The sequence below is a fragment of the Candidatus Mycalebacterium sp. genome (assembly GCF_977828045.1).
In genome coordinates, this window is record NZ_CDWCUL010000013.1 from 1 (window position 1) to 56,783 (window position 56,783).

Annotated in this window: 55 protein-coding genes, 3 tRNA genes, 1 rRNA gene and 1 pseudogene (1 of these 60 running past the window's edge); 38 read left to right on the forward strand and 22 right to left on the reverse strand. The window is 51.3% G+C overall.

The features are described from left to right. A partial coding sequence (locus ACY430_RS04175; RefSeq protein ID WP_462137640.1) for an aldehyde dehydrogenase family protein occupies positions 1–1,280 on the forward strand: 1,280 nt, incomplete at its 5' end. Here the strand turns inward: ACY430_RS04175 and ACY430_RS04180 are convergent. From ACY430_RS04180 to ACY430_RS04205, 6 genes are read right to left on the reverse strand one after another with little or no spacing between them, the layout of a single operon-like run. Further along, on the reverse strand, positions 1,277–2,062 hold the full coding sequence (locus ACY430_RS04180; protein ID WP_462137641.1) for a tetratricopeptide repeat protein: 786 nt from the start codon (positions 2,060–2,062) through the stop codon (positions 1,277–1,279). The genes ACY430_RS04175 and ACY430_RS04180 overlap by 4 nt on opposite strands. A 16-nt stretch (positions 2,063–2,078) precedes the next feature. Next, positions 2,079–2,981 (reverse strand): PfkB family carbohydrate kinase, encoded by a 903-nt coding sequence (locus ACY430_RS04185; RefSeq protein WP_462137642.1) that lies wholly within the window; start codon positions 2,979–2,981, stop codon positions 2,079–2,081. Continuing rightward, positions 2,978–3,835, reverse strand: coding sequence for an S-methyl-5'-thioadenosine phosphorylase (gene mtnP, locus ACY430_RS04190; protein ID WP_462137643.1), 858 nt, complete (start codon positions 3,833–3,835; stop codon positions 2,978–2,980). The genes ACY430_RS04185 and mtnP overlap by 4 nt, the downstream gene beginning before the upstream one ends. Positions 3,836–3,849: 14 nt before the next feature. After that, positions 3,850–4,503, reverse strand: coding sequence for a 16S rRNA (guanine(527)-N(7))-methyltransferase RsmG (rsmG, locus tag ACY430_RS04195; protein WP_462137644.1), 654 nt, complete (start codon positions 4,501–4,503; stop codon positions 3,850–3,852). After that, a complete protein-coding gene (locus ACY430_RS04200) occupies positions 4,500–5,330 on the reverse strand; it encodes a thermonuclease family protein (protein WP_462137645.1) in 831 nt (276 codons plus the stop codon). Before ACY430_RS04200 ends, rsmG begins: the two co-directional genes overlap by 4 nt. After that, positions 5,327–6,466: an MFS transporter gene (locus ACY430_RS04205; RefSeq protein ID WP_462137646.1), complete on the reverse strand. Its 1,140-nt coding sequence runs from the start codon at positions 6,464–6,466 to the stop codon at positions 5,327–5,329. Before ACY430_RS04205 ends, ACY430_RS04200 begins: the two co-directional genes overlap by 4 nt. A 115-nt stretch (positions 6,467–6,581) precedes the next feature. On the opposite strand from ACY430_RS04205, the gene ACY430_RS04210 reads away from it, so the two are divergent. Both ACY430_RS04210 and ACY430_RS04215 read left to right on the forward strand, forming a co-directional pair. Further along, positions 6,582–6,654 (forward strand) — tRNA-Lys (locus tag ACY430_RS04210). An 11-nt stretch (positions 6,655–6,665) separates the two neighbouring features. After that, positions 6,666–6,740, forward strand: a tRNA-Glu gene (locus ACY430_RS04215). Here ACY430_RS04215 and ACY430_RS04220 read toward each other — a convergent pair. The 5 genes from ACY430_RS04220 to ACY430_RS04240 form a co-directional block, all read right to left on the reverse strand. Then, positions 6,703–7,311 carry a D-glycero-alpha-D-manno-heptose-1,7-bisphosphate 7-phosphatase gene (locus tag ACY430_RS04220; protein ID WP_462137798.1) on the reverse strand — a complete coding sequence of 203 codons (609 nt, stop codon included), beginning with the start codon at positions 7,309–7,311 and terminating at the stop codon, positions 6,703–6,705. The genes ACY430_RS04215 and ACY430_RS04220 overlap by 38 nt on opposite strands. Next, positions 7,301–7,993: a glycosyltransferase family 2 protein gene (locus ACY430_RS04225; protein ID WP_462137647.1), complete on the reverse strand. Its 693-nt coding sequence runs from the start codon at positions 7,991–7,993 to the stop codon at positions 7,301–7,303. The genes ACY430_RS04220 and ACY430_RS04225 overlap by 11 nt, the downstream gene beginning before the upstream one ends. A gap of 24 nt (positions 7,994–8,017) precedes the next feature. Then, positions 8,018–10,999, reverse strand: coding sequence for a UvrD-helicase domain-containing protein (locus ACY430_RS04230; protein ID WP_462137648.1), 2,982 nt, complete (start codon positions 10,997–10,999; stop codon positions 8,018–8,020). Positions 11,000–11,002: 3 nt separating this feature from the next. Beyond that, positions 11,003–13,714 carry a PD-(D/E)XK nuclease family protein gene (locus tag ACY430_RS04235; RefSeq protein ID WP_462137649.1) on the reverse strand — a complete coding sequence of 904 codons (2,712 nt, stop codon included), beginning with the start codon at positions 13,712–13,714 and terminating at the stop codon, positions 11,003–11,005. A gap of 69 nt (positions 13,715–13,783) precedes the next feature. Beyond that, positions 13,784–13,860: transfer RNA gene (locus ACY430_RS04240), tRNA-Arg, on the reverse strand. Positions 13,861–13,987: 127 nt separating this feature from the next. Here ACY430_RS04240 and ACY430_RS04245 point away from each other — a divergent pair. The 18 genes and pseudogenes from ACY430_RS04245 to ACY430_RS04330 all read left to right on the forward strand — a co-directional run. Beyond that, a pseudogene (locus ACY430_RS04245) lies at positions 13,988–14,107 on the forward strand (metal-dependent transcriptional regulator); the annotation flags it as partial. A gap of 148 nt (positions 14,108–14,255) precedes the next feature. Beyond that, complete coding sequence (locus ACY430_RS04250) at positions 14,256–14,360, forward strand: hypothetical protein (protein ID WP_462137799.1); 105 nt, start codon at positions 14,256–14,258, stop codon at positions 14,358–14,360. Further along, complete coding sequence (locus ACY430_RS04255; protein ID WP_462137650.1) at positions 14,329–14,691, forward strand: FeoA family protein; 363 nt, start codon at positions 14,329–14,331, stop codon at positions 14,689–14,691. The genes ACY430_RS04250 and ACY430_RS04255 overlap by 32 nt, the downstream gene beginning before the upstream one ends. Continuing rightward, complete coding sequence (locus ACY430_RS04260; RefSeq protein WP_462137651.1) at positions 14,688–15,668, forward strand: metal ABC transporter solute-binding protein, Zn/Mn family; 981 nt, start codon at positions 14,688–14,690, stop codon at positions 15,666–15,668. Before ACY430_RS04255 ends, ACY430_RS04260 begins: the two co-directional genes overlap by 4 nt. Positions 15,669–15,689: 21 nt before the next feature. After that, the gene (locus ACY430_RS04265; protein ID WP_462137652.1) at positions 15,690–16,403 is read left to right on the forward strand and encodes a metal ABC transporter ATP-binding protein; all 714 of its coding nucleotides are present in this window, start codon (positions 15,690–15,692) and stop codon (positions 16,401–16,403) included. Positions 16,404–16,410: 7 nt separating this feature from the next. Then, the gene (locus tag ACY430_RS04270; RefSeq protein WP_462137653.1) at positions 16,411–17,310 is read left to right on the forward strand and encodes a metal ABC transporter permease; all 900 of its coding nucleotides are present in this window, start codon (positions 16,411–16,413) and stop codon (positions 17,308–17,310) included. Continuing rightward, positions 17,294–18,205: a metal ABC transporter permease gene (locus ACY430_RS04275; RefSeq protein WP_462137654.1), complete on the forward strand. Its 912-nt coding sequence runs from the start codon at positions 17,294–17,296 to the stop codon at positions 18,203–18,205. Before ACY430_RS04270 ends, ACY430_RS04275 begins: the two co-directional genes overlap by 17 nt. Then, positions 18,202–18,555 carry an HU family DNA-binding protein gene (locus ACY430_RS04280; protein WP_462137655.1) on the forward strand — a complete coding sequence of 118 codons (354 nt, stop codon included), beginning with the start codon at positions 18,202–18,204 and terminating at the stop codon, positions 18,553–18,555. Before ACY430_RS04275 ends, ACY430_RS04280 begins: the two co-directional genes overlap by 4 nt. A 12-nt stretch (positions 18,556–18,567) precedes the next feature. Then, entirely contained in the window at positions 18,568–19,197 is a 630-nt protein-coding gene (def, locus tag ACY430_RS04285) for a peptide deformylase (protein WP_462137656.1), read from the forward strand. Next, positions 19,197–20,360: a pyridoxal phosphate-dependent aminotransferase gene (locus ACY430_RS04290; RefSeq protein WP_462137657.1), complete on the forward strand. Its 1,164-nt coding sequence runs from the start codon at positions 19,197–19,199 to the stop codon at positions 20,358–20,360. Before def ends, ACY430_RS04290 begins: the two co-directional genes overlap by 1 nt. Then, entirely contained in the window at positions 20,357–21,103 is a 747-nt protein-coding gene (gene tpiA, locus ACY430_RS04295; RefSeq protein WP_462137658.1) for a triose-phosphate isomerase, read from the forward strand. Before ACY430_RS04290 ends, tpiA begins: the two co-directional genes overlap by 4 nt. Positions 21,104–21,106: 3 nt before the next feature. Continuing rightward, positions 21,107–21,454, forward strand: coding sequence for a preprotein translocase subunit SecG (gene secG, locus ACY430_RS04300; protein WP_462137659.1), 348 nt, complete (start codon positions 21,107–21,109; stop codon positions 21,452–21,454). A gap of 31 nt (positions 21,455–21,485) precedes the next feature. Beyond that, positions 21,486–21,752: a ferredoxin gene (gene fdxA / locus ACY430_RS04305; protein ID WP_462137660.1), complete on the forward strand. Its 267-nt coding sequence runs from the start codon at positions 21,486–21,488 to the stop codon at positions 21,750–21,752. Further along, on the forward strand, positions 21,712–22,395 hold the full coding sequence (nth, locus tag ACY430_RS04310) for an endonuclease III (RefSeq protein ID WP_462137661.1): 684 nt from the start codon (positions 21,712–21,714) through the stop codon (positions 22,393–22,395). Before fdxA ends, nth begins: the two co-directional genes overlap by 41 nt. Further along, positions 22,388–23,296, forward strand: coding sequence for an alpha/beta hydrolase family protein (locus tag ACY430_RS04315; RefSeq protein ID WP_462137662.1), 909 nt, complete (start codon positions 22,388–22,390; stop codon positions 23,294–23,296). The genes nth and ACY430_RS04315 overlap by 8 nt, the downstream gene beginning before the upstream one ends. 3 nt (positions 23,297–23,299) lie before the next feature. After that, positions 23,300–24,196 (forward strand): alpha/beta hydrolase family protein, encoded by an 897-nt coding sequence (locus tag ACY430_RS04320; RefSeq protein WP_462137663.1) that lies wholly within the window; start codon positions 23,300–23,302, stop codon positions 24,194–24,196. 131 nt (positions 24,197–24,327) lie between these two features. Further along, entirely contained in the window at positions 24,328–25,884 is a 1,557-nt protein-coding gene (gene pckA, locus ACY430_RS04325) for a phosphoenolpyruvate carboxykinase (ATP) (RefSeq protein ID WP_462137664.1), read from the forward strand. Then, positions 25,862–27,451 (forward strand): S1C family serine protease, encoded by a 1,590-nt coding sequence (locus ACY430_RS04330; RefSeq protein ID WP_462137665.1) that lies wholly within the window; start codon positions 25,862–25,864, stop codon positions 27,449–27,451. Before pckA ends, ACY430_RS04330 begins: the two co-directional genes overlap by 23 nt. Here the strand turns inward: ACY430_RS04330 and ACY430_RS04335 are convergent. Both ACY430_RS04335 and ACY430_RS04340 read right to left on the reverse strand, forming a co-directional pair. Further along, the gene (locus ACY430_RS04335) at positions 27,448–27,870 is read right to left on the reverse strand and encodes a hypothetical protein (RefSeq protein WP_462137666.1); all 423 of its coding nucleotides are present in this window, start codon (positions 27,868–27,870) and stop codon (positions 27,448–27,450) included. The two genes, ACY430_RS04330 and ACY430_RS04335, sit on opposite strands and share 4 nt — an antisense overlap. After that, positions 27,867–29,276: a class II fumarate hydratase gene (locus ACY430_RS04340; RefSeq protein ID WP_462137667.1), complete on the reverse strand. Its 1,410-nt coding sequence runs from the start codon at positions 29,274–29,276 to the stop codon at positions 27,867–27,869. The genes ACY430_RS04335 and ACY430_RS04340 overlap by 4 nt, the downstream gene beginning before the upstream one ends. A gap of 148 nt (positions 29,277–29,424) precedes the next feature. On the opposite strand from ACY430_RS04340, the gene trxA reads away from it, so the two are divergent. Together trxA and ACY430_RS04350 are read left to right on the forward strand one after the other, a co-directional pair. Then, a complete protein-coding gene (gene trxA, locus ACY430_RS04345; protein ID WP_462137668.1) occupies positions 29,425–29,754 on the forward strand; it encodes a thioredoxin in 330 nt (109 codons plus the stop codon). A gap of 16 nt (positions 29,755–29,770) precedes the next feature. Beyond that, positions 29,771–30,055, forward strand: coding sequence for a GYD domain-containing protein (locus ACY430_RS04350; protein ID WP_462137669.1), 285 nt, complete (start codon positions 29,771–29,773; stop codon positions 30,053–30,055). Between the two features lie 12 nt (positions 30,056–30,067). Here the strand turns inward: ACY430_RS04350 and ACY430_RS04355 are convergent, their stop codons facing one another. Both ACY430_RS04355 and ACY430_RS04360 read right to left on the reverse strand, forming a co-directional pair. Further along, the gene (locus ACY430_RS04355; RefSeq protein ID WP_462137670.1) at positions 30,068–31,564 is read right to left on the reverse strand and encodes a DUF3943 domain-containing protein; all 1,497 of its coding nucleotides are present in this window, start codon (positions 31,562–31,564) and stop codon (positions 30,068–30,070) included. Further along, positions 31,501–32,667, reverse strand: coding sequence for a glycosyltransferase family 4 protein (locus tag ACY430_RS04360; RefSeq protein ID WP_462137671.1), 1,167 nt, complete (start codon positions 32,665–32,667; stop codon positions 31,501–31,503). The genes ACY430_RS04355 and ACY430_RS04360 overlap by 64 nt, the downstream gene beginning before the upstream one ends. A gap of 89 nt (positions 32,668–32,756) precedes the next feature. Between ACY430_RS04360 and hisS the strand changes: the two genes are divergently transcribed. From hisS to pyrF, 7 genes are all read left to right on the forward strand, one after another. Continuing rightward, entirely contained in the window at positions 32,757–34,043 is a 1,287-nt protein-coding gene (gene hisS / locus ACY430_RS04365; RefSeq protein ID WP_462137672.1) for a histidine--tRNA ligase, read from the forward strand. After that, on the forward strand, positions 34,044–35,327 hold the full coding sequence (locus ACY430_RS04370; RefSeq protein WP_462137673.1) for an MFS transporter: 1,284 nt from the start codon (positions 34,044–34,046) through the stop codon (positions 35,325–35,327). A gap of 1 nt (position 35,328) precedes the next feature. Beyond that, positions 35,329–35,532, forward strand: a complete 204-nt coding sequence (locus ACY430_RS04375) for a Sec-independent protein translocase subunit TatA/TatB (protein ID WP_462137674.1) — start codon at positions 35,329–35,331, stop codon at positions 35,530–35,532. A 78-nt stretch (positions 35,533–35,610) separates the two neighbouring features. After that, complete coding sequence (locus tag ACY430_RS04380; protein ID WP_462137675.1) at positions 35,611–37,221, forward strand: NADH-quinone oxidoreductase subunit G; 1,611 nt, start codon at positions 35,611–35,613, stop codon at positions 37,219–37,221. Continuing rightward, positions 37,196–38,254 (forward strand): NADH-quinone oxidoreductase subunit NuoH, encoded by a 1,059-nt coding sequence (nuoH, locus tag ACY430_RS04385; protein ID WP_462137676.1) that lies wholly within the window; start codon positions 37,196–37,198, stop codon positions 38,252–38,254. Before ACY430_RS04380 ends, nuoH begins: the two co-directional genes overlap by 26 nt. Then, positions 38,251–39,201 (forward strand): 2-dehydropantoate 2-reductase, encoded by a 951-nt coding sequence (locus ACY430_RS04390; RefSeq protein WP_462137677.1) that lies wholly within the window; start codon positions 38,251–38,253, stop codon positions 39,199–39,201. The genes nuoH and ACY430_RS04390 overlap by 4 nt, the downstream gene beginning before the upstream one ends. A gap of 9 nt (positions 39,202–39,210) precedes the next feature. Beyond that, on the forward strand, positions 39,211–39,927 hold the full coding sequence (pyrF, locus tag ACY430_RS04395; protein WP_462137678.1) for an orotidine-5'-phosphate decarboxylase: 717 nt from the start codon (positions 39,211–39,213) through the stop codon (positions 39,925–39,927). Here pyrF and ACY430_RS04400 read toward each other — a convergent pair. Together ACY430_RS04400 and ACY430_RS04405 are read right to left on the reverse strand one after the other, a co-directional pair. Next, entirely contained in the window at positions 39,924–40,301 is a 378-nt protein-coding gene (locus ACY430_RS04400) for a carbonic anhydrase (protein ID WP_462137679.1), read from the reverse strand. The two genes, pyrF and ACY430_RS04400, sit on opposite strands and share 4 nt — an antisense overlap. A gap of 24 nt (positions 40,302–40,325) precedes the next feature. Beyond that, entirely contained in the window at positions 40,326–41,522 is a 1,197-nt protein-coding gene (locus tag ACY430_RS04405) for a hypothetical protein (protein WP_462137680.1), read from the reverse strand. Positions 41,523–41,923: 401 nt separating this feature from the next. On the opposite strand from ACY430_RS04405, the gene ACY430_RS04410 reads away from it, so the two are divergent. From ACY430_RS04410 to ACY430_RS04425, 4 genes are all read left to right on the forward strand, one after another. Continuing rightward, positions 41,924–44,955 (forward strand): 23S ribosomal RNA (locus tag ACY430_RS04410). A gap of 98 nt (positions 44,956–45,053) precedes the next feature. Next, the gene (locus tag ACY430_RS04415; protein WP_462137681.1) at positions 45,054–45,773 is read left to right on the forward strand and encodes a hypothetical protein; all 720 of its coding nucleotides are present in this window, start codon (positions 45,054–45,056) and stop codon (positions 45,771–45,773) included. 71 nt (positions 45,774–45,844) lie between these two features. Next, positions 45,845–46,891 (forward strand): outer membrane protein, encoded by a 1,047-nt coding sequence (locus tag ACY430_RS04420; RefSeq protein ID WP_462137682.1) that lies wholly within the window; start codon positions 45,845–45,847, stop codon positions 46,889–46,891. Positions 46,892–46,902: 11 nt separating this feature from the next. Next, entirely contained in the window at positions 46,903–47,448 is a 546-nt protein-coding gene (locus tag ACY430_RS04425) for a DUF1439 domain-containing protein (protein WP_462137683.1), read from the forward strand. 33 nt (positions 47,449–47,481) lie between these two features. On the opposite strand, the gene dprA is transcribed toward ACY430_RS04425, so the two are convergent. Further along, entirely contained in the window at positions 47,482–48,594 is a 1,113-nt protein-coding gene (dprA, locus tag ACY430_RS04430; RefSeq protein WP_462137684.1) for a DNA-processing protein DprA, read from the reverse strand. A gap of 43 nt (positions 48,595–48,637) precedes the next feature. Between dprA and ACY430_RS04435 the strand changes: the two genes are divergently transcribed. Together ACY430_RS04435 and ACY430_RS04440 are read left to right on the forward strand one after the other, a co-directional pair. After that, the gene (locus tag ACY430_RS04435) at positions 48,638–49,843 is read left to right on the forward strand and encodes a DNA recombination protein RmuC (protein ID WP_462137685.1); all 1,206 of its coding nucleotides are present in this window, start codon (positions 48,638–48,640) and stop codon (positions 49,841–49,843) included. Then, on the forward strand, positions 49,840–50,028 hold the full coding sequence (locus ACY430_RS04440; protein ID WP_462137686.1) for a hypothetical protein: 189 nt from the start codon (positions 49,840–49,842) through the stop codon (positions 50,026–50,028). The genes ACY430_RS04435 and ACY430_RS04440 overlap by 4 nt, the downstream gene beginning before the upstream one ends. On the opposite strand, the gene ACY430_RS04445 is transcribed toward ACY430_RS04440, so the two are convergent. Together ACY430_RS04445 and ACY430_RS04450 are read right to left on the reverse strand one after the other, a co-directional pair. After that, a complete protein-coding gene (locus ACY430_RS04445) occupies positions 50,025–50,630 on the reverse strand; it encodes a transglycosylase SLT domain-containing protein (RefSeq protein ID WP_462137687.1) in 606 nt (201 codons plus the stop codon). The two genes, ACY430_RS04440 and ACY430_RS04445, sit on opposite strands and share 4 nt — an antisense overlap. 5 nt (positions 50,631–50,635) lie before the next feature. Next, entirely contained in the window at positions 50,636–52,192 is a 1,557-nt protein-coding gene (locus ACY430_RS04450) for a hydantoinase B/oxoprolinase family protein (RefSeq protein WP_462137688.1), read from the reverse strand. Between the two features lie 96 nt (positions 52,193–52,288). Here ACY430_RS04450 and recQ point away from each other — a divergent pair, with 96 nt between their 5' ends. After that, complete coding sequence (gene recQ / locus ACY430_RS04455; protein ID WP_462137689.1) at positions 52,289–54,130, forward strand: DNA helicase RecQ; 1,842 nt, start codon at positions 52,289–52,291, stop codon at positions 54,128–54,130. A 97-nt stretch (positions 54,131–54,227) separates the two neighbouring features. Here the strand turns inward: recQ and glnA are convergent, their stop codons facing one another. Then, positions 54,228–55,613, reverse strand: coding sequence for a type I glutamate--ammonia ligase (gene glnA / locus ACY430_RS04460; protein WP_462137800.1), 1,386 nt, complete (start codon positions 55,611–55,613; stop codon positions 54,228–54,230). 217 nt (positions 55,614–55,830) lie between these two features. Between glnA and rnc the strand changes: the two genes are divergently transcribed. Beyond that, positions 55,831–56,478 carry a ribonuclease III gene (gene rnc / locus ACY430_RS04465; RefSeq protein ID WP_462137690.1) on the forward strand — a complete coding sequence of 216 codons (648 nt, stop codon included), beginning with the start codon at positions 55,831–55,833 and terminating at the stop codon, positions 56,476–56,478. A gap of 1 nt (position 56,479) precedes the next feature. On the opposite strand, the gene ACY430_RS04470 is transcribed toward rnc, so the two are convergent. After that, positions 56,480–56,783, reverse strand: partial view of a homoserine dehydrogenase gene (locus ACY430_RS04470; RefSeq protein ID WP_462137691.1) — the 3' end only. 995 nt of this gene lie beyond the right edge of the window; the window shows 304 of its 1,299 coding nt (coding positions 996–1,299); its start codon lies off the right edge, out of view; it ends in the stop codon at positions 56,480–56,482.

The following is a 56,783-nucleotide window of genomic DNA, read 5'->3' on the forward strand; positions in this document are numbered from 1 at the left end:
ACCGTGCCGGGTGGCTTACGGTTCAAAAAAGGGCGGAAATTCTTGATCGGACGGCTTCCATCATCTCCCGGCGCGAAGACGAGTTGGTAAAACAGGCGATGAGCGAGGGCGGAAAACCGTATAACGATTCAAAGGTGGAAATTTACAGGGCCTCTGACAGTGCGAAAATCGCCGCCGAAACAATTCGCTCTGAAGCCGGGCACGTCATTCCAATGGGCGGCGATCTTTACAGCGCGAACAGGGCGGCATTTACGCAAAAAGAACCCATAGGAGTTGTTGTTGCGGTCAGCGCTTTCAACCATCCGCTCAACCTTCTTGTCCATCAGGTTGGCGCGGCAATTGCCGCCGGATGTCCCGTTATTGTGAAACCCGCTCCGGATACGCCGCTTTCCTGTATCTCTTTCAAAAACATACTTGTTGAAGCGGGGCTTCCCCCGGACTGGTGTCAGGTTGTTTTGACAGACTCAAACGAAACAGCGCAGATGCTTGTAACCGATGACAGGGTGGCATTTTTTAGTTTCATCGGAAGCGCGCGCGTTGGCTGGGATTTGCGTTCCAAACTTGCTCCCGGGACCCGTTGCGTGCTTGAACACGGCGGTGTCGCGCCCGCGCTTATCTATCCGGACGCCGATATGGAGAGCGCGGCGGCTCTGCTTGCCAAAGGCGGTTTTTATCATGCGGGGCAGGTATGCGTTTCCACTCAGCGGATATACGTGCAAAAGGAAGACGGGCGGCGGTTTGTTTCGCTTTTTCAAAAAGAGGCGCAAAGTCTTAAAGTGGGAGACCCCGCGCTTAAATCAACGCAGGTGGGTCCGCTAATTCGTCCGTCCGAGGTTGAGCGCGTTCACAAGTGGGTTGCCGAAGCAATTCAATCGGGCGCCGAACTTGTTTGCGGCGGGAACCCCGTGTTTGGCACATGTTATGAGCCGACTGTTCTGCTCAATCCTTCGGACGAGTCTTTGGTCAGCAGAAAGGAAATTTTCGGTCCGGTCGTGTGCATTTATGAGGTTGACGATATGGAGGACGCCATAGCGCGCGCTAACGGGCTTGATGTGGCTTTTCAGTCTTCGGTGTTTACAAGCGACATTGATACTGCGCTCGCGGCGGCGAAAAAACTGAACGCTTCGGGTGTTATGGTGAACGATCATACGGCTTTCCGCATAGACGGAATGCCTTTTGCGGGGCTTAAAAAATCCGGGCTTGGAATAGGGGGCATTCCGCACACAATAAGGGATATGAGCGTGGAAAAAATGGTGGTTTTGCGCTCGGACGGGATTTAATTCGCGGGCTGCTGAACGGTGCAGATTGTTTCAGCATGCTGTTCCGCAAGAGTGGCGATTTCCGGATGCGGTTTGTTGTCAGATGTTTTTTTCAATTCCGAACACGCGGACTTGCGGTCTCCAACTTTCGCTAACGCGAGCGCGAGGTTGAGGCGCGCCTCGTTGTATCCCGGAGTAATTCGCAACGCCGCCTGAAACTGTTTTATTGCTTCGGAGTGCCTTGAAAGACCGGACAGCAGTTTGCCGTATTCGTTTCTTGAATAGATGTTTGACGGCTCAAGCCTTATTGATTTGGCAAAAAACAGCTCGGCCGAAGCGGTGTCGTCTTTGAGCATATGCGCTTTGGCGATGTTGACAAGCGCGGCGTAGCGAAGCGGGTAGGTAAGGTCGTGTGCGGCGACTTTGCAGTGTTTAATTGCGTCATCGGGGTTGTTCATTTTGAGATACAGCCCGCACAGGTTGTATCTGGCTTTTGTGTAATCGCTTTTGATTTCAAGCGCTTTTTTGTAACTCCTCTCGGCGGCACGCAGGTCTTTGAGACCGAAATAGGCAATGCCCTTGATAAGATGTGCTTCGGGGTCGCCTTCCATCCGTTTTCCGCCCGCGTTTATCTCTTTTATCGCTCCAATAAAATCTCCGCCCCGCGCGTATGAGACGGCAAGCATTTTGTGGCTTCGCAGTTTGTTTGCGGATTTTTCCGTTCCGGCACACGCCGAAAAAATAAGCGTGGGAACGAGCAAGGTTAGAAAAATACCCAAACATTTTGTAGGACTTAAATTCATGAAAACGGACGGTTGTTCAGACCCTCGACATTTCTGCAAATCTGCTGAGACGTTCTTCAAATTGTTTTCTGTTCAGTTTTTTTATGCTTTCGGTTCCCAGTTTTTCCACCGTGAATGAAGCCAGAACGGAGCCGTGAATGACCGCTTGTTTCAAGTGTTCGTATCTGTCCGCGCCATTTTCGCTCAAATATCCCATAAATCCTCCGGCAAATGTGTCCCCGGCTCCGGTCGGGTCAACGGCGCGCTCCACCGGATACGCGGGCGAGCAGAAAACCTCTTTGCCCGAAAACATTATGCAACCGAATTCCCCTCTTTTTATCACAACGGTTTCGGGTCCCATTTTTTTTATGGCGCGCGCGGCGGCGATCACGGAATTTTCTCCGCTCAAAGCCAGCGCCTCGGAGTTGTTTATGATGAGAATGTTCACCATTTTTAGCGTTTTTTTCAGGTCGGACAAACTGTTTTCTATCCAAAAATTCATCGTATCGCACGCGACAACACGCGGTGATTTAATCTGTTTGAGCGTTTCCATCTGCGTTACGGGATCCATGTTGGCGAGAAAGATGAATTCCGCATTTCTGAGTTTGTCGGGAAGGTTCGGTTTGAAGTTTTCGAACACGTTCAGGTGGACGGAAAGTGTTTCGGGGTCTCCGAGTTTTTCATCATACCTGCCTTCCCAGCGGAAGGTTTTTCCGTTCGCCTTCTCAAGCCCCATTGTGTCAATTCCCGCTTTGCGCAGCAGTTCGGAGTGCGGAGCGGGAAAATCTTTGCCGATGACCGCCGAGATGCCGACTTTTGTGAACAGAGACGCGCCGAGGCACGAATACACCGCCGAACCACCGAGAATTTCATTTCCGCCGTCAATCGGGGTTTGTATGGAGTCGAGCGCGACCGTTCCGACTATCACAAGTTTGCTCATTTAAGAAACCTCTCTATTATTATTCCGAGCCGTTTTTTCGTTTCTTCACTTATCATTTCGGGGTGCGTTATAATAGTGTTTTCAAGAGCGCTTGCGCAATGGCAGTTTTGCTCATCCCCGATTGTTTCCAAAGATTTTCTAATTATTTGTTTTGCGGTTTCAACGTTGTTTGTGAGCGTTTGAATCACATCCTCCACGGTTACGGCGTCATGCCCAGGGTGCCAGCAGTCATAGTCCGTTGACATCGCGAGCGTGGCGTAGCAAATCTCCGCCTCCCGCGCGAGTTTGGCTTCGGGCATGTTCGTCATTCCTATAACATCAACTCCCCACTGCCGGTAAAGATTGCTTTCAGCCCGCGACGAGAACTGCGGGCCTTCCATGCAAATGTATGTTGCGCCTTCGTGCGCGGTCGCGCCGGACTGCCGGGCGGCTTTGTACAGAACGGCGGAAAGTTCGGCGCAAACCGGATCCGCCATTGACACATGCGCCGCTATGCCGCCTTCAAAAAAAGTGCTTGGTCTCTTTTTTGTGTGGTCTATGAACTGCGACGGGATAACCACATCGCCGGGACTTATTTCCTCTCTCATGCTGCCCACGGCGCTGACAGAAATTATGCGCTCCGCGCCGAGGCTTTTCAGCGCGTAGATATTCGCCCTGTAGTTTATTTCGGATGGAAGAATTGTGTGCCCGATTCCATGGCGCGGCAGAAAAAGAGCCCTTGTGTCGCCGATTGTTCCCGCTATCACCGGCGCGGACGGCTCGCCCCACGGGGTTTTGACTTTGAACGGCTCAGGGTTTTCAAACCCGCTCATTTCATAAAGCCCGCTTCCTCCGATGATGCCGACAGTCTTCATATTCACGTCCATATTCACGTATCTTCACGCTTTTTCAAAGCCACAATAAATCTGATTTCGTTGCTTGCCGGAAGTGCAAATTCCTCCGCGGCGTGGAACACGGAGCCCTGTGGAATCAGCCGTTTTTCCTCCTCCCATTCCCGTGCGCCGTTTTTTCCTTTCATAATCAACACAATGCCTCCCTCTTTTACAAGAGGCAGAGCCGTGCGCGCCACTTCGGGCGATTTCGCCACCGCGCGGGCGAGCGCGACATCAAAGCCGCCGCCGATTTTGCTGTTTTCCTTTCCGGCTCTCGCCTTTACCGCGTGCGTATTTTCCAGTTCCAATTCCCTTATGACCTCTTTCATGAAGAAAACCCTTTTTTCGCGCGAGTCCGCAAGAACAAGGCTGATTGAGGGGCGGCATATTTTAACGGGAATTCCCGGAAACCCCGCGCCCGCGCCGATGTCGAGCACGGACGCGCCGGGCTCAATATGACGCAACACCGTAAGCGAGTCAATAAAATGCGAAACCGCAATGGTTTCGGGGTCGGTTATTGATGTAAGGTTGATTTTAGAAGCCCATTTTATGAGCAAATCCGAGTAGGTTTCAAACTTTTTAACCATTTCGGGCTCAATTTCCAACCCCAGTTGCGCGCCGCCACGTTTGAGTATTTTCTGTAATTTCATTCTTGAACGCTTATTGACATCGGGTGCCTTACGATGATGTTGGGTTTGCTCCTGTACATTGATGCTCTGCCGACAATCCGGACCGTTTTGCCCGTGTAGTGCGCGCGCGGGTCAATTCCGAAATGGCTGAAATTTGCCGCCGAGCCGCCGAAGATTACAATTTCAATTCCGCCGTCGGTTTTGAGTATGATTGTCCCGCTTCTTTTGCGTGCCGAGTCCGTAATTTCCGCCCTTATGACGATTCTTTTGCCCTCCATGTGTGCCACTTTGCTTTGTGCGACAACAAACCTTTCGTTGCTTCGGAGTTGCTTGAAATTCCCGTCTCCGCTCCAAATGCCTTCGCGGTTTCGCATGGCGGTTTTTTGCGCGTTCAGCAGTTCTTCCATCAAAACGGGGTCTTGTTGGCCTATTTGAATTACGGTCGCGAGCCCGGCTTCCACGATTTTTCTGTTCACATTTACGCCATCGGAAAAAACAAACGCCAACAGCCGTCCATACCTGTCATACCGCTCCGCGCCGAAGCGCGCCCGCACGGTTTTGTTTTTGAGGAGTTTTGAAAGTAACTCCGTCGCCTCTTTTGCGAACGGGTCGCCCGGAGAGTCGTGCCTCATAATTTCAGGGCAGTCTATTCCTTCAAGCCGTACCGGGTGGCTGTGTCCGGGTTTATACAAAATGCGTATTGTGTCGCCGTCAACAATTCGCTCCACCGGAAAGATTTCCCCCTTTTGCGCCTCAGGGGAGAAGCGGGAAGGCAGGTCCGCGTAGCCCGCAAGCACGACCAGTGCGATAAGGAGAAAAAGCCATTTTACCGATTTTGAATTTCTCAAGCTTCGCTCTTCCCGGCGGTTGCCCGCTCAAAAATCTGAAACACCGCAAAGCCCGCGAACACAACCAACCCCGCGAGCACATACATAGTCCGCAACCCCGCGCGTTCCGCCACAATTCCGAGCGGAAACGCGGCGTAGTTAATTCCCAGACTGAAAGACGAATTAAAAGCCCCCATAGCTTTTGCCGTTCCATTTTGTGTTTTCTCCCTGACCATGGCGCCCAGCGTGGGGAACATCAGTCCGTACCCCGCGCTGAAAAGAAAGCACAGTAGAACGATTTGCAGTTCGCTGCGCGCTTGCGAAAGAAGAACAAGCGCGGCGGCTGCGAGAAACATTGCCGGAGATGCGACCGTTTTTCTGCCAATTCTGTCGGCGAATTTTGAAAAGAAAATCCGCACGGAAATTATTGTCAGTGCGTATGTCAGAAAAAAGCGTGATGCCTCAAAGCCGTTCTCACGCGCGAACACGGCGAAGAAATTGAGCATGCTTCCCAGCCCCGCCGCCATCGCGAGGTTGGTGAGGAAAATAATTCCGTATTTTTTTTCGGCGAACAGTTTGAAAAACTCCCCGAATGATTTTTTGCCCTCCTGCGGGGCGAAGTTGTTTTCCCGTACAAAAAACGCGGTTGCGAACGCCGCGAGACTGAAAAATGAGGCGTAAACAAAAAGCCCGTCGCTGCCGAGTGTATTCATTATCCATTCACCCACGGTGGGACCCGCGGCGTATGAAAGCATCGTAACGCCGCCGAAAACCCCCAGTCTTTCAGACAGGCGGTTTGTCTCGGCGATGTCCGAAACCATTGTGAGTGCGGCGGTGTAAAATGAGGCGAAAGCCGCGCCCTGAATCAGACGCAGGGCGAAAATTGAGTATCCAATTTCTTCCACAAAAACGAAACAGACCGAAGCTACGGTCATCGCCAGCGCGCCCGCGGTCATAAAAATTTTGCGCCCGTGGCGGTCGGCGAGAGTTGAAATTAAGGGCAGGCACAGTAGCGAGGTTACGCCGAAACTGCCCATCACATATCCTATTTGCGCCTCGTCTCCCCCGAGCCCGCGTATGAAAACCGGGAGCAGAAAAAATGAGGAAAAATTGCAGAACAGAAAAAAGCCGGAAACTGTTATCAAAATAAAATTCATGGCGGTCGACGGCTTTCCCTTTTGGTGAATCGTTTAAGAGTTTACGGATTTTTGCCGTCGTAGAAAGCGGCGGAGTTTTAACATTGTTAATTTGTGTTATTATTGTCGCGCTTGAGAGCCGTTAGCTCAGCTGGCAGAGCAACTGCCTTTTAAGCAGTGGGTCGCAGGTTCGAATCCTGCACGGCTCATTTCAAGTCCAGTCCCCGTCGTCTAGCCTGGCCCAGGACACTGCCCTTTCACGGCGGCAACAGGGGTTCGAATCCCCTCGGGGACGGTAAATCCGTTTCAAGAATTCTTCTCACAGCTCCGGGAATGTCTTTTTCAATAAAGTCCGCTTTTGTGCCGGCTGCTGTTCCGTGGCTCAGGCGGATTGTTGAAAATCCGCTTCGCGCTCCGGCAATGACATCTTTTTCAGAATCCCCCACCATCCATGACGCTTCGGGGTCTATGCCGTGTTTGCGAACTATTTTTTCAATCATTCCCGTTCCGGGCTTTCTGCACGGGCACGGCACATTATACGGCGCGACCGTTCCGTCCGGATTATGGGGGCAATAGTGAATGCCCGAAAACCGCACCCCGCGTTTTCTGAAAAAATCATCCATCTCCGTGTGGACTTCCTTTACATCGTTCTCACTCATAAAACCTTTGGCAACCCGTCCCTGATTTGTAACTATAAAAAGCAGGTATCCGGCGTTCTGAATCCTAAGCAGAGATTCTGTGTAGCCGCGCGGAATGCGGTAGTCGCCCACCCTGTGTATGTATCTGTCGCCCGCGGGCATTAAAACCGTTTTGTCTCTGTCAAACAGAACACATTTTGCGCCGCGCGCGCCTTTTTTAGAACGCATGTTTCAATATTATCCAGATTATTTTTGCGCCCGCTTTGACAGTTCCCGAAAATGTGCCGCTTATTTTTGAGACGCCTATTCGTTCCCTGTAACGCACGGGAACTTCAACGCACCGGAGCTTTTTTTTGACCGCTTTGATTTGCATCTCAACCGTCCAACCGTAACCCTCGTCGCGCATTTTGAGGGATTCCAGAGACGAAAACCTTATCGCCCGGAAGGGTCCCAAATCGGTAAATTTCACGCCGAATAGCGCGCTCAAGATAAATCCCGCGACTCTGTTTCCGACAACCGTGTGCGGCGGCAGGGCGCCTTTTGTCCGCTCGCCGGTGATTCTGGAGCCGACCACAAAATCCGCTTCGCCGCGAAGAATGGGTTCAACCACCATCGGGATTTCCTCAGGATAGTCCGAGTGGTCGGCGTCAAGGAAAACCACAATGTCGGGACGGTTTTGCAAGTCGCGCGATATGTGTTTGATGCCCGCAAGGCACGCCTTGCCGTAGCCGCGAACGGGTTCGTCAATGACTGTCGCGCCCGCAGCGCGGGCTTTGTCGGCGGTTGAATCGGTTGAGCCGTTGTTGACCACGACCGTTTCTCTAACCATGCCTGACGGGATTTCCCCGATAACCATCGCGACCGACCGCTCTTCGTTGAGAGCGGGAATTATGACCGACACTTTTTTCATATCTTTGCCCTAAACATCTTTGCCCTAAACAGTTTTTAACTCCGCTGACGGAAGAACGCATATGTAGCGCTCATCGGGTTTTTTGCCCCGGATTTTCTCAATCGCTTTGCAGTAGGTTTCAATCTGCTCCCGATATTTCTTTTCCTCAAAAGAGTCCGTGTATTTGTAGTCCACAAGAACTGTTTTGCCGTCCGCAGTTTCAATCAGAAGATCAATTCTTCCGTTGACCGTTTCGCCGCCGGCATTTTTTTCAACCGAGAAAATATACTCCCTGCGCAGTTCCGCCGCGCCGCGCGCCATTTCTCCAAGCGGCGACCGGAGCGCGTTTTTCGCGCATAGCGCGATGTTTTCTTTCAGGCTTTTCTGCGGCGCGAAAAACTCGTCCGTGACAAAATCCGCGGTTTCTTCAACCGAGTCGGGCGAAAAATCCCATATCTGGAAAAATCTGTGGATGATTTCCCCCTCTTCGGTTTTGGCGAGTTCACAAAATCTGTTCGCGACTTCCCTGTGCGCCGCGTCTTTTTTATAAAGCGGACGCAGGGTTTTTGCCGTAACCTTCGCGCCGCGCGCATCCGCCGGTTTTTCTTCGTCCGCAGTTTCCATTTCACGTGCGGGTTTTGTTCCGTGTTTACCTTTGAATCCGGGCATCGCGGTGAGCCCGTTTTCAATAATCCACGCGAGACTGCCTTTGACCGGCTTTTCACATCTCTGCGTGAACGCAATGTCGGCCGCTCTTGTCATCGTTACATACAGAATTCTTTTTTCCTCCTCGTCCACGCCCGCGTTCTTTATTTTTTCCCATTCGCCGACCCTGCAGTTTTCGTAACAAATCATAACGCCGCGTTCAGAACTTGCCACGACCCTGCCTCCGGTATTTGCGTGCCCGTAGTTTGTGTCCGCGAGAAACACAACACGGAATTCAAGTCCCTTTGCCGCGTGGCTTGTCATCAGTGTTACGCAGTTTTCCCGCTCAATGTCCGCTTCGGACTCACCCGGAAAATCTTTTTCAGAATCAAACCGCTCAAGCGCCTCGTTCAGCCCCGTTCCCTTTTCGGCGAGCCCGGCACATATTTCGGTGAATTTTATTATGTTGGCGCGAATTTGCCGTCCGCGGGGCAGGGCGAGCGCGCCCGCCGCGAGACCCAGTTCATACGCCGCAAACTGTGCCGCTTCAAACGGTGAGTAAAAATTGGTTTTTTCAATGACTGAAAGCAGATACCGCGCCGCGCCGCAATGCTCTCCTTTGCCATTTGACAAAATCCGTAAAGACTCCCCGCAATCCGCTTTCGTTTTGCGTTTTTCCGAAAAATACCGCGCGAGTCCCTCATCGGAAATTCCGAAAAACGGCGATCTTAAAACCGCCGCTTCGGCGATTTCATCAAGCGGATTTGCCATAAACCTCATCATTGAGACCATGTCTCTTATTTCCGGTTGCGCGAAAAATTGTGATACGCCGATTTTTTTGAACGGCAGTTCCGCCCCGCCCAATGCCCGCTCGTAGATGTCCATGTTTGTTTTTCTTCTGAATATCAGTGCGATATCAGAAAATGCGTAACCGTCTTTTTCGGTGAGTTCGCGTATTTTTTCCGCAATCACGGCGGCTTCGTTTTTACATTTTTCCCGCGCATTTCCGGATTTAACTTTAAACGCTTCAAACATTCCGCCGCTTTTCTCCGCGGCGGCTTCGGTGTTTTTGTAGCCGTCAAAAACGTTGCTGAAAAGTCCGTTTGTGAAATCCACAAGTTCCGGAGCGGTTCTGTAGTTTTTCAGCAGGGTGAATTTTTCAAAGTTCCGTGAGGAGAGTATTTCGTCAAACAGTTCCGGCTCCGCTCCCCTGAATCCGTAGATGGATTGCAAACGGTCTCCGACCACGATGAGTTTGGTTTTTTCTCCGCAGAGAAGTTTGATGATTTCATACTGCACGGAATCCGTGTCCTGAAATTCGTCCACCATAATCAGCCCGAATCTTTGGGCCCGGCGCAAAACTTCGGCGGAGCTTGTTCGGAGGATTTTCAGCGCGTTCGTGAGCAAGTCGTTGTATTCAAGCACGGAGTTTTTCATTTTGATTTGTTCATGGAGTTCCATCACTTCTTCGGCTACTGAAAGGTAAAAACCGGTCAATCGGTTGTTTATAAAGTCCGCAATGCCGGCGGCGGCTTCCGCGATGCGCTCCGCAGTCTGTTTTTCGTGTTTTACCGCCGTTTTCATTTTTAAAACGCTTTCCATGTGCTCAATAACTTCTTTGGCGACCAGGCAGTCATTCCGGTTGTTTCCGCTCAAATCATCGACAAGCGCTTTTGCTTTTCCAAAACGTTTTTCCGTGTGCTTAGAGGAAAAAGGCATGTTCTCCGGACAATCAAACGCTTCCCGCAACACCGTGCGCGGGTCGTTACCCGGAGCGCTCACAATGGGTGTTTTGAGAGGGCGCGGAAGATTTTTTTCCATCGCGTTGCGCACTATAAGACGCAGGTTTTCCATAACCACGTCCAGGTTGAACAGTTCATCTTCCAGCAGTTTGTTGAGCGCTTCGGACTTTTCCCCTTTTGTTGCGCGCAGATTCAAAATTGCTCCGAGAACGGCTTTTTTCAACGCCCCGTCCGAGTCAACTTTCTTTGAGATTTCAAACCCTGAAGTGAAATCGGTGTCAAAAAGGTTTTCTCTGAAAATCTCGGACGCGAGGCCATGAATTGTGCTGATCTGAGCGCGCGCAATATTTCTAAACGCGTCTTTTGTCAGGTTCCCTTTTTCGCCGAACTGTTTTATGTAGTTGTCCATTTCATGCGCTATCCGTGCGCGCAATTCAGCAGCCGCGTTTTCGGTGAATGTTATCGTCGCGACTGTGTCAATTTCCGAATCGCCCGATTCCAATTCGGCGAGAAACCGTGCCACAAGCAGCCGCGTTTTACCCGACCCGGCTCCGGCACACACCGCCACACGATTTGTGCGCGAGCGCAAAACCCGCATCTGTTCATCGTTAAGACCGAGAAGGGTTTCAATTCTTTTCACCGCTTATTCCCCCTCTTTGCGCGCCGCGCTTTCCTTGATTCTGCAAATATCCGAATATGAACAGAAATCGCACACGCCGCGCTCTTTTTTCAGAATTATCGGCTCTTCGCCGTGCGGAAAATTGTCCGGTTTGGAAACCGGAACCGCAGGAAAAAACCCACTCTTTATAAGTTTGATGCTGTCGCCCGCGAGGGCTGTCGCTGTTTTAAGAGTCTTACCCCCGTCCGCGTTTGTTTCAACGGACTCCGGTTTTTCCACCGAAAGGTAGGAGCCCCGGCCTGCGGTGGTTTTTAATTCCGAGGAAATTGCCGCAAGATAGAGAGGGATTTGCAGAGTTTTGCGGTCGCAGAATTTTTGCGGCAAAGACCTTTTTTTGTAATCAACCACATGCAGGGAACCGTCTTTGCCCTTATCCACTCTGTCAGCCCTTCCTCTTATTTTCGCTCCCTCAATTTCCATCTCAATTTCCCGCTCAAAAAATTCAGGCGTTAGCCCTCTCTCCATAATTCTGTGTTTTTCGCGGCTGATAAAACCCCCGACCAGAAACCGCACCCGCTCTTTTTGCAACTCCCACACCGCATCCGGTATTTTGCAGTGCCGTTTTTTTGTTTCTTCATCGTCAAGAAACACGCGAAGAGCCACATGGGTTTTTTCATCGTTTTCCCACACCCCGCCGTCCGAAGAGAAAATATGTTTGAGCGCGTCGTGATAAAGGGTTCCCGTGTCCATTGCGGACGGGATTTCCGCCTCTGTCTCTTTTTCGTTTATTTCAAGCGCCTTTGAGCAGAAAAACTGAAAAGGGCAACTGCCGAATTTTTCAATCTCGGTAACGCGCAGATGCTTCCACCAATCGTCTTCCGGCTTCGTGACAATCCCCTCAAACCGTCCGAACACTCCGTTTCCCATCAGCCGTTCTTTCTCGGCGACGGCTCCGCGCTCCGCTGTCTCCGTGAGAGCAAAAAGCGGGTCGTTTTCCTGAAGAAGTTTTTTAAGTTCGTCCGGAATTTTCCCCTCACTCTCAAACTCACGCGCCCGCGTGATTTCGGGACAATACGGATTTTCGCTTGCATCCGGTTCGCGCTCCTCAACCATATGGGTTTGCTTCAACTCCTTAATGAAGAGAGAAGGGGTGTTTTCATCACTTCCGCCTTCGACGTTGCGGGAAAAGGAGATGTTCAATTTCTGTTCCGCGCACGCGACCGCGCACTGCCATATTGAGCGCTCGTCGCTTAAAGACTCTGCGTTAGTCGGGAGCGCTTGTTCTCCGCAATGTTTGTTGACAGTCCGTTTTTCCGCATCGTTGAACACGCCGCTTTTTCTTTCCAGTTTGGGGAAAACCCCGTCCCGGCAGTCAAGAATGAACACAACCGGATACGAAGTTCCGCGCGCTTGAAATGCGTCCATAACGGGCACGTGAGCCCCGGCTCCGGGGGTTTTGTAGGAATATGCGCGGCTTTGGAGCAGTTCGGACAGAAAATCCGTGAAGTCATCGGGCGAGGTGAAATCTTCGTTCCATTTTTCCGACAGAAAAGCCGCTTCCCTGAGTAGTTTTCGCGCCTCTTCAACCGCGGGGACGCTCTCCGCGGTTTTATACGCGCCTGTCGCGTCCACAATTTCAGACAGGGTTCGCAGTATGGCGCTTGCTTTGAGCGGCTTGCCGCCGGTGATTTGAATCGGCACGAGCATTTTTTTGAGTTCTCTTCGCTTTCCATCTGTTTTTTTCGCGCCGAAAAAGAACCGTTGCAAAACGGGGTTTGCCTCAAAACGCTCAAATTCCCTTCCCTCCGGATTTTGCGCCGCGGCGAAGCAGTCTTTCAAAAAAGCCGATATGGATGACGCCGCGCCGACCCGGACCCTGGATTGAACGGTTACCGGAACGCCATTTCGTTCAAAAATCCCCGCTATGAGCGGTGCGCGCCGGGCCGTTTCACGCACAATCACGGCAAAATCGGAAACGTTCGCGCCACTGTCAATCATTTTTCTGATTTCCGCCGCCGCGTGGTGCGCCTCGTTTGTGAGAAAATCAAATGAACGGAGAAAAACGGCCGGTTTTTCTTCAAAACGTTTTTGTTCCAAATCTGCGGTTACTTTCAGGACTTCAATTCCGGAGTCTTCCGCTGCGGAGAGAATTTCAAGGTGCGCGGGCGTGAGCGCGTGAAACCCCGCCGCGATAATTCTGCGAAACTTTCCGTTGATGTCATCCGCTTTTTTTCCGCTTATCGCGGACGCGAGATCAATCAGTGCGGTTGTGTCATCCGTTACCGCGTTTTTTTTCATCCGCACTTCAAAATCGGTAAGCGCGGGCTCAAGCAGGGCAAGTTTGCGTCCGGCTTCTCTCGCGGTTCCTGATTTTTTGAGTATTTCAGCGGCGGACATTCCGCACTGTTTCAGGCTCGCGTCCAGCGCAAGCAGTTGAGAGGTCAGTTTTTTCCGCTTTGCCATGCCGCCGGGCAGGCGTTCCACGGATTTGCGCATTAAAATGATTCCGCCCGCCCGCGAAAGAACCTGTTTGCGCGCGACAATCCTGTGCCGCCGTGCCAAATTGCCGAAAGTGGTTATGAACGGAGCCGAATCGGTGTTCGCAAACGCTGTCCGAACCTGCCACACGGCGGGGGTATCCGGCAGAATGACCAGGTCTTTGCCCTCTCCCGGCTCAACTTTCAAGTCACGCAGAACGCCGCTCGCGAGTGGTCCCGTAAAAAAAACCGTTTCCATCAAACTCTCCGGTTTGGAGTATAGAACAGATGACAAACTATTGAAACTTGCCGTAAAGGGCGGGGCTTGTGGCGTCCCCGGAGGGATTTGAACCCCCGACCCCGGGATTAGGAATCCCGTGCTCTATCCAGCTGAGCTACGAGGACGTTCCAGTGGCGTACTTTAACTGTCCGTGCCCGTTTGTTCAAAAGCGCGACAAGTTTAGACGCTCCGCACTTGTGTTTTAGTCATACCTTATGTTAAAGTTAGACATACCTAAATTTTGGAGGGTTGATGTTCAACCAGACAACACAGGACTATCTGAAAACCATTTACGAACTGGCGGAGTGTTCAGGCAAGGTTACGACGAAAGCCATAGCGGAAAAACTGAGTGTTTCCCCTCCGTCCGTTACGGAGATGACAAGAAAGCTCGCCGCGAAAAAACTGCTTGTTTACAAGCCGTATCACGGCGTCAAACTCACCAAGGCGGGCGAGAGGGTTGCGCTTGAAATGATAAGACATCACCGGCTCATAGAGCTTTATCTTCAGGAAGACGCTCGGAATTCCGTGGGACAGGGTTCATGCGGAGGCGGAGAAGTGGGAACATTTTATCTCTGAAGACGTGAGAGGACAGAATGGATGCCAAACTCGGGTTTCCCAAGGTTGACCCGCACGGGGCGCAGATTCCCACCCGTGACGGCGTTCTTCCGATACGCAGAAAGTGCGAAACTCTGGACACTCTGCAAGCCGGAGACAAAGGGGTTGTGGCGGAAGTGAGCGACCACGATTCCGAACTGCTGGGATATTTCGGAAGCATAGACATTTTTCCCGGCAGTAGCATTGAGGTGAGGAGCATGGAGCCGTTTGACGGACCGATTACCATAAGCGTCAACGGGTGCAAGCGCGTTATTGGCAAAAACATAGCCGTTCACATTTCCATTACAGACATAGAGAAAAAACAGGCGGAGCCGAAGAGGGCTTTGGGAGGCAAACGATGAGATTTATGGTTTTGTTTTCCGCGCTTACGCTGTTTTTCGCGCCAGTTTCCTCAGCCTCCCATCACTCTGCGGACCAAGTGCACAACGGCTCTATAAATGTTGTTTCCACAACAAGCATTATCAATGACATTGTCAAAAATATTGGAGGCAAAAAGGTTTCCGCGACCGCGCTTATGGGTCCCGGCATTGATCCCCACCTTTACAGGGCAACCGCCGGAGACATCAAAACGCTCGCTCGCGCCGATGTCATTTTTCACCACGGGCTTCATCTTGAGGGAAAACTTTCCGATTTGATGAATGGAATGCGGGCAAGGGGCCTCAACACGGTTGCCGTTACCGATGACATTCCCAAATCCATGTTGATTTCTGCGGGCGTGCCGGGCAATTACGACCCCCATGTGTGGTTTGACCTGAATCTGTGGAGAATGTCGGTGCACGCAGTTGCCCGGACGCTTTCGGAAATAGACCCCGCGAACTCCGCTTTCTACTCGGTCAATTCGCGCGCCTACATCGCCACTCTCTCGGAGATTGATGATTATGCCAGGCGGAAAGTTTTAGCCGTCCCCGAAAATCACAGGTTCATAGTCACCTCGCACGATGCGTTCGCGTATTTCGGCAGGGCTTACGGTTTTGAGGTAACCGCGCTTCAAGGTGTCAGCACAGTTTCGGAAGCGGCGATTTCGGACATCCGCAGAGTGGTAGGCGTGATTGTGAACAACCGACTTCCCGCAATTTTTACCGAATCGTCGGTTTCACCGCGCTACATCAAGTCGGTCAAAGAGGCGGTGGAATTCTCAGGTGTTTCAATAAAAATCGGCGGAAAACTCTACTCGGACGCGCTTGGCGGCAAAGACTCGGGGCAGAGCACTTTTTACGGAATGTTCAAACACAACGTTGATGTGATTTGCAGTTCTCTTTCAGACAACTCTGAGCGCGAGTTTGCGACCGCGCCAAAAATTCAGGGCTCAAGCCTTTGACGCCGGACGGGTTTTTAAGTCATGGAAAATCCACTTGAAGTCAAAGGGCTGACTGTTGCGTATTCGGGATTAATCGCGTTGTGGAATATTTCGTTGACCGTTCCGCGAGGGTCTTTAACCGCCGTAGTGGGTCCCAACGGAGCGGGCAAAAGCACCCTTATAAAAGCCGTTCAAAACCTTGTGCCCAAAGCCGCCGGGGAGGTTCGGATTTTCGGAGGGCTCTATGAAGAGTCGAGAAAATCGGTCGCATACGTGCCGCAACGGGGCAATGTTGACTGGAACTTTCCCGCCAGCGTTTTTGACGTGGTTCAGATGGGAACCTACTCCTCTCTGGGCTGGATGAGAAGACCCGGCGAGAGAGAGAGGCGGAAAACATTTGCCGCGCTTAAAAGAACGGCGATGGAGGAGTTTGCCGACCGGCAGATAGGCGAGCTTTCAGGTGGGCAGCAGCAGAGGGTTTTCATAGCGCGCTCTCTTGTTCAAGACGCGGATTTGTATTTTCTGGACGAGCCGTTCCAGGGCGTTGACAGTATTACCGAAGTGACAATCGCGAATATTATGCGCGAGATGAGCCGGGCCGGAAAAACAATGATAGTGGTTCACCACAATCTCCAAACCGTGCCGGATTATTTTGACCGTGTGGTGTTGATTAACAGGGAGATTGTCGCCTGCGGAGAGGTTTCGGAAGTGTTTAACAGAGAAAATATCGGCGCGACTTACGGCGCGGGAGGGTAGGGCGCGCATGTGGATTTTTTCCGAACTGTTTCCGAACTACACGGTTGCCGTGGTTATGTGCGGCACGATTTTTCTCGGATTAACCGCAGGCGCCTGCGGAACCGTTGTGTTCGTGAGGAAGGAAACACTTCTTGCGGACGCGATTTCACACGGTTGCCTTCCGGGAATCGCGATGGGCTTTATCGTGGCGCAGGGCAAGTCGCCCTCAATGCTCCTCATCGGCGCGCTTCTCACGGCGTTTGCGACCGCGGGTTTTGTGCGCCTCGCGCGTTCGGTTTCCGTTGTCAGGTTTGACAGCGCGCTCGCGATGGGCGTTTCAATCTCATTTGGAATCGGCATTGTTCTTCTCACCGCCATTCAGTCGTCCGGCGCTTCGGGGCAGGCGGGGCTTGACAGGTTTTTGTTTGGTCAGGCAAGTGCGATATCGCTTGATGACGTAAAAACCATTTTCCTCACGGGTGCGGTCTGCGGGCTTTTTCTCACGGTTTTCTGGAAGCATGTCAAAATCGTGTGTTTTGACCGCGAATACGCCCGGTCTTTCGGTTTCAATGTGCGTGCCGTCGGGTTTTTTCTGAACGCCTTTCTTGTTGCCGCAATTGTAATCGGAATTGAAACCGTGGGCGTTGTGCTGATGTGTTCAATGATAGTGGCTCCGGCAATCGCGGCAAGGCATTTGACGGATGGAATGGGCAAAATAACCGTGCTTGCGGCGCTTATCGGTGCCGCGGGCGGAGCGTTAGGGGCGATTGGAAGTTGGAAAATCGACAATCTTCCGACCGGTCCCGCAATTGTTGTGTGCGTTACCGTGGTGGCTCTCGCGTCCATTTTGTTCTCTCCAAAGAATGGTGTTTTAGCGCGCCGCGCGAGGTTGCAATCCGCAGGGGGTGAAAATGAGCCCCGAAGTTGAAATACAGATAATAGCCGCACTCGTATCGGTCGCATGCGCGACCGTTGGGATTTTTCTGGTTCTCAGAAAAAAGGCGATGATTACGGACTCTGTGAGCCACTCAATCCTGCCGGGAATCGCGGCGGGTTTTCTTTTGACCGGAAGCATTACTTCTCCGTTGCTTATTTTCGGTGCGTTCGCGGCGGCTATTGTGAGCGTTTTTTCATCCGAAGCGCTTTCCCGCGCACGGCTGATGTCAAACGACTCGGCAATCGCTTTTGTTTACCCGTTTCTTTTCAGCATCGGAGTGATACTTGTTTCGGGATACGCAGGCAACGCCCATCTGGATATTGATTCGGTTCTGCTCGGAGAGTTGGCGCTCGCGCCGCTTGACAGAATCATTGTTGGCGGCGCAGACATTGGTCCGTTCGCGCTTTATTCATCCGGCGCGGTTACGGTGCTGGGCGCTGTTTTTGTCGCCATTTTCTACAAGGAATTAAAACTGTCCGCTTTTGATGAGTCTGCGGCGAAAACCGCGGGGTTTTCAAAATTCGCATTTTCCGCCGCTTTCTCGGCGGTGGTCTGCGTTATCTGCCTGGTTGCTTTCAGCGCGGTCGGCTCGGTTCTGCTCATAGCCCTTGTGGCAACTCCGCCGTGTTGCGCCTTGCTTCTGACAGACCGGCTTGGAAGGGCGGTTGTTTTGAGCGCCGCGATTGCGGCGGGGTGCTCGGTCATGGGGTTTCACGCGGCTGTGAAGTGGAACACAAACATTGCCGGAGCCGCTACCACCGTTTTGGGAGTCGTGTTTGTTTTGCTTCTGATATTTGCGCCGCGAAAGGGAATTGTTTCGCGCTTGATTGAAAACCGCAGACGCGAAAGACAGGTCCGGGTGGCTCTGCGGAAATTGAGTTTGTGAGCAGTCTTGACAAAACCCCCTTTTTTCTTAACCTTTTCACAACCCACAGTACGATGACCAAGTCCGAAATCAGCAGAAAAATGTTCTTCAAGTTTCACCTCTCCGCCACGGACGCGGACGCGATTCTCAACACCATAATAGATTGCATGTCAAACGCGGTTGCATCCGGCTCGCGTGTTGAAATCAGAGGTTTTGGAAGTTTCTACGCCAAGGAGTGCAAGCCCTACACGGGCAGAAATCCCCGCACGGGTGAAAATGTTGAAGTGAAGGCGAAGCGGTTGCCGTGTTTCAGACAGGGCAAAGACATCAAAGATGTTTTCAAAACTATTTCCGAACGGGAATCTTCTTAAAAAAGCGCGAAAATGGCTCTGCTGAAAATTCTGCTCTATCCGAATCCAAAATTGAGAAAAAAGAGCGTCCCGGTCGGCAAGATTGACGGCGGTGTTCGTGTTCTTCTTGACAATATGCTTGAGACCATGCGGGAGGCGCGGGGGGTGGGGCTTTCCGCGCCACAGGTCGGCGAAAACATAAGGGTTGTTCTTGTGTCTGACGTGCGCGATTTTGAGCCTGCGGACGAGGATGCGGTTACTGACCCGCAGGAAGAGCAAACACATGTTGAAATGCCTGTGATTGAGATGATAAATCCCTCCATAGAAAGGTCTTCGGGGTCCGATGAAGGCACTGAGGGCTGCCTCAGCATTCCGGGCTTTACGGGCAAGGTGAAAAGGAGTGAGAACGTTAAAGTCAGCTGGCTTTGCCGTGACGGAAAACAGCATTCCATGACCACGAACGGGTTTACGGCGAGGATAGTTCAGCACGAGATTGACCACCTTGACGGAGTGCTTTTTGTTGACCGTTTGAGCGCGCTTAAAAAACAGATGGTACTGAAAAAAATGGACAAGGTCTTCGGCGGGGATTCAGACGTACGGCGTTTGTCTGCGGCAAAAAAACGGCGGACAAGAAACCGGAAAAAAAGTACGGAGCACGAATAATGGTTTCTTCGGGCAAAATCGCGCTTTCCCGTCTTGCCGAAGGGCTTGAGCCCTTCTATGTGATGGAAACGCTTGAGGCGGCGGCGCGCATGGAGAAAGCGGGAATTGATGTTATTCATTTTGAAATCGGGCATCCCGACCTGCCGACCGCGCCCGAAGTTTGTGAGGCGGCGATAGAGGCGGTCAAACGCGGCGAAACAGCTTACGCACCGAGCACGGGCATTGATTCCCTCAAAGAGCGCATAGCGCAAGCGCACCGTTCAAGATATGGCTTAAACGTTACGGCCGGCAACGTGTTGGTAACATCGGGCAGTTCGCCCGCTCTGCTGATTGCCGCGCTTTGCGTTGTCAATCCGGGCGATGAGGTTGTCATTACAGACCCGCACTACGCCTGCTATCCGGGAATGATTAAGTCCGCGGGCGGTGTTCCCGTTACGGTTCCCGTGTATGCCAAAGAGAACTATCAGATTGATGTGGCGCGGTTGAAAAAGGTTTTAAGCCCGAGAACGAAGGCGATCATCATCAACTCTCCCTCCAATCCCACCGGAGCGGTTCAGAGCGACGAGACGCTTGCCGAAATATCATCGCTCGGAATTTTCGTCATATCGGACGAAATCTATCACGGGCTTGAATACGGCATGAAGTCAAGATCGATTTTGAATCATACCGACCGCGCGGTTGCCGTGAACGGATTTTCAAAACTGTGCTCAATGACCGGCTGGCGGCTCGGATATATGATAGCGCCGGAGCCGTTTATACGCGCCGCTCAGAAATTCCAGCAGAACCTCTTTCTGTGCGCGAACCCGTTTGTTCAGCGCGGAGGGGAAGCCGCCGTTGAATCCGTTTTTCCGCAAGCGGACGAAATTGCCTCCGTCTATATGAAGCGCAGAGACGCGATGGTGAAAGCGCTTGCAAAAGCCGGGCTTTCTCCCTGCGGCGACCCGCGCGGGGCATTTTATGTTTTTGTGAAAATTCCCGGTAAAAACACCGATTCGCGCCGGGTCGCGTCCGATATTCTTGAGAAAACCCGTGTTGCCGTTACGCCGGGTTTTGATTTCGGCAGTGAAGGCGAGGGGCACTTGCGCTTTTCATACGCCACGGGGATTGATAAAATCAACGAGGGAATAGCCAAAATCGCGGATTACTTGCAAAAATCATTATGAGAAAAAAACTTATCGCGGCGAACTGGAAAATGAACAAAACGCGCGTTGAATCTGCGGATTTCACCCGTGCTTTTGCCGACAAATTTTCAAATCCGGACTGCGAAATCGCCCTGTTTCCGCCGTTTACGGCAATTGAGGCGGTTGCGAAAGAGGCGGACGAAAAGTGGCTAACCGTTGGCGCGCAGGACGTTTTTTACGAAGATAGCGGCGCTTACACCGGAGAGATTTCCTGCATAATGCTTACGGATTTGGGGTGCTCAATAGTAATCGCGGGGCATTCTGAAAGGCGGCACCTTTTTGGTGAGAGTGATGAGGTTGTGGCGGCAAAAACGCGCGCGATTGTTCAAAACGGAATGAGGGTGATTCTGTGCGTGGGCGAAACCGAACGGCAGAGGGCGGACGGAAAAGAAAAAGACGTTGTGCGGCGGCAGATAACCTCCGCGCTCAAAAGTGCCCCGCCCGATATGACAACGGTCGCGTATGAGCCCGTGTGGGCGATTGGAACCGGAAATAACGCGAAATCCGGGGAAATAGAGGAGATGCATGGTTTCATAAGGGATGTGCTTGGCGGTATTTTCGGAGCGGATTCAGGCGGCGTCAGAGTTTTATACGGCGGGAGCATAAATTCCGGAAACGCCGCAGAGGTTGTCCGCGCTCAAGGAGTGGACGGCATGCTTGTGGGAACGGCAAGTCTTGAATTGGAGTCATTTGTCAGCATAATAGAGGCGTCTTTGGCGGATTGAAAAATGGAAGTTTTAACGCCCTTTATAGAAACCGTCCACATTGTTGTGGCTTTGATAATGGTGGTTGTCATTCTCATTCAGCCGAGTGGAACGGACGAGTTGGGAACCGTTTTCGGCGGCGGGACATCCGAATCCGTTTTTGGAGCGGGCGGAGCGACCCCATTTCTATCAAAAGCGACCAGATTTATGGCGATCGTTTTTGTGTCCACATCGCTTCTGCTTGGATATATTTCTTTCACGCAGTCGTCAGAATCAGTTTTTGACGCCCCGGTTCCGCAGAGCCAGTTGATTGAATTTGACGGTCCGGCAACACCTGCGGCGGAAGATGCGTCCGGAAAGAACTCCGAATAGGGAGACGGAGAAATAAAAAAGGGAGGTTTTCATGCCGTATATAATTGCAGAACCGTGCATTGACGTTAAAGACAAATCGTGTGTTGAGGCTTGCCCCGTGGATTGCATATACGAAGGGGAGGAGCAGTTATTTATTGAGCCCAATGAGTGCATTGATTGCGGAGCATGCGTTGACCCGTGTCCGGTGGATGCTATTTTCCATGAAGATGAAATCCCTGAAAAATGGCAGAATTTTATCAAAGCGAACAGCGATTTCTTTGAGGGGAAAAAGGATCTCAAACCCGCCACAAAAGACTGATAAATCCAACTCCATCAAGGAAAAAGTTTCACGCGTTTCGGCTTTTCTCAAAAAACAGTATCCGGACGCGCATTGTCATTTGAACTACAACTCTGCGTTTGAACTGCTTATCGGCTCAATTCTTTCGGCTCAGTGTACGGACAAAAGGGTTAATGAAATCACTCCGGGGCTTTTAAAAAAATATCCTGACGCCGCCAGTTTCGCGCACGCAAAACCCTCTGAACTGGAAAAGGATATTTTCAGCGCGGGATTTTATAAAAACAAAACAAAATCAATAATCGGGTGCTGTAAAGGGATTACAGGCAAGCACCGCGGCACAGTTCCCGACACAATGGAAGAGCTCAGAGCCCTGCCCGGAATAGGCAGAAAAACCGCCAATGTGGTTCTCGGAAACTGGTTCGGCGAGCCCGGCATAATTGTTGACACGCACATAACGCGCCTTTCCCGAAGGCTCGGAATGAGTTTGAAAAACACCGCCGAAGGCATAGAAAAAGACCTTATGGCGCTTGTGCCGCGAAAGGACTGGACGTTTTTTTCGAACTCTCTGGGCGAACACGGAAGGCAAATTTGCAAATCGCGCGCGCCGCTTTGTGCCAAGTGTGGAGTTTTTGAATTTTGCGTATGGAGCGGAAAAAATGCGTGAAAACCCCGGCGCGGCCGCTTCGGTTCAGGAACTCATAACCATTCCCACCAAGGGCGGAAATGTTAATGCCCTTTTCTACAAATGCGAGAATGGTGGAGACGGCAAAGAGCCCATCATTATTCATGTTCACGGGTTTCTGGGCAATTTTCTTGAAGGAAGCCAGAGGTTTCTGCCGCCAATTCTTGCCAAAGCCGGATATTCGTCCATAGCCATCAATACGCGCCTTTCAAATTTCAGCCTGTTTTTCGGCTACGGAATGGTGGACAGCACAATTCCACAGATAGACGGCGTTATTGAATTCCTGCGCGAAACGGGCTATGACAAAATCATAATTTCGGGTTACAGCCTCGGCGGCTGCATCGCCGTTAGATATGTGTCGTCCAAAGCGGGAACAAAAGAAGCGGATGCTTTGAGCGGAATGATAGCAATCGCCACTCCGTATTCAATGCCGGACTCCATAAGAAGAAGATGGGACAAATGGCAGAGCAGTCCGTCCTATGACCAGATTTACGAGGAAGCCAAAGAAATTCTGGGCTCCAACCCGATTAATTCAACCGAAGACCGCACGATTATAATCCACAAAGCGCGCGGCGACAGTTTCAGCCCCGAACACTGCGAGATATACACCTACAAAACCTGGTGGTTTCTCGCCGGTCCCGAAGCGACAAGCACAAAAACCTACAAACAGATAGAGAGTATAAAAGTGCCGACACTGTTGATTCAGGGCTGGGATGACAAAATTGTGTATCCGAACGAAACACACGACCTGTGTAAGGCGGCGACCGAAGCGGGCAACAACGATGTGTCCGCGTTTTTCCTCAACGCCGGGCACACGCTTGAAGGCAAAGAGGACGAATTGGGGGAGATTATCACAAACTGGCTGCGGAGAAGAACCAAGTAACTGATGGGTTTCAAACGGCGACAGCTTCTTAGTTATAAAGCGCGAGACGGTTTTGAAATTGACTCTCTTCTCACCACCCCTGCGGCGGAAGACGAAGACGCTTTGCGCCGGATTCCCGTCATCATCAACATACACGGGGTTCTCGGCAACTTTCTTGCGCGGGGAACTCCGAAAATTTTCCCCTCCGTTATGCTTGAACGAGGGTATTCAACGTTTTCAATAAACACTCGTATGGCGTTTATGGGGCAGATATTCGGAACGGGCATTTTTGACAAGGCGTGGGAGGATGTGGAGTGCGCGGTTGAGGTTTTGAGCAAAGAGGGATTCGAGAATATCTACATTATGGGATACAGCATGGGGGCAAACATAGCGGTTGACTACATTGACCGCCGCCCGGATTCTCCGGTGAAGGGGTTGATTCTTGAAGGGTGCTCGCCGTCTCTTCCCGAGTCGCAGAAAAGCCGGCTGGACAAGTGGGGCAGCATACCTGCGTATAATGATATTTATAAAAAGGCGAAATCGGTTTTGAAGCCTGACCCCGAAACGTCCAAAAATGACCAGATTTTTGTCATTTACAGGGCGTGGGGAGAGTCTCTCACTCCGGTGGACATTGAGATGTTCACTTATAAAACCTGGTGGTTTATGAGAAGCCCGGACGCCGAGCGCGCCAAGACAAAGAACATCATAGGGGCTGTTGCCGCGCCCGTGCTTTTTCTCAACGGAGCCAATGACGACATAGTTTTCGCGGGCGAGCCGGAAAAATTGAAGGATATTTTGAACAAATCCGGCAACAGCAACGTTGAGATTGAATACATACCGGATGCCGGGCATGACTGTCTGGACAACCCCGAATATTGTGCCGATGTTATGGACAGGTGGATAAGGAAACACGGAGGGTGAATTTCTTCAAAGACACATATTGAAAAACTGTTTTCTATAATATAGTTTTCCCGCATCTGCGCGGGGGTTCCGGGGGCGGCAGGAATTTAGAGGAAACAACTCCGACAAGCGTGCGTTGGCGCGCCGCGGTTATGGCAACAACAAGCAAAGCGAAATCACCGGCAAAACTCCTTGCGCCGCACGGGATTAAAACCTCCGGGCGTGTGTTCGCGAACCTTTCCGTTTCTGAACTTTACGAGGAGGCGCTCCGCAGGAAAGAAGCTGTTCTCGCGGCGGGCGGCGGGCTCGTCGCCTACACCGGAAAGCACACCGGACGCTCCCCCCTTGACCGCTTTATCGTCAAAGATTCATACACGGAAAAATCCGTGAACTGGGGCAAAGTCAATCAGTCCATCAGCCCCGCGAAGTTTGACGCGCTCTACAAAAAAGCCGCCGGATATCTGTCAAAAAAAGATGTTTTCGTGCGAGACCTTGCGGTCTGTTCTCATCCGAAATACCGCTCTTCGGTCAGGGTTATAAACGAATTCGCGTGGCACAACATATTTGTCAACAACCTGTTTGTCAGACCTGCAAAACCTTCCCGTAAAAAACCGGATTTTACGGTTCTCTGTGTGCCCGGCTGCAAGGCGAGCCCCAAAAAGGACGGCACGAATTCCGAAACCTTTGTAGTTCTCAATCTTAAAAAGAAAATCGCGCTCATCGGCGGAACCCAATATGCCGGAGAGATGAAGAAATCCATTTTCACAATGCTTAACTTTCTGCTTCCGGACAGAGGCGTGTTTCCAATGCATTGCTCGGCCAATGTCGGGAAAAAGGGCGATTCAGCGCTTTTCTTCGGACTTTCGGGAACCGGAAAAACAACTCTTTCCGCCGACTCCGAACGCAAACTGATAGGGGACGATGAACACGGCTGGTTCGCAAGTGGAGTTTTCAATTTTGAAGGCGGATGCTACGCCAAAGCCATACGGCTCAATCCCGAAACCGAGCCCGAAATTTACTCGGCTTCCATGCGTTTCGGCTCAATACTTGAAAATGTTGAGATTAACGAGAAGACGCGCGAGATTGATTTCGACAGCGCCAGGCACACCGAAAACACAAGGGTTGCCTACAAGATAGACGCTCTGCCGGGAATCGTGGAGAGCGGATTCGGAAAGACTCCAAAGAATATTTTTATGCTCACATATGATGCGTTTGGCGTTCTTCCTCCAATCTCAAAACTGACTTCAAAACAGACGATGGAGTTTTTTCTGCTCGGATACACGGCGAAGGTTGCCGGAACCGAGCGCGGCGTTAATGAACCGCGAACAACTTTCAGTTCCTGTTTTGGCGCGCCGTTTCTGCCGCGCGCTCCGCATTTCTACGCGAAGATGTTGGAAGATAGAATGAAAAAATCCGGCGCGAAAGTCTGGCTTCTGAATACGGGTATTTCCGGCGGTCCCTACGGAATCGGTAAAAGAATGTCGTTGCCGCAGACAAGGACTCTGGTCAGAGCCGCGCTTGACGGCACACTTGGAAAAGGTGGTTTTGTTGAAGTTCCGGTTTTCGGTCTCAAAGTTCCCAAACTATGCCCGAAGGTTCCTTCAAAACTGCTTCAACCCAGAAAATGCTGGAAGAGTCCGAAGGAATACGATAAAAAAGCGGTGGAATTAAAAGACAGATTTGCCCATGAACTGCTCAAATTCAAATAGTTCCGCACTTGGCGGCGGGTTCCGGTTTTTTACGCCGTTTAAGAAAACCCTTTCCGTCCGTGCACTGGTTTTCTTTTTAATTCCGGTTTTTCTTCTTTCAGTATTTCCCTCTCACGGCGCACTTGCACGAGATGATTCTTCAGTAAAGAAATCAGTTGTGCGGATTCATGTTCAGAAAACAGTTCCGTCATATAAACAGCCGTGGATAGTAAACAAACCTTCTTCGCATTTTGGCTCCGGCTGTATCATTTCGGGTTCCCATATCCTGACAAGCGCGCATGTGGTTTCACATGCCGCGTTTATCCATGTGAGCAAATTCGGCGACCCGAACAAATACACCGCCGACTTGCTTTTTATCTCGCACGAAGCCGATCTGGCGATTCTTACCGTCAAAAAGAGGGAGTTTTTTGAAGACACAAAACCGGTGCAGATAAGACGCAACCTTGTCCACACTCAGGACGAAGTGGCGGTTTACGGGTTTCCCATAGGCGGCGAGACTTTGGGCGTTACGCGTGGAATTGTGTCGCGCGTGGAGCATGAGATCTACGCTCACAGCATTTACCAACTTCTTATGTCGCAGGTGGATGCTCCAATCAATCCCGGCAATAGCGGCGGCCCCGTGATTGTCAAAGGGGAGCTTGTGGGGATTGTAATTCAAGCGTTACACGGCGGGAGGTCTGAAAACATCGGATACATGGCTCCCGCGCCGGTGATAGATCATTTTCTTGACGATATCAAAGACGGCTCATACGACGGATTTCCCGTTCTTGGAATAATGGCACAGATTGCCCAGAATCCGGATTTGAGAGAGAAAAAACTTGTTTCCGGGCGGAATGGCGGAGTTCTTGTAACGTATGTGGTTCCCGACTCTCCGGCTGACGGCGGAATTCTCAAAGATGACATTCTTCTGGCTATTGACGGCACGGAGATATTTTCTGACGGCACGGTGAATTTCAGGGGCGATGAACGGACAAATTTTTCATATCTGGTTGATTCGCGCCAGATAGGCGAGAAAATCACGGTTGAGGTTTTAAGGGCCGGCAGGAAGATGGAGTTTGAGATTCCGCTCACAAAAGATGGAGATGCTCTGCGTCTTGTCAATTCAAACTACACCGTTCCGAGTTATTACATATTCGCCGGGTGTGTGTTTTCCCCTCTCACCTTCAACTATTTGAGAGAGTGGGGGCGCCGCTGGCTTCTGGAGGCGCCGAGTAAACTGCTTTCAAAACTCAGCCACAACGTGAAGCGGTTTCCGGGAGAAGAGGTTGTAATTCTGATACGGGTTCTCCCGTCCGAAATCAATTACGGCTATCACGAAACCAGAAACTGGATAGTGAGCAAAGTGAACGGCACGAGGGTGGAAAATATGAAGCATCTGGTAAAGGTTGTTGAGTCCGAAATTGCGAGCGCGGAGTTTGTAACCTTTGAAAATCCCCACGGTGAGCAGATTGTTTTTTCGTCCAGAAAAGCGAAGCAAAGCGGAGCCCCGTTGCTCTCCACTTATCAAATTCCAAAAGACAGGTCACCCGACCTTGTCGTTCCCATTTTTGAGTCCATCGGGCTTTAGCCCAGAACCTCAAACTTCCGTCCTTTTAACACATTCTTTAGTTTGAAGATTTTGAGGTACTTCCTTTTTTTGTAGTATCTGCCGGTAACTTTCAGCCTGTCGCCCGTTTTGAGCCGCGCGTGCGTTCCCCTCAAGTAGACAAGCATGGGCGTGCCGCCCTTGGAATCTTCCATTTTGAATACCGTATAGTCCTTTCCGTTGTAGCGCTTTGTTTCCACTCCGGATGAGATTTCCCCCTCGGTCAATATCACCTTTCTGTTGTACTGTCCGGGGTTGTCCGTTACTTCCCGTATGGAAATGGAAAGCGGGTTGTCGTATCCGTTTTGAGCCGCGGGGGCATCTGCGTTTTGAAAAATTAAAAACGCTCCCACGAGAATAACGGCAAGACCGCTCGCGGCGAAAAACAGTGTTTGTCTCATTTTTTCCGGCGCGGAGCGGATCCCGTCATCGCGCGCGCGTCAAGCAGGGAGTCCAGCTCTTTTTTAGGAAGTATCTTTTTTTCTTCGGCCGTTTCCCTCACGGTTTTGTTTTTCTCATACGCCTCTTTCGCTATCGCCGCCGCGGAGTCGTATCCAATTACGGGCGCGAGGCTTGTGCACATTGCAAGGCTTTTTTCAATGCTTTCCCCGCACCGCTCTTTGTTTGCTTTTATGCCGTCCACGCATTTTTCCGTGAACACTTCGCATACGTTTGAAAGCAGGGAAACCGAATTCAGAAGATTGTTTGCCATCATGGGCACCATAACGTTGAGCTCAAAGTTTCCGCTCTGCCCGCCCACCGTTATCGCGGAGTCATTTCCAATTACCTGCGCGCACACCTGAGTGAGCGATTCCGCCATCACGGGATTGACCTTGCCGGGCATTATTGAAGAACCGGGCTGAACGGCGGGAACATCTATTTCTCCGAAACCGCAACGTGGTCCGCTTCCGAGCCAGCGGATGTCGTTCGCGATTTTCATCAAACTCGTTGCGAGAGTTTTCAGCGAGCCGCTCACCTGCACAACCGCGTCTCTGCCGCTCTGGGCTTCAAAGTGGTTTTTGGCTTCAACAAAGCGCGTTCCTGTGAGGCGGCTTATGCGCGCCGCCGTTTTTGACCCGAATTTTTTGTGAGTGTTGATTCCCGTGCCGACCGCCGTGCCTCCGAGCGCAAGCTCTCTGAGTCCTTCGCATGAGTGTTTTATATCGCGCGTTCTCTGCGAAACCATCGCTGAGTATCCGCCGAATTCCTGACCCAGCGTTACCGGAGTCGCATCCTGAAGATGGGTTCTGCCTATCTTCACAACGGACGAAAAGGCGCGCGATTTGCGCGCGAGGGCTTTTTCAAGTTTCGCGAGTGCGGGCAGGAGTTTTCCGCGTATTTCAATCAGCGCAGAGATGTGAGTTGCCGAAGGGATAACGTCATTGCTTGACTGTCCCATGTTCACGTGGTCATTAGGGTGAACGGGCAATTTGTCGCCGATTTTTCCGCCTAAAATCTCATTTGCTCTGTTTGCTATAACCTCGTTGGCGTTCATATTGGTTGAGGTTCCGGAGCCGGTCTGAAAAACATCCACAACGAAGTGTGCGTCCAGTTTGCCGTCCCTAACCTCGCCCGCCGCGGAAACAATCGCTTTGCCGGCGCGTTTGCCCAGCAAACCCAACTCCATGTTGGTTTGAGCGGCGGCGAATTTTATGATCCCGACCGCTGAGGTGAATGAGCGCGGAAGGGTTGCGCCGCTTACGGGGAAGTTTTCAACGGCTCTTGCCGTTTGCGCTCCGTAGTAAGCGCTTGTGGGAACCCGCATTTTCCCCATTGAGTCTGATTCAATTCTTGTTTTTGTTTTCATCAGCCGTACCTCCGCGGAGCAAAAAACCTTCTTAGGGATTTTTAGACTACTGAACGGCGGCGTGGTGCGCAATACGGTGTGATTTTCGCTTGACACGGGCGGAGCGGAAATTACATTACTGCCACACAAACCAGAAGAGAGGTTAGAAATGCCCGAAGACAATTTGATTGAACTCAGTGATTCCATTTTTGAGAGCGAGGTGATCCAAAGCGACATTCCCGTGCTTGTTGATTTCTGGGCTCCGTGGTGCGGGCCGTGTAAGGCAATCGCGCCGACCGTGAGCCAAATCTCCCGTGATTTTGCAGGCAAAATCAAAGTGGGCAAAGTCAATGTGGACGAAAATCAGCAAACTTCCGTTCAGTTTGGAATACGCAGCATTCCCACATTGCTGATTTTCAAGGATGGCAAAATTGTTGACCAGATTATAGGGGCCGTTTCGCAGGCGGACCTTGAGAATTCCATCAACAAAGTGCTTTGACCTGCGGGTAAATGCAATGGCAAGATACATAATGCTGAGCACTCTCACGGACGAAGGGCGAAAAACCGTCAAGATGCGTCCTGAGAGAATCAAAGAGGTCAACAAAGAGATAGAAAAGATGGGTGCGAAAGTTGTCGCGCAATACGCCGTGCTCGGTCTTTACGATTTTGTAAACATCATTGAGGCTCCCGACAACGAAACCATAACGCGGATTTCAATTGAACTCGGCTCAAGAGGCACGATTCAGTTGCTTACACTTTCCGCAATCACCATTGACAGTTTTGAGAAGCAATTGTCCTAGCCCCGGGATTTTTCAGAAACGAAGCTGAATTTCCGTTATGACAGTTTGCGACACCGTGTTGTCATCGTGTCCTGAAACCGGAATCTGCAAAGCCACCGAAGGGGAAAAGAAACGCCCCAGCCGTATTCCGGTTGTGAAGTAGGAGCTGTTTTTATTCCCGCTTCTCGTCGAAATAATCCTGTTTCCTGAAAATTCCGCGGACACCCGCGCGGCGATATTGACCGGAAGCGCCAGACTCAGCGCGACTCCGTATTTCAGAATTTTTTCCGATTCATCTCCCTCAAAATCCTCCGCTTTTTTCACAAGAGTGAAGGCGGCGTTTGTTTCAAATGAAAGCGCTCCGATATTTGCGCCCGCGCCCGCAAAAGGCGTAAACGCGTAGGAATCCCGCAGATAAACCGGAAGGTCGCGCCTGTAACGGTTTTTGATTCCTTCGAGCCGCCGCACATTGTCTTTGTAGATTGTCGGCAGATGGGTTTCAAAACCCGCCGCCAGCCAGTATTCCGGCGTTTTTACGAACGCATATTTTCCGCCGAGCCGGAAGTTTGAAAGTTCATAGCCGTCTCTGGGTGAGTGAAAGTTGTTGACTCCCGACTGGTTGAAAATCACATATAGACTTTTGCGATAGTCGTTTGACGGCAGTTCCGCCCTGATGTCGTAGAGAACTATCTGCCCGGTTGAGTCCTGCGCGCCGGAAACTTCAAGCCGCGCTCCGGCATAACCCCTCGGCAGCGCGGAGTAAAATGAGTGCGGAGAGTTTTGTTCAATTGCGAGGTCCTTCCACGGCACATGCGATATGTCAAAACTCTGCAAATATTCGAAACGCCCCGCCAGCGGATTTATCAGAGCGACCCGTCCGTTTTTCACAAAGTTTCTCATGGGGTTGATGAGATGGGCGAAGAAGGTCGCCGCAGGTTTGTCAATCTCAATCAGAAAATCTGAAAGATTTGACGCCGCGAAACCGAACACTGTTCCGAGCACCGGAGTGGAGATGAGGTCGGGAAGCGAAGGGGTTTCAACAAGCCCCTCAACCGTGTATTCAAAAAGTGTGCTTTGAAGCGCCGAGCCCAGCGCCGAGCCCCAAAATCCATACCCCAGTTCATTGTAATACAGGTAAGACACATACCCCGCGAAGGGGTGCACAACGTAGTTTGTGAAAAACTCATCGCCGTCATCGGTTTCGGGCGCCTGAGAAATATGGTCCCACCATGCTGACGGCGAAGTGTTGTATATCCGCTCGTTTTTGTTGCGGACATAAAAAAGTCTGAACGCCCATATTGAGCCGTAGTAAATCGCGCTGTCTTTAAGAAACTGTTTGCTGGCAATTTTTTTTGGAGCGGGGGATACGTTCTCACCGCTCTGTGCAATGGCCGCCGGTGGTGAAAACACAAGAGCAAAAGCCAGAAGAAGAAGCGCCGCCGCGCGGGGTTTTCTCGCGCCCGGAATCATTGAATTTTTCCCGTTGCCGCCGAAGCAAATGAAAGAATTGTGGAAGCTCTTTTTTCCCATGTGTACTCGCCGACTTTTTGCCGCGCCGCGCTCCCGATTTTCTCTGAAAATCCCTCATCGTCAAGGCAACGGCGAACCGCGAGCGCGAACCCCCGCACGTCTCCCGGAGCGGTCATGACGCAATTCTCTCCATCTTTGAGAATGTCGGCAACCGAGGGTATGGCCGCCGCCACTATGGGTTTGCCCGCCGCCATATACTCAAAAAGTTTCATCGGTGAGGTGAATTCCGCGGCTTTTGTTCCGCCTTTTATGGTTATGTGTTCGGTGTATGGAAGCACGAGCAGATCCGAAGCAAGCAGATAGGCAGGCACTTCAGTATGGGGAACAAAACCCTTCATAACAAAATTATCAAGCGCCTTTTTTCCGGCGGCTTCAATATACGGCGCGTTATCCTCATCGCGTCCGCCGACGATAAGAAAAAGCGCGTCTTTCATTTCCCCCGCGATGTCAATCAGGTTTTCAATCCCTCTGCCTGCGTATGTGTTTCCGCAATAACACACAATTTTTTTGTCCGCCGGAAGACCCAACCGCTTCCTTATGTCCGCTTGAGACGGGCGGTTTTCAAAATCCTCCGTTTCAACCCCGTTGTGAGCGACAACGGTTTTTTCTTTGGCAAGCCCGCCCCGCAGGTATATTCGGCGCAATCCCCCGCTGTTAAATGAAACCGCCGCGAGAGCACGCGAATTTTGAAAAGACTTGAAGAGCAGGCGAGTCGCGGTATTGACGGGTGGATGGTGCGCGTCATAAACGGTCGTAATTCCCATGGCAGTGAGAACGGATGCGCAGATTATGTTCAGGGTCACAACAAGATCAAAATTCCGCCTGTTTGAAAAAGCGTGAAAAGCCGCCGCGAGCCCGTGAGCAAGTTGCCGCCCCTTGTATTTTGTAAGCGGCAGGGATTTCAGATTGAAAGGTTTTTCCACCCCGTAGTATTCAAAAATTTCGTCCGCCTCAAAACTTCCCGGAACAACGGCTTCAAACTCCACCCCGAGTTTGGCAAACGCTTTGCACATTTCCATTGCGTGAACCCCGTAAGCGCCCCCGGAAAAAAGTTCCGGGCTGGCTATGTAGCAAATCCGGGGTGAATTTAGAATTTTCCGCATTGAGAGAGAGGAAGGGACAGTTGATAGAGCCCTGATTTTACCGCTATAATCACGGACGGTCAAACCGTTCTTGCGGGTCTGTTTTCATAATGTCTACAACCGATATTAAATCCATCAGGGGATTCGTTGATATTCTACCGGAACGCTCCGGGGTATGGAGTTTTCTTGAAGAAACTGCCGCACGGGTTTTTGAACTTTACGGATTTTCGCAAATCAGAACGCCCGTTCTGGAATTTACCGACCTGTATTCAAGAGGCGTGGGCGAAACCACCGACCTTGTTGAAAAGGAGATGTATTCGTTCACGGACAGAGACGGCTCCGAAATCACTTTGCGCCCCGAAGGCACGGCGGGAGTCGTGAGGGCTTTTATTGAAAACTCTCTGCACAATTCTCCGGGCACTCAAAAGCTGTGGTATTCGGGCGAGATGTTCAGGCACGAGAGGCCCCAGAAGGGCAGAATGAGGGGGTTCCACCAGATAGGCGCCGAGTTTTTCGGCTCCGGCGCGGCTTCCGAGGATTGCGAAACCATTTTGATGCTGTGGCATTTTTTCACCGAAGCGGGAATCACGGACGGCTTGGAGATTGAGATTAACTCCATAGGAACCCCCGATGACAGAAACACTTTCAAAAACGCGCTCACGCAATTTCTGTTGCCCCTTCAGGAAAACCTGTGCGATAACTGCGCGAGAAGAGCGCAAACAAACCCTCTCCGGGCGCTTGACTGCAAAAATCCGGACTGCTCGGCGCTGATGGAAAATGCTCCGGTGATGTCAGAGTTTCTCTCCGCTGAAAACGCGCGCCATTTTGAAGAAGTGAAGGAGCGGCTCACCGCTCTTTCGGTGCCGTTTGCCGTGAATGAAAAAATCGTCAGAGGGCTTGATTACTACACGCGCACGGTTTTTGAGGTGAAGGCGGCGAAGGGGCTTGGGGCGCAGAACGCGGTTGCGGCGGGCGGGCGCTACGATTTGCTCGTTGAAACATTTGGCGGTTCGCCCACTCCGGCAACAGGGTTCGCAATAGGGGTTGAAAGGGCGGCTCTTCTGCTTGAGGGCTCAAGACATGAGCGCGGGAGCGGGGCTGATGTATTTGTGGGCTGGATAGGAGAGGGCTGCTTTGACCCGGCGTTCGCGCTGTGCGCGGATTTGCGCGGGCGCGGTGTGAAAACACGCATCGAGCATTCTGCGTCCGGCATAAGGGGGCAGATAAAGAGGGCGGACAAGTCGGGCGCGCGGATTATGGTGATAATCGGTCCCGACGAGATGGAAAAAAACGTTGTGAAAATCAGGGATATGGAAACCGGAGACGAAAAGGAATTGCCTGAAAAAAGCGCGGCGGAAGATATTTCCAAATCCGTCAAATCCGGCGGAAACGGTTAAATGCCTTTGAGGAACATCCATTACGGCTGGATTATTGTCGTTGCCTCATTCTTTCTGATATTTCTCGACGGGCTTCTTCTTTACACCTTCGGAGTATTCAAACCGTATTTGAGCGAATCCGTGCGCCTCAGCGAAACGGCGGTGGCGTCAATCTTTTCATTACGCTGTGTTACGCTCGCCGTTTCAATGCCGCTCGCGGGCAAACTCGCTGAAAAATACAGACCCAGATACCTGATTATCGCGGGCGGAGTGATTGTCTCAATCGGTCTTTTTCTCTCCGCGTTCGCGGACAGCATATTTGAACTTTATATCTTCTACGGTGTTCTTGTCGGGCTCGGAGACGGCGCGTTCTACACGTTACCCGTGGCGATAATCAGCAGATGGTTCAAAAAAAACAGGGCGTTCGCGATAGGCATAGCGACAACGGGGGTTCCCGTGAGCGGGCTTGTCCTTTCGCCGCTCAGCGCATGGCTGATTCATTCTTTCAGTCTTCGGGAAGCCTTTTTTGTTACCGCGGCGATAGTTCTGGTGATTTCGTTCTGCGGCGGGCTTGTCCTTAGAAAAGACCCCTCTGAATTGGGTTATTCTCCCGTCGGGGAAGATTCGCAAGCGAATGAACCCGACCCGGACGCCGGAAGCACCAGAGCGATGGACGTGATTCGCCGTAGAGATTTCTGGATACTGTATTTTGTTTTCTGGGCGGGTTTTAACACATTTTTGATTGTGATAATCAACCTTTATCATTTCGGCAAGGATTCGGGACTTGATTCAAGCACGGCAATAAACATGGGGTTCTTTTCGCTCAATACTTTCAAGGCGGCGATTCCGCCCGCCCTTGTCGGTGTTGGCAGCATTTTCGGGCGCATATTTTTTTCAGGTTACGTATTGCGGTTTGTTCAGGAAAAAAGAATTCTGCTGATGTGTTACATGCTTCAGTCCTGCACGATTTTGTTAGTTCTGTTTTTTAACGGCGAATGGGCGTTTTACCTGTTCGGTTTTTTGTTCGGGTTTTTCTATAGCGGCTGGGTTCCGATTTTCCCGACCATTCTTGGCAACCTTTACGGACTGAAAGAGCTTGGAGCCATATTCGGGTTTTTCGGCAGTGGTTTTTCGCTTGCCGCGCTCACCGGACCAATCACAGCCGGGCTCATCAAGGACACATTTGAAGGATATGAGCCGATGTTCTGGGTGGCGATAGGTTTCTGCCTTCTTGCATCCGCGGCAACTTTTTTTGTGAAATCCACGTCCGCATCCGCGTCCGCGGTAACGGGGGGTGGGGATTGATATGTTCGGCATAGGAATGGGGGAAATTCTGCTTGTGTGTCTGGTCGCGATTTTCTTTTTCGGTCCCGATGATTTTGTAAAACTTGCCCGCCTCGCCGCCCGGGGCTTGCGGGAGTTCAGGGTTTTCAAGCATGAACTCAAAGACAGCGTGGAAAAAACCGTAAACGGCTCAAGCGCGGACGATGAGGAAAAGCGGAGGCAATGACAGTTGCGGGCGCGCACCCTCTCTGATACATTGCGGATAAACCTTCCACCAAGCCCGTGCGGCTTCAATAAGGGTTAAATGCACAAAGTTGTCATTGACGGCAAAGAGTTGGAAGTTGAAGACGGCGTTAACGTTATCGCCGCCGCCGAGCGGGTTGGCATTCAAATCCCGCATTTCTGTTACCATCCGTCTTTAAAAGTGGTTGCCCAGTGTCGGCAGTGTCTTGTTGAAGTCAAGGGAATCCCGCGCGTTATGCCCGCCTGCAATATGTATGTTGCGGACGGTATGGAGATTTTCACAAAATCAAAAAAAGCGATTGAGGCACGGCGCGCATGTTCGGAATTTACCCTTATAAATCACCCGCTTGACTGCCCCGTTTGCGACAAGGGGGGCGAGTGCGCCCTTCAGCTGACGACCGTTTTGCACGGCAGGAATTACAGCAGATTTGACTCGCCCGAAGAGAAAAAGGTCAGAAAAAAATACTATCTCGGAGAGAGAATACTCCACGACCCGAACCGTTGCATAATGTGCACAAGATGCGTTCGCTTTACGGACGAAGTCACAAAAACCGGCGAACTCGGTTATGACAACAGGGGTTTTCGCAAAAGAATCACCGTTTTTCCCGGCAGGGAACTCAACAACGAACTGTCGGGCAACGTCATAGACCTGTGCCCGGTCGGCGCACTGCTTTCCAAAGACTCGCTTCATGGCGAGCGCGTTTGGTACACGAAAAAAACGGACACCGTTTGCCCCCTTTGCAGCAACGGCTGCAACATAACGGTCGGCGCGAACTTGCGCGAAGGCAAAATCATGCGCATTCGCCCCAGAGTCAATGAAGAGGTCAACGGGCATTGGATATGCGACAGGGGCAGGTTTGAATTCGGCGGCGTTCAGACGCCTGAAAAAAGGCTCAAAATTCCCATCGCAAAAGACCCCGCGGGCGGCTATGAGCAAATTTCATGGGAGCGCGCCGTGCGAGATTTTCAATATGGCCTCTCATCCGGTGCGGGCAATTCCGCTTTTGTCTGCTCGGCCGTCCTCACAAATGAGGAGTTATACATCGTTCTAAAACTGTCCGAAGAGTTCGGCGCGGAGAGTCTTGTTTGCTCCGCAGGTGAACACACCGGAGAGAAAAAATTCGGGCTCATCAGTTCAGACCCGTTCCCCAACAGTTCGGGCGCCGGAGATTTGGGAATAAAAACCGGCGCGGGCGAGATTGAAAAACTCATAAGCGACTTGGTTGACGGTAAATTTGACTCAATGTTTGTCGCCCACGAAGACCTGCTGCGTTTCACCGCGAATCACACCGTAAGAGAGATTACGGACGCGCTCGGACGGCTTTCTTTTCTCGCCGTGCTTGACACACGCCTGTCACAAACTGCGCGTCTTGCCCACCTCCTGCTTCCGGGCGCCACTCCGTATGAAAAAGACGGGACTTTTACAAACGACAGGGGCAGGGTGCAGAGAATCCGCAAAACGCTTGACTGCCCGGGCGAAGCTCTTCAGGATTGGGAGGCGCTACTGCGTCTGGGCGGTTCAAAACCGGAGCAGTTCTTCCACGGCTCACCCGCCGAAATCATGGGCGAGATTGCCGCGAGGTTTAAACCCTATGAGCGCATGGACTACGACCTGATAGATTTTCTCGGACTGGAAAGGAAAACCGATGTCGCCGGACAGCCAACTGTTTGAAGGGGTTGTTGCCGCCGTTAAATCGGTGATTTTAATCGGCGCGGTGCTGACTGCGGTTGCCTACATGGCTTACGCTGAAAGGCGCGTGAGCGCGCTTATTCAAGACCGGCTCGGACCTAACAGGGTGGGCCCGTTCGGGTTGCTCCAGCCGCTTGCGGACGGAATAAAATTCATGTTCAAGGAAGACACCGTTCCCGCCGGCGCGAACAAGGTCATCTATTCGCTCGCACCCGCCTTTTCGCTCGTTACCGCACTCGCCGCGCTTGCAGTCATTCCAATCGGGCGCGGGGTTGAGACTGATTTGATGGGTCTGCTTCCGGCGTCTGTTTTCATCAGTTTTCAAATTGCGGACATAGACGCGGGCGTGCTCTATGTGTTCGCCGTCAGTTCGCTCAGCGTTTACGGAGTGATTCTGGGCGGATGGGCTTCAAACAGCAAATACTCCCTCATCGGCGGAATCAGGGGGATTGCGCAGATGATAAGTTACGAACTCGCGCTCGGGCTTTCGGTTGTAGGGGTTTTTGTTCTTGTCGGCTCACTTAGAATAAATGAAATCGTTGAGTATCAGAGCGGTTCATGGCTCATTTTTCCTCAGTTTCTGGGGTTTGTAATTTTCCTCATCGCTTCCTTTGCCGAGACAAACCGGCTTCCGTTTGATGTTCCCGAAGCCGAGCCGGAGATTGTCGGCGGTTATCACACCGAATACAGCGGAATGAAATTCGCGATGTTTTTCATGGCGGAATACACTCACATGATAGTTGCCTCGTGTCTTATCACAGCTCTGTATCTGGGCGGTTGGTATCCACTTCCGTTTGTCGGGTGGGGCGGGATTGACATTGACACGCATTGGTATCTGCCGCCGATAGTTTTTCTTGGAAAAGTTGCGGTGATACTTTTCTTCTTTATCTGGGTGCGGTGGACGTTGCCGCGTTTCCGTTCAGACCAGGTTATGGCGTTCGGGTGGAAGGTTCTCCTGCCGCTTTCGGTGGCAAACATACTTGGCACGGCCGTTTATTTGGCGTTGAAAGGGTGAAAAAAATAGCAGTCATAGGATCCGGTGCGGTCGGACTTTATTACGGCGCGCGGCTCGCTCAAGCGGGCAACGAGGTTCATTTTCTCGCGCGCCGCGATTTTGACGCTCTCAAAAAAGGCGGGCTCACGGTTGAAAGCAAAGACGGCGATTTTCGGATTGAAAAGCCGCTTGTTCACCGCGAGAGCCGGGAAATCGGCGGCGCGGACTGGATTATTTGCGCGCTCAAAGGCACGGCGCTTGACTCCGCACGCGAACTCATTGAACCGGTTGCGACAAGCGGCGCACGGTTGCTTGTTCTGATGAACGGAATAGGAATGGAAGAGTGGTTTTCCGAATGGTTCGCACATGAGAATATTTTTTCGGGCATAGCGTTCACGTGCATAAACAGGGGAGACCTGGGAGCCGTGCGCCATCTTGACTACGGCGCGGTTACGGTCGGGCATTTCCGTGGCGAGCCGGAAAAAACCAAAGAGGCAAAAGCGCTTTGGGACGGCGCGAAGGTGGAGGTTTTGACGACGAACAACATTCTCAGAGACAGATGGATAAAGCAGTGCTGGAATGTTCCGTTCAGTGGAATAGGGGTTTTATACGGAGGCAAATCAACGCAGTTTATTATGGGCAGTCCCACGCTTTGCTCGCAGGTTGAAAATGCTCAACGCGAAATTGTGGAAATTGCCAATGCGGATTTGCGCGCTACGGGAAGCACTGAAACCATTGATGCGGACGAGACGGTCGCAAAAATGATGGAGAATACCCGGCAAATGGAGGATTACAGTTCAAGCACGGTTTTGGATTTTCTTGCCGGCAGACCGATGGAGGTTGACATAATTTTTTCTGAAACCTTGCGCCGCGCCCGCAAATACGGTGTTGCCGCGCCCAATGTGGAGGCGATTGTCACGGTTATTGAGGCGTTTCAAACGCTGAAACTACGCGGCGACCGTGTATAATTGCCCGCCATGAGCGCTGTTAAAGACAGGTTTATTCTCGCGCTTGATTTCCCGTCAATTCACACCGCTTCGGTTTTTGCGCTGGGCTGTGTGGGAAGGGTGGGCGCATATAAGGTGGGTCCGGTGATGTTTCTCGCCGAAGGTCCGAAGGTTGTCGGGTGGTTGCAGGACAAATGCGGCGGTGGGATTTTTCTTGACCTGAAATTTCACGATATTCCCAACACGGTTGCGGGCGCGGTTTCGCGCATATCGCGCCTGAATGTTGATATGTTCACGGTCCATGCGCTTGGCGGGGAAAAGATGATAAAAACCGCGCGCGATACGGCGGCGGAGGGAGCCGAAAAACTTGATTTGCCGAGGCCGAAAGTCATCGCCGTAACCGTTTTGACAAGCCACGATGAAGCGGAGGCGAAGAAACTTTTGGGCGCGACCGACACGGTTTCAGCCGTTTTGCGGCTTGCCGAAACCGCCGAAAAAGGCGGGGCGGACGGGCTTGTGTGTTCGGGAAATGAGATTGAACCGATTAGAAAAGAATTCGGTGACAGATTCAAACTAATCGTTCCCGGAGTGCGCCTTCCGGGCGCGGATGCGGATGACCAGAGCAGGACTGTTACACCGAAAGAGGCGATTGAAAAAGGCGCGGATTTTCTCGTTATCGGACGGACGATTACGCAGTCGGACGATCCGGTAAAAACGCTTGATGAAATCGCAGAGTCAATCGCCTAAATCTCATTGGATTTCCAGTTTTCATCAACCCACAGACCTATAATTTCAATGTCGGGAAACTGCGTTTTCAGAAACCGCACGGATTCTCTGATTTGTTCAATGTGCTTTTCCTTCGGAACCGGATTTCCGGCACAGTCGTGATGACCGGCGATTGCCATGTGTTTTGAGCCGTGTCTTTCTATTGAGATTTGAACGCACCGAAGAGTCGCTTCAACCCGTGCGGGCTCGTGCCTGGACAGAATAAGGTCTTCACCCGCTTCGGTTACGCAGTCAACATAGTCCGCGCCGAACCGTTCCTTCAAATACTCAATAACGGGCAACTGAACCCGCCCGTCAATGCAGTTTATTGCAGTGCAGAATACGTTTTTCGCCAATGCTCCGTTCTCACACCGCCCGTTCTACAGAAAACGGAAAACTATCGGGCAGTTCACAACAACCCCGATTGAACCGAATTCGCCACCCGGACCCACAAGATGGCCATTTTCCACCTTGCCGAGAATGTCAAACTCCTCGGTCAAGCGGGAACGGTATCCTTTACGGACTGCCTCTTTTGTCCACACAAACGGATTCAAGTCCCACAGTGGACTGTAGTCCGTTGCGATTGTGGGAATGCCGCCCAGAACGTTAAGCGGCGTCCGTCCGTCCGAAAGGGCGCTGTTGAGCCCCTGCCGCTGGGGGTTGTCTTTGCCGGTCGGCCCGTTCACCGCAACGAAAATGCGTTCCACCGCGCTGAAAAGACTGTCATCTCCTCCGGTCGGAACATCAGCCAGAGCGGGCGTGTAGGTCGCTCCCTCAAGCGTTGCAACCACGGGGTCGGAGCCTTCCGTGGAAACATACAGAACGGGACGCGCAAAACTGAACCCTGCGGTCAGTTCCAAGGTTACCGTTCCTTCACGCGGACAGATGGCAACAACCTTGTCGTGAACAATCGAGTGGTCGGGTTTCCCTTCGCAAAAGATGTTCAACTTTTCCGCTTTGACCCCGAAAGCAACAACGGGAGCGTTGTAGATATGCCCTCCGGCGTTGACCACCCGCACGAGAGGGGAATAGTCCTTGTCTCCCACGGAGCCGGGTTTTGCTTTCTGAGGCGGGAAGAAGTTGGGCGCCTTGCCCGGAACGACTTCGCGTTTCGGAGAAAAATCCACCTTGCCGGACTTGAATTCCAGCACGGGGTTATTTTTTTCGTCCTTTATAAGAGTGGCGGTTCTGACCGCTTTGCCGATACTTGCGTAATTCAGTTTGGGAGAGTGGTTGATTCCCAATCCTTCGGCGTTGAACTTGTCCGTGGTGTCGGTAACGACATACCAGACATCGCTTCTTCCCATAACCCCGCGGTAAAGCGGCAGTTTGATGGTTCCCGCATCCAGGTCCATTTTTCCGGACTTCAGAAGTTGGTATGGTCCGATGAGTTCGCGCTGAACATCAGACGGCGCGGGACCAAAATATGTCAGTGGAATATCCGCCCCTATTGACGGCGGTGCCGGAGCGACATCGCCATCTTCATCCGCCGTTACTGCCTGCGGGGCAAGTAGCACCATCAACGCAAGCAAAACTGAAAGCACAATGCTTCCGTTTTTTAAGAGTGTGTTTTTCATCCTTATGCCTCCTCAACGGGGTTTTGTTTGTTCCGTACAAAGTCGCCCGCTGTTAGATTGTAGCCTCAATACTACATAGATTTAACGTAGCAGTCAGTATTTTATGTTGAGTTCGTGGACGGGAATTCCGGGAACGGGCGCGGTTATGCCGAATTTGGTTTTAGAGGACATGTGGATTATTTTAGGGAATTATAAAGGAAAGTTGACAAACCCGCTTTGGCTACGCAGTCAACATAGTCGGCATTGAACCGTTTTTTAACACTTGACACACCCTGCAACCCTGATACAATCCCGTTTCCCTTTCGCTCAACTTTGCGCGAAAGGCGTTCTTTGACAACTGAATATAGCTGAGCGAATAAGAAACAACGCGCCATCTTGTTTCGAGTGTTTTTATGCCTCGTGGACAAGATACGCAGGGCAAACGGTGGATGCCTATTGTAGCAGACAGCGATGAAGGACGTAGTAAGTTGCGATAAGCCCCGGGGAGCGGCTAAACACGCTTTGATCCGGGGATCTCCGAATGGGGAAACCTAATCGGGCAAAACCCGATTATGGCGTCGTGAATACATAGCGGCGTCAAGCAGACGAGGGGAAGTGAAACATCTCAGTACCCTCAGGAAAAGAAATCAACCGAGATCCCCCTAGTAGCGGCGAGCGAACGGGGAACAGCCTAAACCATATGAGTGTCAAGACACGGCGTTGCTCATACGGTGTTACGGGGTTTGACTTCAGAGGTTCCGTGAAACCTCTGCGGAAGTTACAAATTCGGAAGTTAGCAGAACCGGTTGGAAAACCGGACCATAGGGGGTGAGAGTCCCGTAAGCGAAAACTTTCGAACTTCCGTGTCGAATTCCCAAGTACTCCGGCACACGAGAAATGTTGGAGGAATTCGGGAGGACCACCTTCCAAGGCTAAATATGTGCTGCTGACTGATAGTGAACTAGTACCGTGAGGGAAAGGTGAAAAGTAACCCGATAAGGGTAGTGAAATAGAACCTGAAACCGTTTGCCTGTAACCAGTCGGAGGACTATGCCCGGGGCTTGCTCCGGGAATGTCTGACGGCGTGCCTTTTGCCTAATGAGCCGGCGAGTTATTGTCATTGGCAAGGTTAAGCCGATAGAGGTGTAGCCGAAGCGAAAGCGAGTCTTAAACGGGCGACAAGTCACTGGCAATAGACCCGAAGCGAACCGACCTATCCATGGCCAGGGTGAAGCGAAGAGAAAACCTTTGTGGAAGCCCGAACCGTTTAGGGGGTGAAAACCTATCGGATGAGCTGTGGATCGGAGTGAAAGGCTAATCAAGGTTCGTGATAGCTGGTTCTCCCCGAAATATATTTTGGTATAGCCTCATGTGATACAACGCGGAGGTAGAGCACTGGTTGGGCTAGGGGGTCGAGAGATCTACCAACCCCAGTCAAACTCCGAATGCCGCGTTGGACAGCGTGGGAGTCAGTCCCTGGGAGATAAGTTCCAGGGGCAAAAGGGAAACAGCCCAGACCGTCAGCTAAGGCCCCCAAATCCAGACTAAGTGGAAAAGGAGGTAAGTAAGCATAGACAGCCAGGAGGTAGGCTTAGAAGCAGCCATCCTTCAAAGAAAGCGTAACAGCTCACTGGTCGATGCTTACTTGCGCCGAAAATGAATCGGGGCTCAAGTCTGGTGCCGAAGCTGCGGGTTGTCCGACCGGTTCGCCGGTCGGGCAGCGGTAGGGGAGCGTTCCCGTCGGATTGAAGGGTTACCGTGAGGAGACCTGGACCGTCGGGAAGTGAGAATGCCGGCATGAGTAGCGACAAAAGCGGTGAGAATCCGCTTCGCCGAAAACCTAAGGTTTCCTGGGCAAGGCTCGTCCTCCCAGGGTTAGTCGGGACCTAAGACGAGGCCGAAAGGCGTAGTCGATGGAAAACAGGCCAATATTCCTGTACCACTTAGTCCGAGCGACGAGGGGACGGAGAAGGGCAGGTCATCCGGGTGTTGGATTACCCGGTTTAAGCTGGTAGAGGGAAGGAACAGGAAAATCCGTTCTTTCATTAACCTCGAGAAGCGAATACGAGGGGCATTCGTGCCCCACAAAGTGACCAATCCCATGCTTCCAAGAAAAGCCTCTAAGTGTTGACGACTGAGTGCTCGTACCGTAAACGGACACACGTAGGTGAGTAGAGAATACTAAGGCGCGTGAGAGAACTTCGGCTAAGGAACTCGGCAAATTAGCCCCGTAACTTAGGGATAAGGGGTGCCCGCATTACGTGAAGACCTTTTCGGTTGGAGCGGAGGCGGGTCGCAGTAACAAGGCGGTGACGACTGTTTACCAAAAACACAGGGCTCTGCAAAGGCGCAAGCCGACGTATAGGGCCTGACACCTGCCCGGTGCCGGACGGTTAAGGGGACTTGTCATTCCACTTCGGTGGGAGAAGCTCGGAACCGAAGCCCCGGTAAACGGCGGCCGTAACTATAACGGTCCTAAGGTAGCGAAATTCATTGTCGGGTAAGTTCCGACCTGCATGAAAGGTGTAACGATCGCCGCACTGTCTCGGCCGAAGGCTCAGCGAAATTGTGGTTCCGGTGAAGACGCCGGATACCCGCTACGGGACGGAAAGACCCCGTGCACCTTTACTGCAACTTGGCATTGAGTTCTGGTGTTGCTTGCGTAGAATAGGTGGGAGTCTGTGAAACCCTGCTTTTGGGCAGGGTGGAGACATCAGTGAAATACCACCCTTGCAACTCTGGAGTTCTAACTTAGGTCCGTTATCCGGATCAAGGACAGTGTCAGGCGGGTAGTTTGACTGGGGCGGTCGCCTCCTAAAGAGTAACGGAGGCGTGCAAAGGTTCCCTCAGCCCGATTGGAAACCGGGCTTCGAGTATAAAGGCATAAGGGAGCTTGACTGCGAGACCGACAGGTCGAGCAGGGACGAAAGTCGGCCTTAGTGACCCGGTGGTTCTGTGTGGAAAGGCCATCGATCAACGGATAAAAGGTACGCCGGGGATAACAGACTAATCTCCCCCAAGAGTTCACATCGACGGGGAGGTTTGGTACCTCGATGTCGGCTCATCGCATCCTGGGGCTGGAGAAGGTCCCAAGGGTTTGGCTGTTCGCCAATTAAAGCGGTACGCGAGCTGGGTTCAGAACGTCGTGAGACAGTTCGGTCCCTATCTGTAGCGGGCGTAGGAAATTTGCGAGGATTTGCTCCTAGTACGAGAGGACCGGAGTGAACGCACCTCTGGTGTATCAGTTGTCGCGCCAGCGGCAGCGCTGAGTAGCTATGTGCGGAAGGGATAACCGCTGAAAGCATCTAAGTGGGAAGCCCCCCTCAAGATTAGATTTCCCGGGACTTTTAGTCCCCTTAAGGTCACTTGGAGATTACGAGTTTGATAGGACGGAGGTGTAAGCACAGTAATGTGTTGAGCTGACCGTTACTAACCGACCGTGAGGCTTCTCCACGAGGCTTAAAACCACTTGAAAAAAGATGGACGTTGTTTCTTATTCGCGCTAGTTATGTTTGGTTGTGATTCCGTACAATTTACTCCTCAATTATTAAAATGGGTTTGTTAATGAACAAGAGTAGGGTAAATGTCATATTTTGTATTGTGGCATTACTGTTAGTTGTAGGGTGTTCAGGCAGTGTATCTTCGGTCAATTCTGCTTCCGAGTTCAGAGAGAAGATCACTTTGTTAGAAAAAGGTAATAAACAGGTGACAAAGGAAATAGTCACGGAGTTGGAAAGAGAAATAACAAGATTGGAGTCAGGAGACAAAGAAGCAACCAAGAGGATTATTACTGTATTAAGAAAAGAGGCGACAAAACTAGAAAAACAACAGGAAATAGATGAAATATCAAGAGGGGGTGTGATGAGTATAGGTTCGCGGGCGAGGGAGTTACGGGCGAGAGAGTTAAGAGAATACGCTACAATGTTGGAAGACGGAGATAAAAACACCATCAAAGAGATAGCAAAATCATTAAAAATCTTAGTCTCTCGATTTGAATCTGGAGACAAAAGGGTTAAGGAACAAATAGTTGTTAGAATGAAAAATGTAGCAGAGGAATGGAAATTAGAGAAAAAAGAATCGTTCCCATCGCGCCCAAATTACCGAAGAAAAGATGAGAATAACAACCGGACTCACAAGGAATGGGGAAGATGTGATAATCATTGTACCGATGAGTGCGATGCTGTTCGTAGCATAGAAAAAAGATTTGGCAGGTCTTTTGGTAGTTCTTTGTGGATAGGATGCTTTGATGCGTGTAAAAGGTCTTGCTATTAAGAAGAGAGTAGGCAATTTTAATTAGTATTTGGTTTATAATTACAAACAACAAGACAGGGGAGGATTCCATCATGAATTCAATTATCAGATATTTTGTCATTTGCGCGGTTTTCGCGCTGTCCGCTTCGGCTATCGCTCAGGCTCAGGTAGCTGAGGACTCGGCGAGCAACATTCCGTATGTCGGTTTGGACGCGGGATTTTCCCTTGCTTCGGCCGAGTTTGAGACTTCCGACAACGATGTGCCGTCCAGATGTGACCTCCACTACGCCGGAAGCGATGGGATTGTCCCGTCCAGCGCCGCCAATTTTTCGGCCCTCCGGACCACCACTGGGGTCGGTGGCTGTTCCGGCGGGAGTTCCACTTGGAAGCATGACTTTGGCACAAGCCTCGGCCACACGGTCGGCGTTACCGTCGGAGTATCCAAAATCACAGGACTGCCTCTCAGGGCGGAGATTGAATATCTTTACCGCAATAACGAGTTTAACGAAAAAGTTGACCCCGACTTTGGCGGGCCCAAATCGCCTGAATTTGTGTCGGAGTTCGGAGGTTTGTCATACGGGGAACTCGGAGATGTTGAGTCTCACAATCTTTTCGCCAATGTTTACTACGATTTCCACCTGGACAACTCAAGCATCACTCCCTACATAGGAGGAGGGTTGGGGTGGTCCAGAACGAAGTTTGATTTGGTCCATTTCTTTCAGAGGAACAATGGTGGAGACACAGCCGACGGCAGTAACGGGCATCCAGGCGCCGCCGTCGCCGACTGCGAACCCACCGCCACCAATGACTGCGTGCTTGAAATTCTGGAAGGCGTTGTCAGTTACGCAAACAACACGCACGAGGATTCCACTATCGGCTTTCAGGTCTTGCTCGGGTTTGACTACGCGCTGTCCAAGAAACTTTCCGCAGGTTTGAAACTTCGCTGGGCTTACTTTGGAGACATTGAAGGCGACAGAGAGCAGTGGGACACGCTCAGAAGCCACAGGTCAACCATTACTGATCCGGACGCGACCGACGTTGATGATCTTGGAAGGGGCAACATCGTTACCTACCAGACCACACTTAAAAGCGATCAGTTCTGGGGCGCGGCGCTAAGTTTGAAATACTATCTCAACTAAAGCGTGGACGCGTGGGTTTTAAGAAAGTCTTATTAATTATTCTTGTTGTGATAATCGCGGCGGCGGCATACTTCATTGTCGCCAAGCCGCAGATTGAAGTCCGCATTACTGAAAAACAGATTCAAACCCGTCTGGAAAAGCAGTTTCCCCACGAAAAAAGATATCTCATTCTTTTCAAAACCGTTCTTTCAGAACCGCAAGTGCGGCTTGAAAAAGGCAACGATTTTATCGGGGTTGGTTGTTCAATTTCCGTTTTTTTGACGGGCGTTGAGACGCTGAAAAGCAGGGTTTACGCAGAAACCGAAATTCATTACGATTCCAAAACGGGCTCGGTCTATCTCACCAATCTCAGCCTGAAAAAATTTGAACTTCAGGGGCTTCCGGCGGAAACTGAAAAAATCGTCCGTGAGATTATAGGGGAAGCAGTGCTGGAGATTTTTACAAAAAAACCGGTTTACCAGTTGGAAAAAAGCGGCAAAACCGGCAAGATCGCTCACGCGATTTTCAAAGATATAAAAATAACAGACGGTATGCTGGTTCTTGTTTTTGGCTTGTAGAGATATTTCCGCAGTTCTTATTGCCGGTGTTTCTTAAACCTTTGACTGATAAAGTCCGCCTTCGAGTTGCTCCATCAACCCCTCCATTTCAAGTTCAAGCAGAAAAGTGGAAACCGAGGATACGGGCTTTCCGGTTTTTTTCGCTATTTCGTCAATGTGGAGCGGTTTTTGGCGTGTTAACTCAAGAAGTTTTTTCTTCTCTTCAGACAGTGCGGCAAATTTTTCCCTGTTCTGATCGGATGTGTCGTCCGCACCGTTTTTCAGATGTTTCAGAAGAGCGATCTCTTCGGTTATGTCGCTCGCGTTCTCAACCAGTTTCGCGCCTCTCTTGATAAGGGAGTTTGTTCCCTCGCTCATGGTCTCTCCAATCCTTCCGGGCACAGCGAACACATCTCTGTCCTGCTCAAGAGCCAATTTTGCCGTTATGAGAGCGCCGCTTTTATTTGCCGCCTGCACCACCACTGTGCCGAGTGAAAGCCCGCTTATGACTGAATTGCGTTCGGGGAAATTTGTTTTGTCGGGCTCAGTTCCAAGCGGGAAAGCCGAAATAACGGCGCCGTTTTTCGCGATGCTGTTGTAGAGTTCGTGATTTTCCGGTGGGTAGATGAAGTCAAGCCCGCTTCCGAGGACTGCGACCGTGCGCCCGCCCGCGTTTATCGCCGCTTTGTGAGCCGCTGAGTCTATGCCTCTTGCCATTCCACTTACGACGCAAACTCCAACTGCCGCAAGTTCGGCGGACAGAAACGCAGTTGAATCCGTTCCGTATTTTGACGGAGAACGCGAGCCCACTATCGCGACCGCGAGCGAATCCCGCTTTGTTATCTCGCCGAAAACATAGAGAACCGCCGGCGCGGAATAAATCTGTTTCAGATTTTCCGGATAGCGGTTGTCCGAGAGAGTGATAATTTCAAAATTCCGCTTTCGGGCTTCGGAAACCTCTTTTTCCACTTTTTGCCAGTCAGAAAAGTTTTTGACAAGTTTTTCGGTTTCCGAGCCGATTCCGTCAATCCGCGTGAGAGCGCCCGGCGTTCGCGCCTCTTTGAAAACATTTTCCGCCGAGCCGCACCCCGCAACCAGATTGCTGATGAGAACATTGCCGAGCCCTTTAATAAAACTTAGAGCGATGAAACAAGATTTTTCGTCCATTGTTCAGAAGTTGATATAATAACTGAAAGAGAAAAAGCCGAAAATGGAAATTTTTTTGATTATCGCCATCGTCATCGCCATCGTCAGTGTCATTTCCGCCGTTCTTGCGTATCTTGCGTATAGAAAAAAGAACACCGAAAACACCGAGCAAAAGATTGAAATCGCCAAACTTGAAACGGCAATCGTCAAAGAGCGCGAGGCGCATGAGCGTGAGATAAAAGCCCTGAAAGACTCAGAACAGCGTCTCACAAAAGAGTTTGAAAATCTTGGCAATAAAATTTTTGACGATAAAAGTGAAAAGTTTGAGAAAATAACTCTTAAACCGTTTAAGGAACAAATCAGCAAGTTTGAGAGTGTTCTTAAAACGAAGGGCGAAGAGCATATTGAGTTGAAAACGCAGTTGGAAAATGTGCTTAAAGCGGGTGAAAAGGTTTCCAAACAGGCATATGATTTGGAACAAGCTCTTAAAAACCGCTCAGATGTACGCGGCAGATGGGGCGAGATGACCCTCAAAAGAATTGCCGAATTGGCGGGAATGGTTGAGCATTGTGATTTTGACACACAGGTTCACTCAACCGACAATGGCGAAATTCAGCGTCCCGACATGATTGTTCATTTACCCGAACGCGGTGTGATTGTCGTGGATGCCAAAACAAATCTTAACGCCTACCTGGAATCCTTGTCATCGAACGATGAGCAACAGGCAAAAGATCTTCTCAAAAAACACGCACAAAATATAAAAGACGAAGTTTCCAAGCTTTCAAAAAAGGCGTACTGGGAGGCGCAGAAAGATTCGCCCGAATTTGTTGTTTTGTTTGTCCCGGGCGACCATTTTTTGTCGGTTGCACTGCAACATGACCCCGATCTTCAGGAAAAAGCGATGGAAAACAAGGTAGTCCTTGCAACTCCCAACACGCTTTTCGCGCTTTTACGCGCCATCGCTTTCGGTTGGCAGCAGAAAAAGGCGTCTGAAAACAGTGAACAGATTAGAGAGGCGGGAGAGGAACTGTATAAGCGGTTTGAGACCTTCTATTCGCATTTTGAATCCATAGGCAAAAGCATCGGCTCGGTTACAAAACATTACAACAGCGCCGTCGGCTCATTTGAGCAAAAGGTCAGACCTCAAGGGCGCCGTTTTGAAAAACTCGGAATAAACAGGGAACTGAAAGAGGGAACTGAAATCACAGAAACAACGCGCACTCCTTCTTTGACTTCCGGTGCGCAAGAAGAAGGAGAAATTGAGCAATGAGCTATAAAAATGAAAAATTCGCTTTCCTGTTTTATCTTGCCGACCGTCTCGGCGGTCCGCTTGTCGCCGCCACACTTGTCGTCTGTCTGCTGTCCGGCCAAATGGAGATGAGCCACGTTGTACTTTTTTCCATAGGGTTTGTGTTGTTTGTTGTCTCATACATTCACAACATGCGGCATCACTAAAATATGCCAAGCCATTTTGTTCTGAGGTTACGGCAGCGCGCAAGTTGCGCCGCATAGGATTTTTTGCGCTTCTCAACCTTTCGCGCGGTTTCAATCAGCCATTGCTTTTTTTTGTGCGTTCCCTTGCGATATCCCGTCCAGCCTTCGTGGTAGGCGAGATACAGATTGTAGGCATCGTGTGAGTCTATTCTGAGAAGCCGCGTGCTTTTGCCGTTATACCACCCGATAAAATCGGCGGCATCTTTGAAGTCCGAACGGCGCGTTGTAAACCCGCCTTTTTTCGTCTCTTTCAAATACTGTTTCCATGTTTTGTTGACCGCTTGCGAGTATCCCGAAGCGGATGAGACTCTTTTCCATGGAATAATCCAGAGGATTTTTCTTCTCGGCTGTTTCGCTCTTTTTCTGAAACTTGATTCCTGACGAATGAACGCCATCGTTACAGGTATGGGAACGCCCCATTTTTTCTCCGTTCTCAAGACATCGCCATACCAGCCCCGTTTCTCTTTGAGAATCGCACACGCGTTGTTGATGTCCGGCGGGACATAGGAGCCGATGCAACCGGCGAGAGGTAACAGCGCTATTAAGACAAAAAAACGCCGCATAGGTTTTATTTTCCCCATGCCCCGCCGCCCGGGGTTTCCACTCTGAGAATATCTCCCTTACGCGCCTTAAAACTCTGTTTGGGTTTGAGTTCGGTTTTCTTTCCATTGCGAATCAGAAAGTTCTTTCCGCTTTTGCCTTTTTCACCGCCCTCTATTGCCCACGGGCGGTGTTTTCTCCTTTCGGTAATGATTGATACTGTCGCCGGCTCAAGAAATCTGTATTCCCTCACAATGCCGTCCCCGCCGCAAAACTTTCCTTTTCCGCCTGAGTTTTTCCGTATGGAATAAGACTCAATACGAACGGGCAATTCTCTCTCAATCGCTTCTATCGGTGTGTTGAGCGTGTTTGTCATATGAGTCTGCACGGCGGACACGCCGTCCGCTCCGCGTCTTCCGCCCATTCCGCCCCCGATTGTTTCGTAATAAACGAATTCCCGTCCGCCGCGCCCGCAGGAGCCGAAGGTTATGTTGTTCATCGTTCCGGCGCCCGCCGCCTGTATTTTCTCAGGAACCGCTTTTGCGAGCGCGCCGAAAACCGTGTCCGCAACCCTTTGTGAAGTCTCCACATTGCCCGCCGCTATGGCGCTCGGATACCGCGCTTTGAGCAGAGAGTTTTCGCCTGTAACAATTTTGATTGCTCTCAAAGGGCCCGAATTAAGCGGAATATCGCCCGGCGCGAGGCACTGAAAGGCGTATAGAGCCGCCGAAGTGGTAACGCTGAAAGGCGCATTCACGCACCCTTTGACCGGCGGTGAACTTTGCGACAAATCAACAACCGCTTCACTTCCGCTGATTTTCACCGCAGCCTTCACGGGTATGTTATTCGTTCCCGCGCCGTCATCATCCAGAAAATCCGTGAATTTGTATTCGCCGTCCGGAATCTTCATTATGGCCTCACGCATCATTTTTTCGGCATAATCAACAAGCCGCTCCGCCGAATTGCAAATGGTTTTGACCGAGTATTTTCGCGCTGTTTCACGCAACCGTTTTGCGCCCTCTTCAAGAGCCGCTATTTGAGCGTTCAGGTCGCCGAACCGCTCTTCGGGATTTCTCATTCCGGCGACGAGTTTTTTCAACAGCCGTTTGTCCGGCTTCCCATTTTTCGCTATACGGGTCGGCGCGATTACTATTCCCTCCTCATCTATTGAGGTGGAAAGCGGCATTGAGCCGGGTGTTTTGCCACCGACATCGGTATGGTGGGCGCGCGCCGCTATATAAAAATACGGCTTGCCGCCGATAAAAACCGGAATAACGCAAGTGATGTCCGGCAGGTGTGTGCCGCCTTTGAACGGGTCGTTCAGTATGAAAATGTCTCCGTCCGATATTTCGTGATCTTCAAGAACCGCGGCGACCGAGAAAGACATTGAGCCGAGATGAACCGGAATGTGCGCCGCCTGCGCTATCATTTCCCCTTTTGCGTTAAATATGGCACATGAGTGGTCGCGCCGCTCTTTGATGTTCGGCGAGAAAGACGAACGCATCAGGCGCGTGCCCATCTCCTCGGCTATTCCGGAGAGTACGTTGTTGAAAATATCCAGCTCAAAGCGGTCAAGCGGCGGCATTTGTTCTATTTTACAGCAAAGTCGGCGAAGGATTTACTCCAAATGGCAAAAAGTGAGTAAAATCACTCCGTATTGTCAAACCAGCCACAAAATCAAATGCCCGACGGATGGGAAAGGGCTCTTAAAATCCTGCGCGAGACCTTCGGTTTTTCCGATTTTCTTTCCGGTCAGGAAGAGATTATACGGACGCTTCTACGCGGAACCGACGCGATTGTCGTTATGCCGACAGGCGGCGGGAAATCGCTTTGTTATCAAATTCCGTCCATTGCGCGCGAGGGAACGGGTGTTGTGATTTCCCCTCTTATCGCACTTATGAAAGATCAGGTTGATGGCTTGCGCCAATACGGGGTCCGCGCGGCATTTTTGAATTCAAGCATGTCTGCTTCCGAGCGTCGCGACACGAAAGACGCTTTGCTCGGCGGGTGTCTTGACCTGATTTATGTCGCGCCCGAGGGGTTGCTTTCCGGCGGGCTGATTGAGATGTTTGAAAAGGTGAAGATTGCGCTTTTCGCGATTGACGAGGCGCACTGTGTATCGCGCTGGGGGCACGATTTTCGTCCCGAATATTTGGAGTTGTCCGTTCTTGCCGACCGTTTTCCGGGCACGCCGCGCATCGCCCTTACCGCCACGGCGGACGGAATGACACAGCGGGGAATTGCCGAGCAGTTGAATCTGCAGTCGGCGGAAAAATATATCGCCGGTTATGACCGTCCTAACATTTGTTACATGATAAGCGAGGAGCCCGGAGCGAGGGCGGCTCTGCTTGAATTTATCAATTCCAAACACAAGGGCGACAGCGGGATTGTTTACTGTCTGTCGCGCAAAGGGGTGGAAAAAGCCGCCGAATGGCTTTCTTCAAAGGGGCTTGAAGCGATTCCCTATCACGCGGGAATGACAAAGGCGGAAAGGGAGAAAAATCACAACCGTTTTTTGCGCGAGGACGGGATTGTTGTTGTGGCGACCGTTGCTTTCGGAATGGGAATTGACAAGCCCGATGTGCGTTTTGTCGCGCACTTGAATCTGCCGAAAACAGTAGAGTCCTACTATCAGGAAACCGGTCGCGCCGGTCGGGACGGTTTGCCCGCAAGCGCGTGGATGAGTTACGGGCTGCAGGATTTGGTGATCCTGATTCAAATGGTTGAAAACTCCGAAGCCGATGAAGAATTCAAAAGAGTTGAACGCTCAAAAATCAACTCTCTGCTGGGGTTTTGCGAAACCGCCGGGTGTAGAAGGCAGTCGCTTCTCGGATATTTTGGCGAGCGGCACGGGGGCCTGTGCGGCAATTGCGACAACTGCATTTCTCCGCCCGAAACATGGGACGGAACGGTTGCCGCGCAAAAGGCGCTTTCCTGTGTTTACCGCACGGGTGAACGGTTTGGTGTGAATTATCTGGTAGATGTTTTGCTCGGCAAGGGCAGTGAAAGGATACGGAATTTCCAGCATGACAGGTTGAAAGTTTACGGAGCGGGAGCCGAATATGACGTCTCTCAGTGGCGCTCGGTGATAAGGCAGCTTGTCGCAGCCGGCGCGCTTGCTCCCAAATCCGATGGTTACGGAGGACTTTGTTTGACGGAAAAGGGAGATGCTTTGATGCGCGGAAAGGGGGAGATGCTTTTCCGCAAACTTCCGAAAAGGGAAGAAAAACCCAAGAAAGAGATAAAGGCGAGAGCTTCCCGTGTTTCAAAAGAGCTTGGCGAAACGGACATACCGCTTTTTGAAAAACTACGCGAACTGCGCTCAAAATTCGCGCGTGAGCAGAGTGTTCCGCCATATGTGATTTTTCACGATGCGGCCCTCGCTGAGATGGCGAAGGAGAAACCGGCGGACTTGTTGCAGATGTCTTTTATTTCCGGCGTCGGGAGCGTGAAACTGGATAAATACGGAGAGGAGTTTTTGAAGGTTGTGAAAGAGTTTAAGGAAGAAACGTCCGTAGATTAAACGGAAAGTCCCCTATGTCCGCGCGCAATTATGTCCGCGCGCAATAAAAAAGCGCCGCTTTTACACGGCGCTTTTTTATTGCCGTTTTATTTTTCAATCAAACATCAAAGTAGAGAACAAACTCCTGCGGAACGGGTCTCAGCCGAATGGGGTTGACCTCATTTTCCATTTTGTAGTCTATCCACGTTTTGATCAGGTCTTCATCAAACACCCCGCCTTTGAGAAGGAAGTCGTGGTCTTTCTCAAGGGACTGCAACGCCTCTTCAAGAGACGCGGGAACCGAAGGAATGTTTTCCAACTCTTCGGGACCGAGCGCGTAGATGTCTCTGTCCATCGGGTCGCCGGGTTTGATTTTGTTCTCAATCCCGTCAAGACCGGCCATCAGCATCGCTGAAAAAGTCAGGTAGCCGTTGCATGAAGGGTCGGGGAATCTGCACTCAAGCCGCTTTGCCTTGGGGCTCGGAGAATACATCGGTATTCTCACCGCCGCGCTTCTGTTTCTTGCCGAGTAGGCGAGGTTGACCGGCGCTTCAAAGCCCGGCACAAGCCGTCTGTATGAATTCGTGGTTGAGTTGCTGAAAGCACAAATCGCGCGCGCATGCTTGAGTATGCCGCCTATGTAATGCATCGCGGTTTCACTCATTCCGGCATATCCGTTGCCCGCAAACAGCGGTTTGCCTTTCTTCCACAGCGACTGGTGAACATGCATTCCGGAGCCGTTGTCATCAAACAGCGGTTTGGGCATAAAGGTTACCACTTTGCCGTGTCTGCGCGCGACATTGCGACAGATGTATTTATACCACATCATCTGGTCGCCCATTGTCATCAGGGGTGCGAACTTCATGTCAATCTCCGCCTGTCCGCCGGTTGCGACCTCGTGGTGGTGCGCCTCAACAACAATTCCCATTTCCTGCATAACGGAAACCATTTCAGACCGAAGGTCGTGGTGGCTGTCCGCCGGAGGAGTGGGGAAGTATCCTTCTTTGTGCCTCAGTTTGTATCCGAGGTTGGGGAAGTCATCACTTCCGGAGTTCCAGATTCCCTCATCGGAATCCACAAAGTAGTATCCGGAATTAGCCGTCTGGTCGTAACGGATGTCGTCAAGAATGAAAAACTCAAGTTCCGGACCAAAGTGAGCCACATCTGCCACACCCGTACTTTTCATATACGCTTCGGCTTTGCCCGCGATGTTTCTGGGGTCGCGCGAATAGGGCTCTTTTGTAATCGGGTCAACGATGTTGCACAGAACGGCAACCGTGGGTTTTTCCATAAACGGGTCAAGCCGGACGGTTACGGGGTCGGGCACGGTGAGCATGTCGCTCGCGTTGATTGTTTTCCAGCCCCTTATGCTTGAGCCGTCAAATCCCATTCCATCTTCAAAAGACGAGGCGTCAAACTCAGACGCCGGAACGGTGAAATGCTGCCACATTCCGACAAAGTCAAGAAATCGCAGGTCTATGTATTCCGCCTTGCTGTCTTTTATAAACTTGACCGCTTTTGCGACCTCCGTCTTGTTGGTTCTAACACGGCTCGGAGCCGCCTTTTTTGGTGTTTTTTTAGCCACTTTTTTCTCCTTCCGGCGGGGTCGGATGCGGGAACCGCTTTTGTTTAACCAACCCCTTGGTATGGCGGATTTTACATAACGCCGTCTTGTGCGTCAAACAGTCCGCCGCCCTTTTCGCGGGTGTATAATGTGCCTTATGAAGAACATAAAACTTGGCTACGATTTCCACGATTCACGACTTCTCAAAGCCGCTTTCACGCACCGCTCATACAGAAACGAAAAAGGCGGCGATGTGGATAATCAACGGCTTGAATTTCTCGGCGATTCCGTTGTCGGGTGTGTTGCCGCCGAAGATTTATGGAAGATTTTTCCCGAAGCGGACGAGGGTGAACTTTCGGTCAAGAGAAGCAGCATTGTGAGCGGCGAAAACCTTGCGGGCTACGCGAGGGGTCTGGGTTTGGGCAAATGCATGTTGCTTGGTAAAGGCGAGGAAAAGAGCGGAAGGGAAAGGGAGTCAAACCTCGCCGATGTGTTTGAAGCGGTTGTAGGCGCCGTTTTTCTTGACGGCGGTTACGGCGCGGCGCGCGAGTTTGTATCCGGTTTGATTTTGAGCAACAGGGAAAAATGGAGCGTTACCACTGATTACAAATCCGAACTGCAAAAGGCGTTTCACAAACTCACGGGCGCTCTTCCCGTCTATGAAACCGCGGAAACGGGACCTGTGTATGAAAGGTATTTTTTCAGCGCCGTGGGAGACGGTTCAAAGATTTCCGGCAGAGGGCAGGGCAGAAGCAAAAAAGAGGCGGAACAGCGCGCGGCGAAAGAGGCGCTTGGGTCGCTCTAAATCAGATATCGCTTACTCTCAAAACCACGGCGGGTGTTTTTGTTATGCGTTTTTCAATCCCCGCGACCGCGGCGCGCATGTTTTCCCCGGTTGTCCGCCGCGTCATTATTACAACGGGCACTTTCTTTGCCGAGCCGCCCGGTTTTTGAATTACCGACTGTATGCTGATGCCCGATTTTCCGAGCGCGGCGGAGATTTTTCCGAGCACTCCCGGCGCGTCTTTGGCTTGAAATTTTGCATAGAACCTGCTTTTTACACTTTGCGCGGGCTTAAGGCGGGGTGTTTTTCTGTTTTGTGAAAAACTT

Bases quoted from the DNA above. Each gene is read 5' to 3' on its own strand.
- pckA (WP_462137664.1), top strand. From the start codon at position 24,328: ATGGCAACAACAAGCAAAGCGAAATCACCGGCAAAACTCCTTGCGCCG.
- ACY430_RS04275 (WP_462137654.1), top strand. From the start codon at position 17,294: ATGAGCCCCGAAGTTGAAATACAGATAATAGCCGCACTCGTATCGGTC.
- rsmG (WP_462137644.1), bottom strand. From the start codon at position 4,503: ATGAAATTACAGAAAATACTCAAACGTGGCGGCGCGCAACTGGGGTTG.
- secG (WP_462137659.1), top strand. From the start codon at position 21,107: ATGGAAGTTTTAACGCCCTTTATAGAAACCGTCCACATTGTTGTGGCT.
- ACY430_RS04235 (WP_462137649.1), bottom strand. From the start codon at position 13,714: ATGGAAACGGTTTTTTTTACGGGACCACTCGCGAGCGGCGTTCTGCGT.
- tpiA (WP_462137658.1), top strand. From the start codon at position 20,357: ATGAGAAAAAAACTTATCGCGGCGAACTGGAAAATGAACAAAACGCGC.
- ACY430_RS04375 (WP_462137674.1), top strand. From the start codon at position 35,329: ATGTTCGGCATAGGAATGGGGGAAATTCTGCTTGTGTGTCTGGTCGCG.
- ACY430_RS04185 (WP_462137642.1), bottom strand. From the start codon at position 2,981: ATGAGCAAACTTGTGATAGTCGGAACGGTCGCGCTCGACTCCATACAA.
- ACY430_RS04220 (WP_462137798.1), bottom strand. From the start codon at position 7,311: ATGCGTTCTAAAAAAGGCGCGCGCGGCGCAAAATGTGTTCTGTTTGAC.
- ACY430_RS04420 (WP_462137682.1), top strand. From the start codon at position 45,845: ATGAATTCAATTATCAGATATTTTGTCATTTGCGCGGTTTTCGCGCTG.
- nuoH (WP_462137676.1), top strand. From the start codon at position 37,196: ATGTCGCCGGACAGCCAACTGTTTGAAGGGGTTGTTGCCGCCGTTAAA.
- ACY430_RS04335 (WP_462137666.1), bottom strand. From the start codon at position 27,870: ATGAGACAAACACTGTTTTTCGCCGCGAGCGGTCTTGCCGTTATTCTC.
- ACY430_RS04350 (WP_462137669.1), top strand. From the start codon at position 29,771: ATGGCAAGATACATAATGCTGAGCACTCTCACGGACGAAGGGCGAAAA.
- ACY430_RS04270 (WP_462137653.1), top strand. From the start codon at position 16,411: ATGTGGATTTTTTCCGAACTGTTTCCGAACTACACGGTTGCCGTGGTT.
- ACY430_RS04205 (WP_462137646.1), bottom strand. From the start codon at position 6,466: ATGAATTTTATTTTGATAACAGTTTCCGGCTTTTTTCTGTTCTGCAAT.
- ACY430_RS04380 (WP_462137675.1), top strand. From the start codon at position 35,611: ATGCACAAAGTTGTCATTGACGGCAAAGAGTTGGAAGTTGAAGACGGC.
- ACY430_RS04445 (WP_462137687.1), bottom strand. From the start codon at position 50,630: ATGCGGCGTTTTTTTGTCTTAATAGCGCTGTTACCTCTCGCCGGTTGC.
- ACY430_RS04180 (WP_462137641.1), bottom strand. From the start codon at position 2,062: ATGAATTTAAGTCCTACAAAATGTTTGGGTATTTTTCTAACCTTGCTC.
- ACY430_RS04290 (WP_462137657.1), top strand. From the start codon at position 19,197: ATGGTTTCTTCGGGCAAAATCGCGCTTTCCCGTCTTGCCGAAGGGCTT.
- ACY430_RS04435 (WP_462137685.1), top strand. From the start codon at position 48,638: ATGGAAATTTTTTTGATTATCGCCATCGTCATCGCCATCGTCAGTGTC.
- ACY430_RS04440 (WP_462137686.1), top strand. From the start codon at position 49,840: ATGAGCTATAAAAATGAAAAATTCGCTTTCCTGTTTTATCTTGCCGAC.
- rnc (WP_462137690.1), top strand. From the start codon at position 55,831: ATGAAGAACATAAAACTTGGCTACGATTTCCACGATTCACGACTTCTC.
- pyrF (WP_462137678.1), top strand. From the start codon at position 39,211: ATGAGCGCTGTTAAAGACAGGTTTATTCTCGCGCTTGATTTCCCGTCA.
- ACY430_RS04320 (WP_462137663.1), top strand. From the start codon at position 23,300: ATGGGTTTCAAACGGCGACAGCTTCTTAGTTATAAAGCGCGAGACGGT.
- mtnP (WP_462137643.1), bottom strand. From the start codon at position 3,835: ATGAAGACTGTCGGCATCATCGGAGGAAGCGGGCTTTATGAAATGAGC.
- ACY430_RS04415 (WP_462137681.1), top strand. From the start codon at position 45,054: ATGGGTTTGTTAATGAACAAGAGTAGGGTAAATGTCATATTTTGTATT.
- ACY430_RS04265 (WP_462137652.1), top strand. From the start codon at position 15,690: ATGGAAAATCCACTTGAAGTCAAAGGGCTGACTGTTGCGTATTCGGGA.
- dprA (WP_462137684.1), bottom strand. From the start codon at position 48,594: ATGGACGAAAAATCTTGTTTCATCGCTCTAAGTTTTATTAAAGGGCTC.
- ACY430_RS04315 (WP_462137662.1), top strand. From the start codon at position 22,388: ATGCGTGAAAACCCCGGCGCGGCCGCTTCGGTTCAGGAACTCATAACC.
- recQ (WP_462137689.1), top strand. From the start codon at position 52,289: ATGCCCGACGGATGGGAAAGGGCTCTTAAAATCCTGCGCGAGACCTTC.
- trxA (WP_462137668.1), top strand. From the start codon at position 29,425: ATGCCCGAAGACAATTTGATTGAACTCAGTGATTCCATTTTTGAGAGC.
- def (WP_462137656.1), top strand. From the start codon at position 18,568: ATGGCTCTGCTGAAAATTCTGCTCTATCCGAATCCAAAATTGAGAAAA.
- ACY430_RS04340 (WP_462137667.1), bottom strand. From the start codon at position 29,276: ATGAAAACAAAAACAAGAATTGAATCAGACTCAATGGGGAAAATGCGG.
- hisS (WP_462137672.1), top strand. From the start codon at position 32,757: ATGTCTACAACCGATATTAAATCCATCAGGGGATTCGTTGATATTCTA.
- ACY430_RS04255 (WP_462137650.1), top strand. From the start codon at position 14,329: ATGGATGCCAAACTCGGGTTTCCCAAGGTTGACCCGCACGGGGCGCAG.
- ACY430_RS04355 (WP_462137670.1), bottom strand. From the start codon at position 31,564: ATGGGAAAAAAGAGCTTCCACAATTCTTTCATTTGCTTCGGCGGCAAC.
- ACY430_RS04225 (WP_462137647.1), bottom strand. From the start codon at position 7,993: ATGAAAAAAGTGTCGGTCATAATTCCCGCTCTCAACGAAGAGCGGTCG.
- ACY430_RS04330 (WP_462137665.1), top strand. From the start codon at position 25,862: ATGAACTGCTCAAATTCAAATAGTTCCGCACTTGGCGGCGGGTTCCGG.
- ACY430_RS04360 (WP_462137671.1), bottom strand. From the start codon at position 32,667: ATGCGGAAAATTCTAAATTCACCCCGGATTTGCTACATAGCCAGCCCG.
- ACY430_RS04405 (WP_462137680.1), bottom strand. From the start codon at position 41,522: ATGAAAAACACACTCTTAAAAAACGGAAGCATTGTGCTTTCAGTTTTG.
- ACY430_RS04370 (WP_462137673.1), top strand. From the start codon at position 34,044: ATGCCTTTGAGGAACATCCATTACGGCTGGATTATTGTCGTTGCCTCA.
- ACY430_RS04450 (WP_462137688.1), bottom strand. From the start codon at position 52,192: ATGCCGCCGCTTGACCGCTTTGAGCTGGATATTTTCAACAACGTACTC.
- fdxA (WP_462137660.1), top strand. From the start codon at position 21,486: ATGCCGTATATAATTGCAGAACCGTGCATTGACGTTAAAGACAAATCG.
- ACY430_RS04260 (WP_462137651.1), top strand. From the start codon at position 14,688: ATGAGATTTATGGTTTTGTTTTCCGCGCTTACGCTGTTTTTCGCGCCA.